The 56,636-nt window shown below is 65.4% G+C and carries 51 protein-coding genes (2 of these 51 cut by a window edge); 25 read left to right on the forward strand and 26 right to left on the reverse strand.

Going from position 1 to position 56,636, the window contains the following annotated elements; genetic code table 11:
- Positions 1-231: the final stretch of a lysophospholipid acyltransferase family protein gene (locus API01S_RS19060; RefSeq protein ID WP_039882711.1), read on the forward strand. The gene continues 510 nt to the left of window position 1, outside the view; 231 of the gene's 741 nt are visible here — the last part of the coding sequence; its start codon lies beyond the left edge, outside the window; its stop codon occupies positions 229-231.
- Positions 232-260: 29 nt separating this feature from the next.
- On the opposite strand, the gene API01S_RS19065 is transcribed toward API01S_RS19060, so the two are convergent.
- Entirely contained in the window at positions 261-1,151 is an 891-nt protein-coding gene (locus API01S_RS19065) for a LysR family transcriptional regulator (protein ID WP_006217249.1), read from the reverse strand.
- A 212-nt stretch (positions 1,152-1,363) separates the two neighbouring features.
- On the opposite strand from API01S_RS19065, the gene API01S_RS19070 reads away from it, so the two are divergent.
- The 6 genes from API01S_RS19070 to API01S_RS19095 are packed head-to-tail and all read left to right on the forward strand — an operon-like array spanning position 1,364 to position 6,301.
- Positions 1,364-2,038: an RraA family protein gene (locus API01S_RS19070; RefSeq protein WP_050731005.1), complete on the forward strand. Its 675-nt coding sequence runs from the start codon at positions 1,364-1,366 to the stop codon at positions 2,036-2,038.
- Positions 2,035-3,252, forward strand: a complete 1,218-nt coding sequence (locus API01S_RS19075) for an aminotransferase class I/II-fold pyridoxal phosphate-dependent enzyme (protein WP_050730931.1) — start codon at positions 2,035-2,037, stop codon at positions 3,250-3,252. Before API01S_RS19070 ends, API01S_RS19075 begins: the two co-directional genes overlap by 4 nt.
- Positions 3,253-3,303: 51 nt before the next feature.
- A complete protein-coding gene (locus API01S_RS19080) occupies positions 3,304-4,131 on the forward strand; it encodes an ABC transporter substrate-binding protein (RefSeq protein ID WP_006217253.1) in 828 nt (275 codons plus the stop codon).
- A gap of 28 nt (positions 4,132-4,159) precedes the next feature.
- On the forward strand, positions 4,160-4,861 hold the full coding sequence (locus tag API01S_RS19085; protein WP_006217254.1) for an amino acid ABC transporter permease: 702 nt from the start codon (positions 4,160-4,162) through the stop codon (positions 4,859-4,861).
- 1 nt (position 4,862) lies between these two features.
- Positions 4,863-5,579, forward strand: coding sequence for an amino acid ABC transporter permease (locus API01S_RS19090; protein ID WP_006217255.1), 717 nt, complete (start codon positions 4,863-4,865; stop codon positions 5,577-5,579).
- Positions 5,576-6,301, forward strand: a complete 726-nt coding sequence (locus API01S_RS19095) for an amino acid ABC transporter ATP-binding protein (protein WP_050730932.1) — start codon at positions 5,576-5,578, stop codon at positions 6,299-6,301. Before API01S_RS19090 ends, API01S_RS19095 begins: the two co-directional genes overlap by 4 nt.
- 37 nt (positions 6,302-6,338) lie before the next feature.
- On the opposite strand, the gene API01S_RS19100 is transcribed toward API01S_RS19095, so the two are convergent.
- From API01S_RS19100 to mpl, 13 genes are all read right to left on the reverse strand, one after another.
- Entirely contained in the window at positions 6,339-7,172 is an 834-nt protein-coding gene (locus API01S_RS19100) for a symmetrical bis(5'-nucleosyl)-tetraphosphatase (protein ID WP_006217257.1), read from the reverse strand.
- Positions 7,169-8,347 carry an LPS export ABC transporter permease LptG gene (lptG, locus tag API01S_RS19105; RefSeq protein WP_050730933.1) on the reverse strand — a complete coding sequence of 393 codons (1,179 nt, stop codon included), beginning with the start codon at positions 8,345-8,347 and terminating at the stop codon, positions 7,169-7,171. The genes API01S_RS19100 and lptG overlap by 4 nt, the downstream gene beginning before the upstream one ends.
- A gap of 100 nt (positions 8,348-8,447) precedes the next feature.
- A complete protein-coding gene (gene mtgA, locus API01S_RS19110; protein ID WP_006217259.1) occupies positions 8,448-9,173 on the reverse strand; it encodes a monofunctional biosynthetic peptidoglycan transglycosylase in 726 nt (241 codons plus the stop codon).
- 5 nt (positions 9,174-9,178) lie between these two features.
- On the reverse strand, positions 9,179-10,042 hold the full coding sequence (gene aroE / locus API01S_RS19115) for a shikimate dehydrogenase (protein WP_050730934.1): 864 nt from the start codon (positions 10,040-10,042) through the stop codon (positions 9,179-9,181).
- Complete coding sequence (locus API01S_RS19120) at positions 10,039-10,896, reverse strand: TonB family protein (RefSeq protein WP_006217261.1); 858 nt, start codon at positions 10,894-10,896, stop codon at positions 10,039-10,041. Before API01S_RS19120 ends, aroE begins: the two co-directional genes overlap by 4 nt.
- Positions 10,897-11,069: 173 nt before the next feature.
- On the reverse strand, positions 11,070-12,158 hold the full coding sequence (locus API01S_RS19125) for an ABC transporter ATP-binding protein (RefSeq protein WP_050730935.1): 1,089 nt from the start codon (positions 12,156-12,158) through the stop codon (positions 11,070-11,072).
- Positions 12,151-13,929 (reverse strand): ABC transporter permease, encoded by a 1,779-nt coding sequence (locus tag API01S_RS19130; protein WP_006217263.1) that lies wholly within the window; start codon positions 13,927-13,929, stop codon positions 12,151-12,153. The genes API01S_RS19125 and API01S_RS19130 overlap by 8 nt, the downstream gene beginning before the upstream one ends.
- Positions 13,930-14,080: 151 nt before the next feature.
- A complete protein-coding gene (locus API01S_RS19135) occupies positions 14,081-15,178 on the reverse strand; it encodes an ABC transporter substrate-binding protein (protein ID WP_050730936.1) in 1,098 nt (365 codons plus the stop codon).
- 126 nt (positions 15,179-15,304) lie between these two features.
- Complete coding sequence (locus API01S_RS19140; RefSeq protein ID WP_050730937.1) at positions 15,305-17,791, reverse strand: sensor histidine kinase; 2,487 nt, start codon at positions 17,789-17,791, stop codon at positions 15,305-15,307.
- Positions 17,778-18,449: a response regulator transcription factor gene (locus API01S_RS19145; protein WP_006217267.1), complete on the reverse strand. Its 672-nt coding sequence runs from the start codon at positions 18,447-18,449 to the stop codon at positions 17,778-17,780. The genes API01S_RS19140 and API01S_RS19145 overlap by 14 nt, the downstream gene beginning before the upstream one ends.
- A gap of 118 nt (positions 18,450-18,567) precedes the next feature.
- Positions 18,568-20,469, reverse strand: a complete 1,902-nt coding sequence (locus API01S_RS19150; RefSeq protein ID WP_050730939.1) for a ribonuclease catalytic domain-containing protein — start codon at positions 20,467-20,469, stop codon at positions 18,568-18,570.
- A 73-nt stretch (positions 20,470-20,542) separates the two neighbouring features.
- Positions 20,543-21,145, reverse strand: coding sequence for a YqiA/YcfP family alpha/beta fold hydrolase (locus API01S_RS19155; RefSeq protein WP_050730940.1), 603 nt, complete (start codon positions 21,143-21,145; stop codon positions 20,543-20,545).
- A gap of 26 nt (positions 21,146-21,171) precedes the next feature.
- Positions 21,172-22,542 carry a UDP-N-acetylmuramate:L-alanyl-gamma-D-glutamyl-meso-diaminopimelate ligase gene (gene mpl / locus API01S_RS19160; RefSeq protein ID WP_050730941.1) on the reverse strand — a complete coding sequence of 457 codons (1,371 nt, stop codon included), beginning with the start codon at positions 22,540-22,542 and terminating at the stop codon, positions 21,172-21,174.
- A 106-nt stretch (positions 22,543-22,648) separates the two neighbouring features.
- Here mpl and API01S_RS19165 point away from each other — a divergent pair, with 106 nt between their 5' ends.
- The 13 genes from API01S_RS19165 to API01S_RS19220 all read left to right on the forward strand — a co-directional run bounded on the left by API01S_RS19165 (position 22,649) and on the right by API01S_RS19220 (position 34,407).
- On the forward strand, positions 22,649-23,182 hold the full coding sequence (locus tag API01S_RS19165) for a TlpA family protein disulfide reductase (protein WP_006217271.1): 534 nt from the start codon (positions 22,649-22,651) through the stop codon (positions 23,180-23,182).
- 97 nt (positions 23,183-23,279) lie between these two features.
- Positions 23,280-23,714, forward strand: coding sequence for a type II 3-dehydroquinate dehydratase (gene aroQ / locus API01S_RS19170; protein WP_006217272.1), 435 nt, complete (start codon positions 23,280-23,282; stop codon positions 23,712-23,714).
- 88 nt (positions 23,715-23,802) lie between these two features.
- Complete coding sequence (accB, locus tag API01S_RS19175) at positions 23,803-24,258, forward strand: acetyl-CoA carboxylase biotin carboxyl carrier protein (protein ID WP_050730943.1); 456 nt, start codon at positions 23,803-23,805, stop codon at positions 24,256-24,258.
- A gap of 9 nt (positions 24,259-24,267) precedes the next feature.
- On the forward strand, positions 24,268-25,614 hold the full coding sequence (gene accC, locus API01S_RS19180) for an acetyl-CoA carboxylase biotin carboxylase subunit (RefSeq protein ID WP_006221871.1): 1,347 nt from the start codon (positions 24,268-24,270) through the stop codon (positions 25,612-25,614).
- Positions 25,615-25,708: 94 nt separating this feature from the next.
- The gene (gene prmA, locus API01S_RS19185) at positions 25,709-26,635 is read left to right on the forward strand and encodes a 50S ribosomal protein L11 methyltransferase (RefSeq protein ID WP_050730944.1); all 927 of its coding nucleotides are present in this window, start codon (positions 25,709-25,711) and stop codon (positions 26,633-26,635) included.
- A 26-nt stretch (positions 26,636-26,661) separates the two neighbouring features.
- Entirely contained in the window at positions 26,662-28,218 is a 1,557-nt protein-coding gene (locus API01S_RS29655; RefSeq protein WP_061305808.1) for a DUF3426 domain-containing protein, read from the forward strand.
- Positions 28,219-28,230: 12 nt separating this feature from the next.
- Positions 28,231-29,172: a carbohydrate kinase family protein gene (locus tag API01S_RS19195; RefSeq protein WP_061305810.1), complete on the forward strand. Its 942-nt coding sequence runs from the start codon at positions 28,231-28,233 to the stop codon at positions 29,170-29,172.
- A 214-nt stretch (positions 29,173-29,386) separates the two neighbouring features.
- Positions 29,387-29,890, forward strand: a complete 504-nt coding sequence (locus API01S_RS19200; RefSeq protein WP_046806525.1) for an outer membrane lipoprotein — start codon at positions 29,387-29,389, stop codon at positions 29,888-29,890.
- Between the two features lie 368 nt (positions 29,891-30,258).
- Positions 30,259-30,498, forward strand: coding sequence for an acyl carrier protein (locus tag API01S_RS19205; RefSeq protein ID WP_039882716.1), 240 nt, complete (start codon positions 30,259-30,261; stop codon positions 30,496-30,498).
- A complete protein-coding gene (locus API01S_RS19210) occupies positions 30,476-31,660 on the forward strand; it encodes a D-alanyl-lipoteichoic acid biosynthesis protein DltD (RefSeq protein ID WP_006217278.1) in 1,185 nt (394 codons plus the stop codon). The genes API01S_RS19205 and API01S_RS19210 overlap by 23 nt, the downstream gene beginning before the upstream one ends.
- The gene (locus tag API01S_RS29215; protein ID WP_006217279.1) at positions 31,657-31,809 is read left to right on the forward strand and encodes a hypothetical protein; all 153 of its coding nucleotides are present in this window, start codon (positions 31,657-31,659) and stop codon (positions 31,807-31,809) included. Before API01S_RS19210 ends, API01S_RS29215 begins: the two co-directional genes overlap by 4 nt.
- An 8-nt stretch (positions 31,810-31,817) precedes the next feature.
- On the forward strand, positions 31,818-32,945 hold the full coding sequence (locus API01S_RS19215) for an MBOAT family O-acyltransferase (protein ID WP_061305812.1): 1,128 nt from the start codon (positions 31,818-31,820) through the stop codon (positions 32,943-32,945).
- 16 nt (positions 32,946-32,961) lie between these two features.
- Positions 32,962-34,407, forward strand: coding sequence for a D-alanine--poly(phosphoribitol) ligase (locus API01S_RS19220; RefSeq protein ID WP_061305814.1), 1,446 nt, complete (start codon positions 32,962-32,964; stop codon positions 34,405-34,407).
- Between the two features lie 35 nt (positions 34,408-34,442).
- Here the strand turns inward: API01S_RS19220 and API01S_RS19225 are convergent, their stop codons facing one another.
- From API01S_RS19225 to API01S_RS19245, 5 genes are all read right to left on the reverse strand, one after another.
- Entirely contained in the window at positions 34,443-35,003 is a 561-nt protein-coding gene (locus API01S_RS19225; RefSeq protein ID WP_039882718.1) for a YggT family protein, read from the reverse strand.
- A 148-nt stretch (positions 35,004-35,151) separates the two neighbouring features.
- Positions 35,152-35,892 carry a histone H1-like DNA-binding protein gene (locus tag API01S_RS19230; RefSeq protein ID WP_061305815.1) on the reverse strand — a complete coding sequence of 247 codons (741 nt, stop codon included), beginning with the start codon at positions 35,890-35,892 and terminating at the stop codon, positions 35,152-35,154.
- Positions 35,893-36,240: 348 nt separating this feature from the next.
- Entirely contained in the window at positions 36,241-37,437 is a 1,197-nt protein-coding gene (locus API01S_RS19235) for a ribonucleotide-diphosphate reductase subunit beta (protein ID WP_006217284.1), read from the reverse strand.
- A gap of 19 nt (positions 37,438-37,456) precedes the next feature.
- Entirely contained in the window at positions 37,457-40,387 is a 2,931-nt protein-coding gene (locus API01S_RS19240) for a ribonucleoside-diphosphate reductase subunit alpha (protein ID WP_050730951.1), read from the reverse strand.
- A 303-nt stretch (positions 40,388-40,690) separates the two neighbouring features.
- Positions 40,691-44,197 carry an indolepyruvate ferredoxin oxidoreductase family protein gene (locus tag API01S_RS19245; protein ID WP_061305817.1) on the reverse strand — a complete coding sequence of 1,169 codons (3,507 nt, stop codon included), beginning with the start codon at positions 44,195-44,197 and terminating at the stop codon, positions 40,691-40,693.
- 130 nt (positions 44,198-44,327) lie between these two features.
- On the opposite strand from API01S_RS19245, the gene API01S_RS19250 reads away from it, so the two are divergent.
- Positions 44,328-44,777, forward strand: coding sequence for an Lrp/AsnC family transcriptional regulator (locus tag API01S_RS19250; RefSeq protein WP_006217287.1), 450 nt, complete (start codon positions 44,328-44,330; stop codon positions 44,775-44,777).
- 50 nt (positions 44,778-44,827) lie between these two features.
- Here the strand turns inward: API01S_RS19250 and API01S_RS19255 are convergent, their stop codons facing one another.
- Entirely contained in the window at positions 44,828-45,793 is a 966-nt protein-coding gene (locus tag API01S_RS19255) for a Bug family tripartite tricarboxylate transporter substrate binding protein (protein ID WP_050730953.1), read from the reverse strand.
- 128 nt (positions 45,794-45,921) lie between these two features.
- The gene (locus tag API01S_RS19260; RefSeq protein WP_050730954.1) at positions 45,922-46,785 is read right to left on the reverse strand and encodes an alpha/beta hydrolase; all 864 of its coding nucleotides are present in this window, start codon (positions 46,783-46,785) and stop codon (positions 45,922-45,924) included.
- Between the two features lie 152 nt (positions 46,786-46,937).
- Between API01S_RS19260 and API01S_RS19265 the strand changes: the two genes are divergently transcribed.
- From API01S_RS19265 to API01S_RS19275, 3 genes are all read left to right on the forward strand, one after another.
- Complete coding sequence (locus API01S_RS19265) at positions 46,938-47,837, forward strand: LysR family transcriptional regulator (protein ID WP_050730955.1); 900 nt, start codon at positions 46,938-46,940, stop codon at positions 47,835-47,837.
- A 189-nt stretch (positions 47,838-48,026) separates the two neighbouring features.
- The gene (locus API01S_RS19270) at positions 48,027-48,533 is read left to right on the forward strand and encodes a hypothetical protein (protein WP_050730956.1); all 507 of its coding nucleotides are present in this window, start codon (positions 48,027-48,029) and stop codon (positions 48,531-48,533) included.
- Positions 48,534-48,631: 98 nt separating this feature from the next.
- The gene (locus API01S_RS19275) at positions 48,632-49,831 is read left to right on the forward strand and encodes an MFS transporter (RefSeq protein WP_006217292.1); all 1,200 of its coding nucleotides are present in this window, start codon (positions 48,632-48,634) and stop codon (positions 49,829-49,831) included.
- A 109-nt stretch (positions 49,832-49,940) separates the two neighbouring features.
- Here API01S_RS19275 and gltX read toward each other — a convergent pair whose 3' ends face one another.
- Complete coding sequence (gene gltX / locus API01S_RS19280; protein WP_050730957.1) at positions 49,941-51,347, reverse strand: glutamate--tRNA ligase; 1,407 nt, start codon at positions 51,345-51,347, stop codon at positions 49,941-49,943.
- Positions 51,348-51,466: 119 nt separating this feature from the next.
- On the opposite strand from gltX, the gene API01S_RS19285 reads away from it, so the two are divergent.
- Positions 51,467-53,908: a bifunctional acetate--CoA ligase family protein/GNAT family N-acetyltransferase gene (locus API01S_RS19285; RefSeq protein WP_050730958.1), complete on the forward strand. Its 2,442-nt coding sequence runs from the start codon at positions 51,467-51,469 to the stop codon at positions 53,906-53,908.
- Positions 53,909-53,921: 13 nt separating this feature from the next.
- Here the strand turns inward: API01S_RS19285 and API01S_RS19290 are convergent, their stop codons facing one another.
- The 4 genes in view from API01S_RS19290 to API01S_RS19305 are tightly spaced (at most 9 nt apart) and all read right to left on the reverse strand, a layout consistent with a single transcriptional unit that may run on beyond the window.
- The gene (locus API01S_RS19290) at positions 53,922-54,614 is read right to left on the reverse strand and encodes a cysteine hydrolase family protein (protein WP_006217295.1); all 693 of its coding nucleotides are present in this window, start codon (positions 54,612-54,614) and stop codon (positions 53,922-53,924) included.
- Between the two features lie 9 nt (positions 54,615-54,623).
- The gene (locus API01S_RS19295) at positions 54,624-55,460 is read right to left on the reverse strand and encodes an ABC transporter permease (RefSeq protein ID WP_006217296.1); all 837 of its coding nucleotides are present in this window, start codon (positions 55,458-55,460) and stop codon (positions 54,624-54,626) included.
- 3 nt (positions 55,461-55,463) lie between these two features.
- The gene (locus API01S_RS19300; RefSeq protein ID WP_006217297.1) at positions 55,464-56,276 is read right to left on the reverse strand and encodes an ABC transporter ATP-binding protein; all 813 of its coding nucleotides are present in this window, start codon (positions 56,274-56,276) and stop codon (positions 55,464-55,466) included.
- On the reverse strand, positions 56,276-56,636 hold the end of the coding sequence (locus API01S_RS19305) for an ABC transporter substrate-binding protein (protein WP_006217298.1). 644 nt of this gene lie beyond the right edge of the window; the window shows 361 of its 1,005 coding nt (coding positions 645-1,005); its start codon lies beyond the right edge, outside the window; it ends in the stop codon at positions 56,276-56,278. The genes API01S_RS19300 and API01S_RS19305 overlap by 1 nt, the downstream gene beginning before the upstream one ends.

A 56,636-nucleotide genomic window follows, 5' to 3' on the forward strand; every position in this document is an offset into this window, starting at 1 on the left:
ATCCAGCCAGTCGCGCTGCGCTTCCTGCGGCACGGCAAGCGCGATGGATTTGCCGCCTTCGTCGGCGACGAAAGCCTGGTGGCCAATCTTTGGCGCGTGCTGGGCGCGACGGGGCTGTCGGTGGAAGTCGTGTTCCTGCCGGTGCTGCCGGCCCGGCATCCGGATGGCAGCCTGCCGACGCGGCTTGAGCTGTCGCATCAAGCCCGCAACGAGATCCTGAGCGTGCTGTAAGGCGCGTTGTCAGACGCGCTTGCCGGCGTTCAAAACCCGCCGGAAAACTCGCAGCAGCTCTCCGCCAGTTCCGCCACGCTTTCGCAAAACGCCACGTCCGCATCGCGCCGGAACATCGCGCTATAGACCGATTGCGGCGGCGCGGTGCTGGTGCGGGCGATCACCAGCTGCTTCTTGCTGACCATGTCCGCGAAGTAATCGCGGGGCAGGCAACTCACGCCAAACCCCGCTGCCGTCAGCCCCGCCATCGCAATCAAGCTGTTGATCGTGAAGATATTGCTGTCCGGCGTGTGCGGGCGCAGCCAGCCGTCATAGATCATGTTCAGTCCCGACTCGCGGCTTTGCCGCAGCAGCGGCAGGCGCGCGATGTCGGCGGGCGTGTAGACGCGGCTGGCGTCGATCATGTCGGGGCTGCCCATCCACGCAAACTCCAATCGCTGCAAGGCTACGACCTGCAAGTTGGGTTCCGCGAATTCGCCATGCAGGAACGCCATGTCCAGTTGCCCCGCCTGCAAGCGCTTGAGCAGGTCCGCGCCCAGGTCGATGTGCGGCTCCAGCGTGATGCGGGGATAGTGCGCGCGCAGCAGGCGTATCAGCGCGGGCAGCCAGGTCATCGCCGTGATCTCGGTAATGCCGAAGCGGAACGTGCCGGTCAGCGTGTGCTGGCCCTTGAGCCGCACCAGCAGGCGGTCGCGATGGCCCAGCATCTCTTCGGCCAGCGCATAGACTTCATGCCCGCGCGCGGTCAGTTCGGCCCGATGGCCCGAGCGGTCGAACAGGGCCACATCGAAGTCCGCCTCCAGTTCCTGGATGCGCTTGGTGATGGCGGATTGCGTGGTGTGCAGCTTCTGCGCCGACGCGGAAAACGTGCCCAGCCGCACGGTCCAGTACAGCGCTTCGATCTGCTTGAACGTCAGCATGCCAAGCGTCCGCGCGTGTGGATGTCCATTCCTAAATTTCCCCTAGGGCTAACCCTTATATTCCAAAAAGAGATCAAGCTCGTGGAAATTTAATCCCTTTTTCTGCAAACGAAAAGCTCGCAACATGCCATCTGATTCCACCCCAGACCGACCAGCGGCTTGATGAATCCAGACGCGCTGGCGGCTTCCGATAGAGGACGTTGCAGATCGTCATGGCCCAAATTCTTACCGGCGCACGCCAATTGCCGGCTTCCCCCGTTGCTCCCGCCGCCATCCTTCAAGCCCTGGCCGGCATCGTCACGCCGCACCTGAGCGACAACCTCGCGCGCCTCGAAGGCATCTCGGGCCTGCGCCGCTACAACGGCAGCGGCAAGCTGGTCGGCACCGCGCTGACCGTCAAGACGCGCCCCGGCGACAACTTGATGATCTACAAGGCCATGATGCAGATCCAGCCCGGCCATGTGCTGGTGGTGGATGCGGGCGGCGACCTGTCCAACGCCGTGCTCGGCGAAATCATGAAGCGCTATTTGCAGGTGCATGGCTGCGCCGGCGTGGTGGTCGATGGCGCGATCCGCGACGTGGCCGCCTTCGAGGCCGACAGCTTTCCCTGCTATGCACGCGGCCACATCCATCGCGGCCCCTACAAAGATGGCCCGGGCGAAGTCAACGTGCCCGTCTCGATCGGCGGGCAGGTCATTCAACCCGGCGACATTCTGGTGGGCGACGAAGATGGTCTTGTCAGCTTCCCGGCGTCCGACGCGCAAATGCTGATCGAAGCCGCTCACGCCCACGCCGCCAAGGAAGAACGCATCATGGCCGAGATCGCCAACGGCGATAAGACGCAAAGCTGGATGCAGGCCGCGTTTGCCGCCAAGGGGCTGGCATGAACGCCGCCGACACCGCCTTCCTGGCCGATCGCGCACGGGCCATCAAGCCCTCGCCCAGCATGGCCGCCAAGACGCGCGTGGACCAGCTGCGCGCGCAAGGCCGCGACATCGTCGACTTCACCGTCGGCGAACCCGACCTGCCCACGCCCGCGCACATCGTGCAGGCCGGCATCGACGCGCTCAACAGCGGCGACATCCGCTACACGGCCTCGGTGGGCGCCAAGCCGCTGCTGCAAGCCGTGCGCGCCAAGTTCCAACGCGAGAACGGTCTGGACTACGCGCTGGACGAGCTCATCGTGGGCGTGGGCGCCAAGCAGCTGATCTTCACCGCGCTGGCCGCCACCGTGCAGGCCGGCGACGAAGTCATCATTCCCGCGCCGTACTGGGTGTCGTACCCGGACATGGTGCTGGTCAACGATGGCACGCCCGTGGTGCTTGCGTGCCCGGAGGCCGACGGCTTCAAGCTCACCGCCAAGGTGCTGGAAGACGCCATCACGCCGCGCACCAAGTGGCTGCTGCTGAACACACCCAGCAATCCCACGGGCGCGATGTACAGCGCCGCCGAGCTGCAAGCGCTGGCCGAGGTCCTGGCGCGTCATCCGCACGTGTGGCTGATGACCGATGAAATCTACGAACATCTTGCCTACGGCGACGCGCGCCACGCATCGCCCGCCGCCGTGGCGCCGGCGCTGGCGGGCCGCACGCTGACTATCAACGGCGTGTCCAAGGCCTATGCCATGACCGGCTGGCGCCTGGGCTACGCGGGCGGTCCCAAGCCGCTCATCCGCGCCATGGCCACGCTGATCTCGCAAAGCACCAGCTGCGTCAGCGCCATCAGCCAGGCCGCCGCTTGCGTGGCCTTGTCCGCCGACCAGCGCTGCGTCAGCGATGCCGCCGCCATCTTCCATGCGCGCCGCGACCGTATCGTCACCTTGCTGAACGACGTGCCGGGCATCCGCTGCCCGCAGCCGCAGGGCGCGTTCTATGTGTACCCGTCGGTCGAAGGCCTGTTGGGCAAGCGCACGCCGGCCGGCCGTGTGTTGGACAGCGACCTGGATGTCGTGATGTACCTGTTGGACGACGCCGGCGTTGCGGTGCTGGACGGCGCGGCCTATGGCCTGTCGCCCTATTTGCGACTGAGCTTCGCCACGTCGATGGAGAACATCGAAGAAGGATGCCGCCGCATTGCCCAGGCCTGCGCCGCCTTGCGCTGACCACCGCTTTTTGTGCTGCTGTACCCATACCTATATTCAAGGGGAATTTCCATGAAGACCACCATCGCCAGCTTCATCGCCGCCGTCGGCGTCGCCGCCACGCTCGCGCCCGCCGCGCATGCGGATACCGTGCAGGACATCAAGGCGCGCGGCAAATTCATCTGCGGCACGATGGGCACCGCCGAGCCCTTCAGCTTCCAGGACCCCAAGACCCGCGCCATCGTGGGCTATGAAGTCGACATGTGCCAGGCCGTGGCCGACAGCCTGGGCGTGCCGCTGGAGCTGAAGCTGATCGCCGTCGAGGCGCGCATTCCCGAGCTGATCGCCGGCCGCGTCGACGTCGTGGCCGCCAACCTGGGCTGGAGCCCGGAACGCGCGCAGCAGATCGATTACTCGCATCAACACTTCGTCAGCCTGCAAAAAATCCTGGCGCGCGAATCCGAGAAAGACCTCAAGGCGCCCGCTGATCTGGCCGGCAAGCGCATCAGCGCCGTGCGCGGATCCTCGTCCGAGCAGGGCGCGCGCAAGAATATTCCGAACGTGGAACCGGTGACGTTCAAGGATCCCAGCGGCGCGTTCCTGGCTTTGCAGCAAGGCAAGGTCAGCGGCTTTGTCGGCTCGGAGCTGATGCTGGTCAAGCTTCAGCATCAGGCCGCCAGCAGCGCGGTGCCCGTCAAGATCCTGCAACCCGCGCTGTTCGTGGAACCGTGGGGCATGGGCGTGCGCAAGGGCGATACCGCGATGCTGAACCAGGTGAACAAGGTGCTGGACGGCATGGAAGCGTCCGGCCAGGCCACCAAGGTGTTCGACAAGTGGTTCGGCACGGGCACGCAGTTCAACATGAAGCGCGACTTCCGCATCGAAGCCATCAAGGGTTGACGCGCGCCACGCGCTGGAGCCTGTCTCGATGCATTACGTCTTCGACTTCAACGCCATCTTCCAGGGCGAGTATCCGAGCTGGCTGTTCAGGGGGTTCGTCACCACCCTGGCGCTGGCCGGGCTGGCCTGGGTGCTGGCGTTCTGCGTGGGCAGCCTGCTGGCGGTCATCCGCCTGACGGGCTCGCCCGTGGCCAACGCGGTGATCGCCACCTACGTGGCGTTTCACCGCAACGTACCCATGCTGGTGCACATTCTTTTCTGGTACTTCGGCGTGCCGGCGCTGCTGCCGCAGGCGGCAAGCGATTGGCTCAACAGCCATGGCAGCGAATTCATCATGTCGTGCATCGCCATCTCGCTGGTGATGTCGGCGTACATCTGCGAAGACCTGCGCAGCGCCGTGCGCGGCATCCCGCCGGGGCAGGTCGAGGCCGCGCGAGCGCTGGGCCTGGGTTTTTTGCGGACCATGCGCTGCGTGGTGCTGCCGCAGGCGTTCCGCATCGCCATCCCGCCGCTGCTGAACCAGACGCTGCTGCTGTTGAAGAACACGAGCCTGGCGATGGCGATCGGCGTGACCGAACTCACCGCAGCCGGGCGCGAGATCGAGAACTACACGTTCCGCACGTTCGAAGCCTATGCGGTGGTGACGGTGATCTATCTCGTGCTGTCGTTCCTCATCATGGGTGGCGGCGCGATCTTGCAACGACGTTATCGTCCGCTGGGGGCGCGCTGACATGTGGGACATTCTGAAAGACAACTGGCTGCTGCTGTTGATCGGGCAGTATCCGCACGGCCCGGTGGGCGGCCTGGTCGCCACGCTGGGTCTCGCGGCGATCAGCCTGGCCTTGGCGCTGCCCTGCGGCGTGCTGCTGGCGCTGGGGCGGATCAGCCCCTACCGGATCTTCTATTGGCCGTCTTCGGCGGTGGTCTATCTGGTGCGCGGGCTGCCGCTGCTGATGTTCATTTTCTGGGCGTACTTTTTCGTGCCGCTCATCATCGGCCGGCCCGTGGCGGGCACGACCACGATGGTGGTGGCGCTGGTCTGCTACGAAAGCGCCTACCTGGCCGAGATCATCCGCGCGGGCATCCAGGCGCTGCCGCCGGGCCAGCAAGAGGCCAGCCGCGCGTTGGGCCTGTCATACATGCAGACGATGCGGCGCGTGATCCTGCCGCAGGCGCTCTACAACATGCTGCCCAGCATGTTGAGCCAGTTCGTGTCGACGGTGAAGGAAACGTCCCTTGCCTACGTCATCAGCGTGCAGGAACTGACTTACGCCGCCAACCAGATCAACAGCGTGCTGCTGACCAAGCCGTTCCAGGTGTTCGGCTTGCTGGCTTTGACCTATTTCATCCTGAATTTTGGCCTGAGTTCATTGGTGCATCTGACCGAGCGACGTATCGGCAGACGGCGCGCCGGGCTCGCGGCCGCTCCTAAAGTGGTGCCGACATGATCCGATTTTCACAAGTGCAGAAGTGGTATGGCGACTACCAGGCGCTGGCCGACGTGACCGAAGAGGTGCGGCAGGGCGAGGTGGTCGTGGTGTGCGGGCCGTCGGGGTCGGGAAAGTCCACCCTGATCCGCACGATCAACCGGCTGGAACCCATACAGAAGGGGCTGATCGAGGTGAACGGCCAGGACATCTACGGCCCGAAGGTGCACCTGGATCAGCTGCGCAGCCACATCGGTTTTGTGTTCCAGCAGTTCAACCTGTTCCCGCACTTGTCGGTGCTGGAAAACCTGATGCTGGCGCCGCTGCAACTGAAGCGGGCGCGCCGCCCCGAAGCGCTCGAACGCGCGCAGCAACTGCTTGAACGCGTGGGGCTGGCGCACAAGGCCGACGCCTATCCGGCGCAGCTGTCGGGCGGTCAGCAGCAACGCGTGGCGATTGCGCGCGCGTTGGCGATGAATCCGCCCGTGATGCTGTTCGATGAGCCGACCAGCGCGCTCGACCCCGAGATGGTGGGCGAGGTGCTTGCCGTCATGAAGGGGCTGGCCAAGGACGGGATGACGATGGTGTGCGTCACGCACGAAATGGGGTTTGCGCGGGAAGTGGCGGATCGCGTGTGGTTCATGGATGCGGGCCGCATCGTGGAAACCGGCACGCCGGACGCGTTTTTCAGCCGGCCGGCGACGGCGCGAGCGCAGAAATTCCTGGCTGAAATCCGCCACTGAGCGGCGGGCGGTATTGCAGGAAGGACCCGCGCGCGCTTTATTCCGACAGCGGGTTCTGGAACTGCGAGCACTTGACCTGCACCAGCTTGCGATCTTGCAGGCGCAATGCGGTCAGCGCGCCGCCCCAGACGCAGCCCGTGTCCAGGCAGATCACGTCGGGGCGCTGCAACAGGCCCAGCGTGGACCAGTGGCCGAACACCGTGGTGATGTTGCGCGTGGCGCGGTTGGGCACGTCGAACCAGGGCACCAGGCCGGGAGGCCAGGCGCCGGGGGCGACCTTGGTGGCAAATTCCATGTGGCCGTTCGGCGTGCACAGACGGATGCGCGTCAGCGCATTGATGATGACCCGCATCCGTTTGCCGCCCTTGTGGTCTTCCTTCCACGTGGCCGGTTCGTTGCCGTACATCTTTTGCAGCGCCTTCTGCCAGTTCGGGCCGCGCAGGGCGTCCTGGACTTCGCCTGCCAGCGAGAGCGTCTTGGCGACGTCCCATTTGGCCAGCGTGCCGGCGTGCACCAGCAGGTGGCCCTGTTCGAAATGCGCCAGCGGCCGAAAGCGCAGCCAGTTGATGAGGTCGGCGGCGTCGGGGGCGCGCAGGATTTCGTCCAGCGTGTCCGACTTGGACGGCTTGCGCACGCCAGCGGCGGCGGCCAGCAGGTGCAGGTCATGGTTGCCCAGCACCGAGGTCGCGCGGTCGCCCAGGTCGATGATGCGACGCAGGGTTTCCAGAGATTGCGGACCACGGTTGACCAGGTCGCCCGCGAACCAGAAGCGCGTGCGGGGATCTCCGACCAGGTCGGGATGGGCCAGCAAGCGATCCAGCGGCGAGCAGCATCCCTGCACGTCGCCGATCATCCAGATACTGCCGTTCATGCGGGACTCTTGCTCCAGGGCCAGCGTTGTTGGACCACGCGCGTGATGGTGTGGCGGTATTCCATGTAGCTCATCGCGCCCAGCGCCAGCGCCATGGCCCCGATGTTCGGGCCCAGCGCCGTCAGCCACGACGGCCATTTGCCCAGCATGCCGACGTTAAGCGCCAGCTGGTTGAGCATGAAGAAACCCACGCCAAGCAGGATGCCGATGAACACCTTGGCGCCCACGCCGCCACGGCGCGTCTGCATCAGGCCGATGGGCGCGGCGATGGTGATCATCACCAGCAGCGTGAAGGGATACGCCAGTTTGCGCCACAGCGCCACCACCTGTCGACCGTATTGCAGCTGGTTGTCGCGCAGATATTCCACGTAGTCCAGCAGGGTGACGATGGACATGCGTTCGGGCGTCAGCACCCGGGCCAGCAGGCGTTCGGCGCTGAGTGTCGTGTCGACAGTGCGCTCGGGCACCTTCACGACGGAGGCGGGCGGGTTCTTGGGCTGGCGCGCGTTGGCCAGCGCGTCGGCCGCGTCGTTGTCCAGGCGCGTTTCGGACACGTCCTTGAGCACCAGGTCGCCGTGCGAAAACAGGCCGGTGGGGGCAGTGGACAGCACGGTCAGCGTCTGGTCTTTCTTGAATTCGTACAGCGTGATGCCGGCCACCTGGCCGTCGCCCTTGAGTTCAGCGATGTTGATGATGCGCATGCCGCCGTTGGCGGTGGGTTCCTTGAACCAGTAACCGCTTTTCAGGCGATCCCCGCCGGCCTTGCCGCGAAACATCAGGTTGGCTTCGCCGCTTTTGATCTCGGCCCAGGGCGTGACGTATTCGGACAGCAGCGCCGCGCCGATCATCAGCGGGATGGTGACGACCCACAGCATGCGCAACAGCCGCATGCCGCTGACGCCCGAGACGCGCAGGATGACCAGCTCGTTGCGCTGCGCCAACCCGGCCAGCGCCAGGATCGCGCCGATCAGCAGGCCGATGGGCAGCAGGTCGTACAAGCGGGTGGGGATGGCCAGCGCCTGCATGTAGAGCAGGGCCATCATGGAGAACTTGTCGCCCACGTTGTCCAGGTCGTCTACCAGTGCGAAGAATGTGAAAAGGCCGAGCAGGGCCATAAGGACCACTGCACAAGAGCGATAGATTTCGCGGGCCAGGTAGCGACGGGCGGTACGCATGAAAATGAGGGGAAGCGCTAAACGTGAAAGCTTAACAAATCCCACCGGTGAGGGTGAAATCTGCGGGAGCGGGGCGGCCGGTTCGGGGTGTCAGACGGTGTCAGGGGATGTCAACCATCTGCATCCGGCGAGTCAGCACGCCGACGCGGGAGTTCAGGTAATTCGAATTGCGCCGGGTGTCATAGAAGCGCGGGTTGGGCAGCATGGCGGCCAGCCGGGCGGACTGGCTGGCGCTCAGGTTGGCGGCCGAGGTATTGAAATAGTGCTGGGCGGCCGCTTGCGCGCCGAACACGCCGACCCCCCATTCCGCCACGTTCAGATACAGCTCAAGAATCCGTTCCTTGCTCATGACGTGTTCGATCATGTAGGCAAGCACAAGCTCCTGGCCCTTGCGGATGTAACTGCGTGAGCTGGACAGGAACAGGTTCTTGGCCAGTTGCTGCGTAATGGTGGAGCCGCCGCGCATCTTGCTGCGGCCGGCCTCTTCCTGGCGCTGGTTGTATTCCCACGCCTTGCGGATGGCGTCCCATTCGACGCCGTCGTGTTCGGTGAACTTGGAATCTTCGGAGGCCACGACGGCGCGCTTGAGGTTGCGGCTGATCTTGTCGTAGGGCGCCCACTCGTATTTCAGCTGAAAGTCGGGGTTGCCTTCGCGCAGGCGCGAGCGTTCTTCGCGCATGATGGCGCTGCTGCCGGGGTCGCGGTAGTTGTACCAGACCACCTGCGAGAACAGCCAGAACTGGTACAGCAGCACGGCGCACACCAGCGCCATCACCACGCCGGTCGTGATCCGGAACCAGGATCGGCCCTGCTTGCGCGTCGCCATGCCGCTCAGTGTCCGGCTGCCAGGGCCTCGCGCAGCGCGGCCAGCACGGGCGCCGGGTCCGGGCGCACCCCATGCCAGATCAGAAAGCTCTCGGCCGCCTGGCCCACCAGCATGCCCAGGCCGTCGGCCGTCAGTGCGGCGCCGTCGGCCTCGGCCTGCTTCATGAAGGCGGTGGGCTTGGCGCCGTACATCATGTCGTAGGCGGCGGCCCCTGGGGCGTACAGACCGCGCGGCAGGTCCGGCGCCGCGTCTTGCAGGCCGCTGGCCGTGGCGTTGATGACCAGGTTCCAGCCCTGGGGCAGCGCGGCGTCGGCCAGGCCGCCCGCCGTGACCACCGTTTCGGGTGACACGCCGGTTTCGCGCCAGGCGTCGGCCAGTTCCAGCGCCTTGGACGCGGTGCGGTTCACGATGTGGATGCGCGCGCAGCCGGCTTGCGCCAGCGGTTGCATCACGCCGCGCGCCGCGCCGCCCGCGCCCACCAGCAGCACGTTGGCGCCGGCCAGCCGCAAGCCCAGGCGGATCAGGTCGGACACCAGGCCCACGCCATCGGTATTGCAGCCGTGCCAGGCCCCGTCACGCCAGCTCAAGGTGTTGACCGCGCCGGCCAGCCGGGCGCGGGCAGAGAGATGGTCCGCCGCCAGTGCGTAGGCGTCCCGCTTGAAAGGCACCGTGACATTCAAGCCCACCCCACCGCCTGCGACAAACGCCGCCACCGCGTCGGCAAAGCCGTCAACCGGCGCCAGCAGGCGCTCGTAGCGCAGCGGCTTGCCGGTCTGTTCGGAAAACATGGCGTGGATCTGGGGCGAGCGGCTGTGCGCGACGGGATTGCCGATGACGGCGTAGCGGGCAAGAGGGGTCGCCTCGGTCATGGGGCTTGGGTTTCCAGGGTGTCGTTGACGAAATGCCAGGTGCGGGTGATGACCAGCACGTCCGTATCGCGGGCGATATCGGGCGGGAAGGGGGGGAAGGGCGCGGCCAGCTGGACGATGCGGCGGGCGGCCTGGTTCAGCACGGCGTGGGGCGAGGGTTGGTCGATCTCCACGTTGGCGATGCTGCCGTCCGCGCGCACCGACACGGTGATGCGCAGCGATCCGTAGATGCGTCCGCGCGCTTCCTCGGGATAGTGCTGCGTGCCGACGGTTTCAATGCGGGCGCGCCATGCGTCCAGGTAGGCGGCGTAGCGCGAGGCTTCGGCCGAAGGGGCCACGAACTGCTTGCGCGGTTCATTGCTGTATTGCTGGACCCTGGCGGCCAGCGCGGCCACCTGGGAGTTCTGGATGACGCTGGCCTGGTCTTCGGCGTCCTGGCCGAGGTCGGCGCCGTCGGGCCAGGGGTTGACGGCCTGGCGTTCGGTGCCGGCCTTCTGCGCCGAGCGCAATTGGGTCATCAGGCGGGTCTGTTCGGCTTCCAGCTGCACCTGGCGGCGGCGCATCGCTTCCAGCACGATGGTCTCGGCGGCCGCGCCGGTCTGGGGCAGCGGCGTGGTGGTCATGCCGCGGTCGGCGTTGCCCCCGCCTGTCATCTGGTTCTGTGCCTGGGCCCGGGGCGCTTCGGGCGGCGTTTCGCTGCGGGCGTTCAGCAGCACCACTTCCAGGCTGGTGACGGGCGGCCGGGTAAGCGCGGGCACGCCGAAGCGCCACGCCAGGGCGCCGGCGTGCACCAACAGCGATATTGCAATGCCGATGCGCAGGTAGTGCTGGGCGGGAGCGCCCAGCCACCGCATATAACGGCCTAGCGGGGAGGAGGAATCAGGGCGTTGCACGGTCGCATTGTAAGGCGAGTCCGCGTCGCCCGGACAGGCCGGCCAACGGCTTGTAACAGCTGTCGGACGGCACGACGTCCAAGCCGGGTGGGCGGCGCCAAGCGGCCGCCGCACCCGAGCCTGGCGCGGACCGGTCAGGCCTGTTTGCGCGGGAACACCCAGACCTTGCTGGCGGGCAGCGCCAGGCGGCTGGGGCCCGGCTCGCGGCCTTCGGGGCCGTAGGCGCGCAGCGCCAGCGTGTTGGCGGGATCCGCGTCCGGGGTGCGGAACAGATATTCCCAACGGTCGCCCAGATACATGCTGGTCAAGAGCGGCATGTCGATGTGGTTGCCATCGGGGTCGTCGGCCAGGCGGACCTGCTCGACGCGGATCACGGCGGTCCCGTCCTGGCCGGCGGCCACGCCTTCGCCCGCCTTGCCCCACAACGCCCAGCCGCGGCCTTCGATGCGGGCGCGGCCGTCGCGCACTTCGGTGACCTTGCCTTCCAGGCGGTTGTTGCTGCCCATGAATTCCGCCGTGAACAGCGTGGAGGGCGAGCCGTACATTTCCTGCGGCGTGCCCTGCTGTTCGATCTTGCCGTTGTTCAGCAGCAGGATGCGGTCGGAAATGGCCATGGCTTCGCTCTGGTCATGCGTCACCATCAGGGCCGACAGCCCCAGGCGGATGATCAGTTCGCGCAGGAAGGCGCGGGCTTCCTCGCGCAGCTTGGCGTCCAGGTTGGACAGCGGTTCGTCCAGCAGGATGACGGGCGGGCTGTAGACCAGCGCCCGGCCGATCGCCACGCGTTGCTGCTGCCCGCCCGACAAGGCGTGCGGATGGCGCTGCCCCAGCTTGCCCAGGCCCAGCTGATCCAGCACGGCCTGCACGCGTTCGCGCACTTCGGCCGACGGCACCTTGCGCAGCTTGAGCGGGTAGGCCACGTTTTCAAACACGGTCTTGTGCGGCCACAGCGCGTAGGACTGGAACACCAGGCCCAGGTTGCGCTCTTCGGCGGGAATCTCTTTACGCGCGCCGCCGTCATAGACGATGCGGTCGCCGATGGTGATGCGGCCGCGCTTGGGGCCTTCCAGCCCGGCCACGGCGCGCAGCAGCGTCGTCTTGCCGCTGCCGGACGGTCCCAGCAGCGATACCACTTCGCCCTGGCGCAATTGCATCGACACGCCCTTGAGCACCGGGTTGTCGCCGTAGTCCAGGTGCAGGTCTTCTACAGAAAGCTCAATCATGAAGTTTGACTCCGAATCGCAGGGCGATGCCCAGGCCGATCACGACCAGAACGATATTGATGAAGGAAAGCGCGGCCACGATGTCGATGGCGCCCGAGGCCCACAACGACACCAGCATGGAACCGATGGTTTCCGTGCCGGGGGACAGCAGATAGACGCCGGTGGAGTATTCGCGCTCGAAGATCAGGAACATCAGCAGCCAGGAACCGATCAGGCCGTACTTGGCCAGCGGCACCGTGACGTGGCGCGTGACCTGGCCACGGCGCGCGCCGGCGCTGCGGGCGGCCTCTTCCAGTTCGGGGCCCACTTGCAGCAGCGTCGAAGAGATCAGGCGCAGGCCGTAGGCCATCCACACCACCGTGTACGCCAGCCACACGCTGAAGATGGTGCTGCGCATGGCGCGCAGCCATTCGATGAAGTTCTCGCGCAGCCATTCGGCGAACGGCAGCGCCGACAGCCAGCCGTGCTCGTCCACGTCCAGGGCGTTGTCCAGCCACATCGGCACGAACAGGAACACCCACAGGAAGGCCAGGCCGGCCAGCAGGCCGGGCACGGCGCGCGGCACCAGCACGCTGTAATCCATGAAGCGCGTCACGTTGTCGGGCTTGCGATGCATCGCCAGGCCCACGAACATGTAGCACATCACCGCCAGCGCGCCGCCGAACACGCCGATGGCCACCGAGTTCACGATCGCGCGGATCAGGTTCGGTTGCGCGAAGACGGTACGGAAGGCATCCAGCGACAGCACGTCGAACAGCGACACGCCCATGCCCCAGTTGGACACGAACGCGCGCAGCAGCACGCCCAGCAGCGGCACCACGATGGTCACCACCAGCCAGAACGCCACGACCGCGCCCGCCACCCAGCGCCACTTGCCCAGCGGCAGCGGCCGCGCGCGCGAGGCCTTGCCCTTGACGGTGACAAAGCGGTTCGCGGTGCGCATCAGGCGGCGTTGCAGCATCACCAGCGGGATCGTCATGCAGATCAGCACGACCGCCACGGCGGCCATCAGGTGATACGAAGGAATGCCCAGCTTGTTGGTCAGTTTGTACAGGTAGGTGGCCAGCACCAGGTTGCCTTCCGGATCGCCCAGCACCAGCACCAGGCCGAAGACTTCCAGGCCCAGGAAGAACAGCAGCACGGTCGCGTACAGCATGGCCGGGCGCACCATCGGCAGGCTGACCGACACCATCACGCGCAGCGGCGAGGCGCCGGCCACGCGGGCGGCTTCTTCGACGTCGGACCCCATGCTGCGCAGCGCGGACGAGATGTACAGGTACGCGTGCGGCACGTGCGTCAGGCCGGCGATGATGACGATGCTGGTCAGCGAATAGACGTTCCAGGGCACGAAGCCCAGAATGTTCTGCGCCCAGATCGAGAAGAAACCCACCGGGCCCGCTGCCACGACGTAGCCGAAGCCCAGCACCATGGGCGACACGAACACCGGCACCAGGATCAGCGGTTCGATCCAGCGGCGGCCGGGCAGGTCGGTGCGGATCATCAGGAAGGCCAGCATGCCGCCCAGCGGAATGGCGATGATGGCCAGCCCGAAGGCCAGGATGAATCCGCTTTTCAGCGCCTTGTAGAAATCGGGATCCGCGAAGATGAAGCGGAAGGCGTCCAGGCTGAAGACCTTGGACGGGGCAAAGAAAGGCGCGGAGAGAAAGCTCTGGACGATGATGAACGACAGCGGCACGTAGATGGCCAGGGCTGTGATCAGCACCACCACGCCGCGCGGCAGGGACTGCCATTTTCTGCGCAATGACTGCATGGGGAAATCCTGTTGTCGAGAATGACGCGATGGTCGCGCCGCCCGGAGTGGGGCAGGCCCGCCCGGGGGCGGTCAGGCGGACGGCAGGCTGCCGTCCGCTACGCGTTCGGGAGACCGGGGCGGGCGCGCCGCGCCCCGGTCCCGCGCGGCCTTACTTGCCGGCCGCGGCGCGCCAGTCCTTGATGAACTGAAGGCGCTTGTTCTGCTCCAGATAGTCCAGCAGCGTTTCGTTGACCGGAATCGGCTTGAGCGAGGCGCCCAGCTTCTTGGTCATGCCGTCCACGTCGTTGTCGCCTTCGATGTCATCGCGCACCGAAGCCAGGTCGGCCTGGTTGGCCATGATTTCCTGGCCCTTCTGCGACAGCAGGTAATCCATCCACAGCTTGGCGGCGTTGCGGTTCTTGGCCTTTTTGCTGATGAACGCCACGCGCGAGAGCACCAGCGCGTAGTCGGTCGGGTAGGCCACGCCCAGCGACGGATCAGCCTTGGCGCGCGTTTCGGCATACGAACCCAGGATGTTGTAGCCGATCAGGTTTTCACCCGAGGACACGCGTTCCATCATGGTGCCCGTGGACGACTGCACGATCAGGCCGCCCTTGGCGATGTCCTTGAGCGTCTCGAAGTACTTCGGGTCGTTGGCCTTGTCCTGCACCGCCAGCATGAAGCCCACGGCCGACTTTTCGATGTCGTAGGTGGTGACCTTGTTCTTGAACTTGTCCGGCTGGCTGGCGATCAGCTTGGCCAGCGCGCCGTGCGTGGTCGGCACTTCGTTGGCGGGAATCAGGCGCTTGTTGTAGATGAACACGGCCGGTTCGTAGGTCGTGCCGTAGGCCGAATCCTTCCAGTTGGCCCAGCCCGGCAGCTTGCCCGCTTCGGGCGACTTGTATTGCAGCGCGTAGTCGGTGGCCAGCTTCAGGGCCGAGTCCATCGACGAGCTCCAGACGATGTCGCCGCTGCTGCCTCCCGCCGCCTGTTCGCTGATGTAGCGGTTGTAGAGCTCGGTGCTGTTCATGTCGTTGTATTCGACCTTGATGCCCGGATACAGCGCTTCGAAACCCTTGATGATGGGGCCGGCGGCTTTGGTGTCGGTGGTCGAATAGATGACGACCTTGCCTTCCTTCTTGGCGCCGTCCAGGACCTTTTGGTAGTCGGCCGGATAGCCGGCTGGTACGGCCTGCGCGAAGGCGCTACCGGTGGCGATGGCGAAAGCTGCGGCGCAGGCGGCCGCCAGTTGGGACTTGGCAAGCATGTGTTCGTCTCCGATTGGAATTGGTCTATAGCGGGATCTGGGTCCAGCCTGCGGCCATCTTAGGAGGCGGCGTCTGTCGTCGTCCTGTCATGGCGACAGGAAGCGGCTAGGGGTTATCCCCTGGCCTTAGCGCGACGTCGGCGTGTCGGTGACCAGGCGCACCCAGTTCTGCACGAAGCGCGAATGCCGCCGCTGGTCCAGGCCCACCAGCAGGGCGGGGCTGAGAACCACCGGCTGCACGATGCCTTGCGAGCGCGCCAGCACGGCCTCGGACGTCCAGCGCCCTGGCGTGTCTTCCATGATGGAACCCAGCGCCGCGTGGCTCGACGCGACCTGCTGACCGGCCGGCGACAGCAGCCAGTCCACCAGCGCGCGCGCCAGGTCGGGGCTGGGCGCGCGCCGCGAAATCAGCACCGAGCGCGCCAGCACCAGCACGTAGTCCTGCGGAAACACCACGCCGATCTTGCTGCCGGCCGCCTGGCGCGACAGCGCATACGAACCCAGGATGTTGTAGGCCAGGTCCAGTTCGTCGTTTTCGATCGCGTCCAGGATCTGGGCGCTGGTCGGCGACAGGCGCACGCCCACCTGGCCCATCGCGTTGGCCAGGCCCCAGAAGTTCGAGGACACCAGCTCGTCCTGTTCGGCCAGCAGATAGCCCAGGCTGCTGGCGGCGATATCGTAGGTGCCCACGCGTCCTTGCAAGCTGGCGCGCTCGCGCTCCAGCAGGCGCAGGATGTCCTGGCGCGAACGCGGCACGGTGGCCTCGGTGAAGCGCTTGGGGTTGTAGACGATCAGCGCGGGCTCGAACGTGAAGCCGTAGACCTCGTTGCGCCAGACCGCCCACGACGGCAGCTTGGCCGCGTAGGGCGACGAGTAGGCCTGCGCGTAGCCGTCGTTGGCCAGCCGGATCTGCAAGTCGGATGCCGAACTCATCAACACGTCGACCTGCGTCAGACGGCCGTCGATGGTGGCTTCGTAAAGGTCGCGGCTGCTGATCTCGCGATACACCACCGACACGTCGGGCCGCAGCGATTGAAAGCCCTGGATCAGCGGCGCGACCACGGGCGTGTCCGTGGGGCCGGCGATGACCAGCGTGCGCGATGTCGGTTGCGGCGCGGGATAGCGGGTGACGATCTCTTCCAGTGGCGCGGCCCGCGCGTCCTGCGGCACGGATGCGAAGAGCAGCATTGCCGTGCACGCCGCGCCCAGCCACGCCGCCAGATTGCGTCCGATCGGCTGCTGTTGCAGCGGCAGGATGACGCGCGCCGTCAGGCCGCCGCCCGGCCGGTCGTGCAGCCACAACGAGCCGCCATGCGCCACCGCGACCGAGCGCACGATGGCCAGCCCCAGCCCGGACCCCGGCTGGGATTCGCCGGCCCGTCCGCGCGTGAAGCGTTGCTGCACGGCTTCTTTTTCGTCATCGGAAATGCCGGGCCCGCGATCGGACACCGTCAGCGCCACTCGGAATCCCGCGACGGGCGTGGCCTGTATATCCACGGTGCCCTCCGGCGCATAGCGCAAGGCGTTGTCCACCAGGTTGCGCAGCATCTCGCGCAAGGCCACGCGGTCGCCGGCCAGCCGCGCGCGGCGTACTTCCGGCGCAATCTCGATGCGTAGCCGCTCGGCCTCCACCGGGCCGATACGCCGACGGGTTTCGTTGATGGTTTCGGCCACGCCGACGGATTCGGGTGGCCCCTTGCCCAGCCGGTGCGTGATGGTGGCGTCCATCAGCAGCTGGTTGATGAGCTGGCTGGCGTGCGTGGCGTTCAGATGGATGCGGCCGATGCGTTCGCGCAGCCGTTGGGGGTCGGTCTCGTCCAGCGCCACTTCGGCTTGCGCGCGCAGCGACGCCAGCGGCGTGCGGACTTGATGCGTGGCGTCGGCCACCAGCGTGTTCAAGGTGTCCATGATGATGGAAAGTCGTTGCATGAAGGCGTTCAGCGCTTCGACCAGGCTGCGCACTTCGCGCGGCACGGGCGTGGTCACGGGCGTCAGGTCCTCGGGGGCGCGGGTGCGCAGCTCGCGTTCCAGCACGGCCAGCGGCGCGAACGCCCGTTGCACGCCGAACCACAGCAGCCCCAGCGCCACCAGCGACACCACCAGCAGCGGCAAGACGCCGCGCCCGAGGATCTCCTGGGCCAGCTCCTCGCGCGAGCCCAAGGTCTCGGCGACCCGCACGGTGACCCAGCCCGCATGCTGGCTGGCCGACACCAGCCGCCCCACGGTGGCCACGCGCACGGGTTCGTCGTGATAGGTGACGTAGGCGAACACGGGCGTGGCCGCCTGCGCCAGCGGCAGGTTGGGCGCCAGATCGCCATAACCGGTGATGAGCCGGCCGTTCGAGGTGCGCGCTTCGTAGAACACCCGTTCGCCGCCCGACAGCATGGCCAGCGACGAGACGGGCGGCTCTACCGTGACGCCTTCGTCATCGATCTGCACCGAGCCGGCGATGGTCAGCGCCGAGGCCGCGAGCAAGCGGTCGAATGCCTGCTCGGCGGCGCGCTGCGCATAGTCGCGCAGGAAAAAAACCAGCCCGATCAGCGCGCAGGCCAGCAGCACCACGCCCAGCGTGAAGACGCGACGCCGGATCGAGGCGCTTTCAGGAATGCTCATGGCTGCGGGCCTGATAGCCTACGCCGCGCACGGTGACGATGTCGATCGAGGCGCCCGCCAGCTTCTTGCGCAGCCGCGAAATCAGCAGCTCCAGCGCGTTGAGCGAACCGTCGTCCAGGTCGAACAACTGGTTCATCAGCCGTTCCTTGGCCACGGTCTGGCCGATGCGGCCAACCAGGATTTCCAGCAGGCGGAATTCGCGCCTACCCAGCTCGACGGGCGCGCCCGCCAGCGTGACGCTGCGCCCGGCCAGATCCAGGCTCAGGTTGCCGTATGACGTGGTGCTGCTGGTCTGCCCGGCCGGCCGGCGCATCAGCGCGCGCAGGCGCGCTTCCAGCTCGCGCAGGTCGAAGGGCTTGACCAGGTAGTCGTCCGCGCCCAGATCCAGCATGTCGATCTTGTCTTCGATTTCGGCGCGCGCGGTCATGACCAGCACCGGCGCTTCCAGCCCGGCGGCGCGCAATTCGCGGATGACCGAGAAGCCATCCTTGCCGGGCAGGTTGATGTCCAGCACCAGCGCGTCCCAGGTTTCGTCCAGGCCCCAACGCAAGGCGGCGACGCCGTCGCGCACCCATTGCACGCTATGGCCGGCCGACCGCAGCTTGCTTTCCACCGCATCGCCCAGATCAAGGTTGTCCTCGACCAGCAAAATGCGCATGTCGCCTCTCCGTCTTGTTATGGTCCTCTGCGCGCGCTACCCATCTTGCGTGATGGTCGATAAGTAGCGCGCGGCAGGGACGTTTTTTTATGCTGATTGTTGCCGCGCTGGAGCCATGCTACGTGCTTGCCGGCTCGGGAGCCAGCTGCCCGACATAGCGGCAATCGAGTTCCAGCCCCAACTCGTCCATGCCCAGGATGTCGATTTCAACCGGCGTGCCGCGTTCCAGTTCCGGCATGCCGCCCACCCGCGTCACCAGCGGCGCATTGGCGAAGCGCACCAGGTCATCGCGCAACACGTGCGCCACCGTGCGGCTCACGCCATTCTGCTTCAACCAGCGCAGGCACCAGTAGCGCTCCATCGCGCTTTGGAATTCCGCCCACGCCGCGTACTGCGCATCGAACGCGCCGATGATGGCGAACAGGTCGGCATCACGCGGCTTGAACGGGGCCACCAGGCGCGCCGACACGCCATGCTCGACAGCGGCGATCAGTTGCCATTGGTTGACCAGGTCGACATAGCGGCGCAGCGGCGACGTGCTCCACGCGTACTGCGGCACGCCGATAGCTTCGTGCGGCAGCGCTTGCGTGCTCATGCGCACGCGGCCCGCCTGCTGCGAGCGATAGATGCCCGGCACGCCATGTTGGTGCAGCAAGCCGCCCCACAGGTTGTTGGCCAGAATCATGTATTCGGCCACCATCCGGTCCAGCGGCGCGTTGCGCTGGCGCGGCACCAGACGCACCGGCGTGTCCGGATCGTCGGGGTTGCCGTCCAGGTAGAAGCTGTATTCCACGCGCGAATTGTTTTCGGGCTTGCCGCGCACGTTCTCGCGTTGCGCCGACAGCGCCTGCGCCAGCTTCCACAGCGGACGCAGCCAATGGCCGTAAGGAATGTCGGCCGACGGGTCGGCCAGGCTGGCTTCGGTGACCTGCGAATCCAGCATGTTGTGGCGCAGGTTTTCGCGCACCACCACCCGTTCCAGGCGCGTGTCCGATTCGAAGATCTCGCCCGTTTCCGGGTCGGCCACCACATACAGCGACAGCACCGGCACTTCACGACCGGCGTCCAGCGAGAACGCCTTGATGACGTTGTCCGGCTGCATCGGGATCTTGTCGCCCGGCATGTAGACCGTGGACAAACGGGCGCGCGCCAGCTTGTCGAATTCGCTGTCGCGAGTGACGGTCAGGCCGGGAGCCGCGACGTGCACGCCCACGCGCAGGCGCCCGTCGGGCAGCGTCGTGACGGACAGCGCGTCGTCGATCTCGGTGGTGGTGACGTCGTCCACCGAATAGATTTCGGCGTCCGACAGCGGCAGCTCGCGGTCGATGGGCGGCAGTTCCAGTTCGGGAAATTCCAGCCCGCGCGGGAAATTGACGGCCAGGAAGCGGCGCTTGTGCAGGGCCAGCGCGTGCGGCCACGCGCCCAGTTCCAGCAGCAGGCGGTCGGGGCTTTTACCCAGCTTGGCGCAAGCGGCGTCCAGCGCCTTCCATTGCTGCGAATTCTTGTCCGGACGGATCAGCAGCGTTTCGGCGACCTGGGCGATGGGTTCGGGCAAGCGGCCAGCGGCCATCTCGTCCACCCATTCCTGTTGCTGCTCGGCTTGGCGCTGCTTCTTTTCCAGGGCGGCCAGTGCTGCGGCCAGGATATCCGGGGGGGCAGGGCGGTAGCGGCCCTTGCCACGGCGATGGAAGTACGCGGGCGCGCTATGCAGTCGCATCAGCAGCGCGGCGTGTTCGACCGGCGTGGGGGCGTGGCCGAAATAATCGGCGGCCAGCGCGGGCGTGTCGAATTCTTCCTGCGGCGCGCATTCCCACAGGAATTGCAGGTCCAGCTCTTCGGCAGCGGCGGCCGCCTGGCTCATCAGCGCAGCCGGCTCGGGCGACGCGAAGTTGAACAGGGTGTTGGCGCGCTTGATTTTGCTGCGCTTGCCCGATTCTGACTCCACCTGCAGGCTGGCGTCGGTTTCGGACAGGATGTTGCCGGCCTTGAAGCTGCCGTCATCTTCGTAAAACACATACATGGTGGGGATCTTCCTGGGCGGCGCGCACGCGTCGCCTTGCGCAGCTATATAGAGTGTTGATGACTGGTACTGATTATTGAGGGCTAACCGGCTTGTCGCCAAGGGCGAATTCAAGCACCTCGGGCATCCAACGGTCGAAATCGGACAAGCCGTGGTCGCTGCCTTGCACGATACGCTGCCGGCAGCCCGCGTAGCGATCGCGCATTTCACGCCAATCCAGGACCTCGTCGCCGGTGGCCGCCAGCAGGAAGTACCGGTCGGGATGGGTGATGCGAGGCACGTGGATGGCGGCCAGTTCGTCCACATATTCGGGCAGAAAGACGAACGGCGCGTCGGAATGATACATGTGGTGCTCGCCGACCTGGGTGGCCAGGTCGCGCGCGGCCTCGACGGCGGGGTTCAGCAGCACCGCCTTGCAATCCAGTTGCTCGGCCAGCCAGGTGGCGTAAAAACCGCCCAGCGACGAGCCGATGATGGTCAGCGCCCGGGGGCTATCCGCCCCTTGCAACTGACGCCGGGCGATGTCCATCGCCAGCGCGACAGCCTGCCGGGGGCTGGCGGGCAACTGCGGGCAGGCCCATTGGTCAGCCAGCCCGCGCCGGGACATTTCATCGGCCATCTGCCGTGCTTTGGTTGAACTGGGCGAGGAGCGAAAGCCGTGCAGGTAGAGAATCATTTCGTGCTCGTCCAGGTCAGGGGGGATCAGCCGCGCGCGTGCAGCGCATCCAGCAGCTTGCCGTGGATGCCGCCAAAGCCGCCATTGCTCATGACCAGCACCTGATCGCCAGGGCGGGCGGCGGCGCTGACGGCGGCGACCAACGCGCCGATGTCATCGTAACTGGAAGCCCGGTCGCCCAGCGGCGCCAGGACCTCGGCCGGATTCCAGCCCAGCGCGTGCTTGCCGCTGTGCGCGCCGAAGCAGAACACCAGATCGGCGTCGGTCAGGGCGGCAGGCAGCCGGGCGGCCATGGTGCCCAGCTTCATGGTATTGGAGCGCGGCTCCAGCACCGCCAGGATGCGCGCCGATCCGACCTGGCGGCGCAGCCCTTCCAGCGTGGTGGCGATGGCGGTGGGGTGGTGCGCGAAATCGTCGTACACCTTGATGCCGTTGACCGTGCCCCGCAATTCCATGCGGCGCTTCACGCCCGCGAAGCGGGTCAACGCGGTGACGCCTTCCGCCGCAGGCACGCCGGCGCGTTCGGCGGCTGCCAGCGCGGCCAGCGCATTCATGCGATTGTGTTCGCCCGACAGGTTCCAGCGCACTGTGCCCACGTCCGCGCCGTTGCGCAGGACCGTGAACGCGCCATCATCGTCGGGGGCAGAGGCCTGCCATGCGCCATCGGGACCGAACGTGACGGTTTCCGACCAGCATCCGCGCGCAATCACCCGGTCCAGCGCGTCCGACCGGGCTGGGCGCACGATGCGGCCCGAGGCGGGGATGGTGCGCACCAGATGATGGAATTGGGTTTCGATGGCAGCCAGATCCGGGAAGATGTCGGCGTGGTCGTATTCCAGGTTGTTCAGGATGGCGGTGCGCGGGCGGTAGTGGACGAATTTGGACCGCTTGTCGAAAAACGCGGTGTCGTATTCGTCGGCTTCGATCACGAAGGGGCGGCGCGCGGGGTCGTAGCGGGCGGACACTTTCAGGTCAGCCGCTACGCCGCCGATCAGGAAATTGGGGGCCAGGCCGGCGGCTTCGAGTATCCAGGCCAGCATCGAACTGGTGGTGGTCTTGCCGTGCGTGCCGGCCACGGCCAGCACGTGTGCGCCCGGCAGGATGTTGTCGCCCAGCCATTGCGGGCCGGACACGTAGCGAGCGCCGGATTCCAGAATGGCTTCCATCAGCGGGTTGCCCCGGCTGACGACGTTGCCGATCACGTACAGGTCGGGGGCCAGCGCCATCTGCTCGACGCCGAAGCCTTCGATCAGATCGATGCCTTGCTCAGACAGCTGCGTGCTCATGGGCGGGTACACGCCCGCGTCGCAACCAGTGACCTTGTGGCCGGCCGCGCGCGCGATCAGCGCCAAGCCGCCCATGAACGTACCGCAGATGCCAAGAATGTGCAGGTGCATTGAAAACTCTCCTGTCCGGCATTGTATATATAGCGGCGCATCGGCCGGGGCGCGGGCAGAGCGGGCAGGCAGCGCGCAAAATAGCGGCAGCGGTTATGATCGCGCCATGAATCGACGCCTACTTCTATCCGCCGGCGTGGCCGTGGCCGCCACGGTCGCTGGCGGCTATACCTTGTTGGGGCAGAAGTCCCGCCCGTCCGCCGCGCCCGCCGATGCGGGTGATCCGGTCGCCGCGCTGATGCAGTTGCAATTGCCCGACCTGAACGGCGCCACGCAGTCCCTGGCCAACTGGAAAGGTCAGCCGATGGTGGTCAATTTCTGGGCAACCTGGTGCGCGCCGTGCGTGCGCGAGATGCCTGAACTGGATGCGTTGCAGAAAAAATATCCAAATATCCGCTTTGTCGGCATCGGCGTTGATTCCGCCGCCAACATGCAAAAATTTGTCGAGAAAGTGCAAGTTTCGTACCCGTTGTGGGTGATCGGGGCGGGCGCGATCGACACCTTGCGCAAGCTGGGCAACCCTAGCGGCGGGCTGCCATTTACCATCGTTTTCAACGCTGATGGCGCAATTAACCGGAAGATACTGGGCGAAATCCAAGTCGACGACCTTGAGCAAACCCTCTCGGGTTTAAAGGCATAAGTCTGTTGGACAAATAGTAGGAATTGGCGTAAAAAGCTGGTTTATCGGCTGTTTTGCCAACAATTCCACCGTTGGCAATCCACTCATTGGCAAGCGCATGGCGCAAAACATACTGGTATTGCATGGCCCGAATCTGAACCTGCTTGGCACCCGGGAACCTCATATCTACGGCAGTTTGACGCTGCCCCAGATCAATGAGCGACTGGAACTGCTTGCAGGGGAACTGGGCGCCAAGCTGACTGCTTGGCAAGGCAATCACGAAGGCGCGCTGGTTGACCGCATTCAAGCGGCCCGGCAAGACGGCACAGACTTCATCATCATCAACGCGGCGGCTTATACGCACACCAGCGTCGCTATCCGCGATGCGCTGGCTGGGGTCGCGATCCCATTTATTGAAGTACATTTGTCCAATCTGTATAAGCGAGAGCCCTTCAGGCATCACTCTTATCTGTCCGACTTGGCGATAGGCCTCATCACTGGCCTGGGCGCGGACGGCTACGAGGCGGCTCTGCGATACGCAGTGCGGCACTGATCTCGCACCAAACTCACGGCTTTTACATCTTATACGGCGCGGATCCCACGCTGGGACGCCGCCGACACTATCTCGGGAAGCAGCTTCTATGGACCTTCGAAAACTCAAAACCCTGATCGACCTGGTGGCTGAATCGGGTATCGCCGAGCTGGAAATCACCGAAGGCGAAGGCAAGGTACGCATCGTCAAGTTCTCGCAAACCTTGCAGCCGGTGGCCTACCACCAGCCCGAAGCCGGCGTGCCCGCCGCGCCCGTCGCCCAGGCCGCCGCGCCTGCCGCGCCGGCCGCCGAAGCCGCCCCGGTCATCCAGGGCCACGTCGTGAAGGCGCCGATGGTCGGCACGTTCTACCGTTCGCCGAACCCGGGCGCCGCCCCGTTCATCGACGTGGGCGCCACCGTCAAGGAAGGCGACCCGCTGTGCATCATTGAAGCCATGAAGCTGCTCAATGAAATCGAAGCCGACAAGTCCGGCGTCATCAAAGAAATCCTGGTCGAAAACGGTGAGCCCGTCGAGTACGGTCAACCCCTGTTCGTCATTGGCTGATAGCTGAAAATGTTCGAAAAAATCCTGATCGCCAATCGGGGCGAAATCGCCCTGCGCATTCAGCGCGCTTGCCGTGAGCTGGGCATCAAAACCGTGGTCGTGCACTCCGAGGCTGACCGCGAGGCCAAGTACGTGCGCCTGGCCGATGAATCCGTGTGCATCGGGCCCGCGCCGTCGCGAGACAGCTACCTGAACATGCCGGCCATCATTTCGGCCGCCGAAGTGACGGATTCCGAGGCAATTCACCCGGGTTACGGGTTCTTGTCCGAAAATGCCGACTTCGCGGATCGCGTCGAAAAGAGCGGCTTCGTCTTCATCGGCCCGCGCCCTGACACCATTCGCCTGATGGGCGACAAGGTCAGCGCCAAGCGCGCCATGATCGAAGCGGGCGTGCCGGTCGTGCCGGGTTCTGAAGGCGCGTTGCCCGAAGATCCGCAGGAAATCATCCGCATTGCGCGCGAAGTGGGCTACCCGGTCATCATCAAGGCAGCAGGCGGCGGCGGTGGCCGCGGCATGCGCGTGGTGTACACCGAGGCCGCGCTGTTGAATGCCGTCACCATGACGCGTTCGGAAGCGGGCGCCGCGTTCAACAACCCGGAAGTCTATATGGAGAAGTTCCTCGAGAACCCGCGCCATGTGGAAATCCAGGTGCTGGCTGATGGCGGCCGCAACGCCGTCTGGCTGGGCGAACGCGACTGCTCCATGCAGCGCCGCCACCAGAAGGTCATCGAAGAAGCACCGGCGCCGGGTATCGCGCGCCGTGCTATCGAGCGCATTGGCGATCGCTGTGCCGACGCCTGCCGCAAGATGGGCTACCGTGGCGCGGGCACGTTCGAATTCCTGTTTGAAAACGGCGAGTTCTATTTCATTGAAATGAACACCCGCATCCAGGTCGAACACCCCGTCACCGAATTGATCACCGGCATCGACCTCGTCCAGCAGCAGATCCTGATCGCCGCTGGCGAGAAGTTCACGCTGCGCCAACGTGACATCGAGTTCAAGGGCCATGCGATCGAATGCCGCATCAACGCCGAAGATCCGTTCCGCTTCGTGCCCAGCCCCGGCCGCATCACCAACTGGCATACGCCGGGCGGCCCTGGCGTGCGTATCGATTCGCACGCGTACAACAGCTATTTCGTGCCGCCCAACTACGATTCGATGATCGCCAAGGTCATCACGTATGGCGATACGCGCGATCAGGCGTTGGCGCGAATGCGCATTGCGCTGTCGGAAATGGTGGTGGAAGGTATTTCGACCAACATCCCGCTGCATCGTGAACTGCTGCAAGACGCCCGTTTCATCGAAGGCGGCACCAGCATTCACTACCTGGAAAACAAGTTGGCTCAGCGTCCCTGACCGACGACCCGGGGCCTCAGGGCCCCTTTTTACGTTTATGGTCTATCGGGCCGCGGCGCGAGCCGTGGCCCGATGGCCAGATGGAAGAATAATCATGCGTGAACTCGTGCTCCATTGCCTGGAGGCGCAGGCCGAAGCCCTGTCGGACGCGTTGCTGGAAGCGGGCGTACTGTCGGTTTCCGTCGAAGACGCCGACTTCGGCACCGATGACGAACGTCCCCTGTTCGGCGAACCCGGCACCGAGCCCGACGTGCAGGCGTGGGACCGCAACCGCGTCGTCGCCTTGCTGCCCGATGGCGCCGACCCCACGCAGATCATGGAAGAAGCCGCAGCGGCGGGCGAGCTGGACCCGTCGCTGTTTGCCGGCTGGACGTTGCGCGATGTGCCGGACGCGGACTGGGTGCGCTTGACGCAGTCGCAGTTTGGCCCGATCCACATCGCCGAGCGCCTGTGGATCGTGCCCAGCTGGCACCGCGACAACCCCGACGTGCCGGGCCTGGACTCGGCCGCTTCTGACGAAGGCGCCATTCATATCGAACTGGACCCGGGCCTGGCGTTCGGCACCGGCAGCCATCCGACCACGCACTTGTGCCTGGCCTGGCTGGAAGCCGAGCTGCCCGCCGGCGCGACCGTGCTGGACTACGGCTGCGGCTCGGGCATTCTGGCCATTGCCGCGCGCAAGCTGGGCGCGGGTCCGACGCTGGCCGTGGACATCGATGCGCAGGCGGTGCAAAGCACAGCCTATAACGCCGAGGTCAACCACGTTCAATTGCAGGCCATGCTGCCCGATGCGCTGGCCGACGGCACCTTCCAAGTCGTTGTCGCCAACATCCTGTCCAATCCGCTGAAGGTGCTGGCGCCGATGCTGGCGGGCCGCGTGGAGCAGGGCGGGCATCTGGTGCTGTCCGGCGTGCTGGAACGCCAGGCCGAGGAAGTCGCCGCAGCCTACGCGCCGTGGATGACGATGTCCGTCTGGCGCGCTCGTGATGGCTGGGTTTGCCTGCACGGCAAGAAGGCCTGAGCACCGTATTGGCAGGATCGCATCACATGGCATTGACCACCCGCTGCCCGCAATGCGGCACCACGTTCAAGGTGGTGCCTGACCAGTTGCGCGTCCGTAACGGACTGGTGCGCTGCGGCGCCTGCTCGACGGTCTTTGACGGGCGCGCCTGCCTGTTGCCCGGCGCGGACGCGAAGGCGCTGCCGCCCGTCGCGCAGCCTGCCCCTCCCGCTCCGGCGGCAGCGGCTGCCGCGCCGGTGCTGTCGCGCCCATCCGCCGAACCTCGGCAAGTTCCGCCCTGGGAAGACGAACCCGAACCGCCCCGGCCCGCGCCGGTCATGCCGCCCGCGCCCGTCGCGCCCCGGCACGCGCCGACCATGGTGCCGGAGCCGCTGGATCCCGTGGCTCCCCGACAGTCACCGGTCATGCCGCCTGCGCCCGCCGCCCGCCGGGATGCGCCGATTGCGCCGCCGGCGTATGCGGCGCCCCGGCCCGCCCCGATCATGCCGCCCGCGCCTGTGCCGCCTTCACCGCAGGCTCGCGCCGAACCGGTCATCGCGCCCGCGGCTCCGGCCGCCGCGGCACCGGCCGCCGTGGCACCAGCCGCCGCGGCGCCAGCCGTGTTGCGTGGCCGCGATGCGATACGCCGTCATGTCGAACCCGAAGACACGCTGCCTGAAGACGAGTCCGACGACGACCGCGACTTCGATGGCGATTCTGACGACGACGTCCACGATCACCGTCATGACCGCGTTCCAGCGTATCGCCCCGATCCCCACGTCGCTACGCCGCGCGGCAATGAGCCGGTCTTCACCTGGAGCGACCGCGACGACGCCGATCAAGACGATCCGCATCACGACGTCTATGCCCGCGACGACGGCGACCACGACGCCTACTCGCGCGGCGATCGCCCTCACAACGTCCGCCAAGACGAAGTTCGCCATCACGATATCCGCGATCACGACGGCTACCGCGCCGACGAAAGCGAACCCGGTTTTATCGATGACCTCGAACCCGTCCTGGGCGAGGCCCGCACGCGGTACTCAAGCGCTACCGACGTGGGCCGCGCGCCACCTGAATTCCTGGACCAGGATCGTAGCGAACGCCGTGGCCTGATGCGCAAGCTTTGGGGTTACGCCTGCCTGCTGGGCTTGATCGCGCTGGGCCTGCAACTGCTGTTCGTCTACCGCACCGACATCGCCAATTCCGTCCCCGCGTTGCGCCCCGTATTGGAAACCGCGTGCAAGCCGCTGGGCTGCACGGTGGGCTACGCGCGCCGCCTGGAACGCATTGCCATTTCCTCGTCGTCCTTGCAGCCGCCCACAGGCGCCGCCGCCATCGACGATGGCCGCAGCCGCCTGGTGCTGAACCTGGTGCTGCGCAACCGCTACGACAAGCCGCAACATTGGCCGGCGCTGGTGCTGGACCTGACCGATCTGTCCGACACGGTCGTCGTGCGCCGCGTGCTGCGGCCCGAAGACTACCTGACGCCCGATCAACTGCGCGGGCCCTTCGCCCCGGCGGGCGAACTGAAAATTTCCGTACCCATTGAAGTGACCGGTGTTCAGGTCAATGGCTACCAACTCGATAAGTTCTTTCCTTAAAGGATGACACGCATGGCAACCCCCGTCCTGGTTTGCGGTTCGATGGCCTTTGACACGATCGCCGTGTTCGAAGGCCGCTTCAAAGAGCACATTCTTGCCGACCGCATCCAGTCGTTGAGCGTGTCCTTCCTGGTGCCCAGCATGCGCAAGGAATACGGCGGTTGCTCGGGCAACATCGCCTACAACATGAATCTGCTGGGCGGCAAGCCGCTGCCGGTGGCCACCGTCGGCGAAGACGCCGGCGAATACATGGAGCGCCTGTCGGGGCTGGGCATCGACACCGCTCGCGTCAAGGTCGTGCCCGGCACGTTCACCGCGCAGTGCTTCATCACGACCGACCTGGACGATAACCAGATCACCGCGTTCCACCCGGGCGCCATGTCGTTCTCGGCCGATAACGACCTGAGCGACGCCGATGCCGCCTGGGCCATCGTCGCGCCGGACTCCAAGGAAGGCATGTTCGCCCACGCCGAACGCCTGCACGCGCGCGGCATTCCCTTCATCTTCGACCTGGGTCAGGCGATGCCCCTGTTCGACGGCGCGGACCTCGAACGCATGCTGAAGATGGCGCGCGCGCTGACCGTCAACGACTACGAGGCGGGCGTCGTTGAACAGCGTACCGGCCGCAGCATGGCGGACATCGCTGCAACGCTCGAAGCCGTCGTCGTCACGCTTGGCGCGGAAGGCGCCACGTTGTTGACGGGCGGCAAGACGATTCAGATCGCGCCGGTGCGCGCCGAGCAGGTCGTCGACCCGACCGGTTGCGGCGATGCGCAGCGCGGCGGCCTGCTTTACGGCTTGACCAGCGGCTGGAACTGGGAAGACAGCTGCCGTCTGGGCAACGTCATGGGCGCCATCAAGATTGCATCGCGCGGGCCGCAGAACCACACGCCGTCGCGCGCCGAGATCGACGCGGTGCTGCACGCCACCTACGGCATCCACCTGCCTGCGTGATCGGTTGATCCGGACTTTCCAGCATGGGAACCGCCGCGCGGATGCGCGGTCGAACCGACATTGAAAACACCGAAGGCATGGCGTGCAAACCGTTGTGTCACAAGGTGTTTTCTGGCTTTGGCGGTGAGTTTCAGTGTGTTGCAGCCGCGCCTGCCCAGGGTGGCGGGCGGGGTATGATCAGTTTTCGTCGGCAGTGCCCGATCGAGGAGTCCAAATGAACCAAAGTAAATCTCTTTCCCTGGTGACCCCGCGTACTGGCCGGTGGCTGGCCATCGCGGCCGTCGTGACGTCTATGGCTGTGCTGGGCGGCTGCGCGAATCGCAGCGCGTCCAGCGGGGTCTACAGCTACGACCAGGCCCAGCGTGAGCAGATCGTCCGTACAGGCACGGTCACGGGCGTGCGCCCCATCGTGATCCAGAATGACAAGTCCAGTGGTGTCGGCATGTTGGCCGGTGGCGCGCTGGGCGGTGTGGCGGGTAACGCGGTCGGTGGCGGCACGGGCCGCACCATCGCCACCGTCGGCGGCGCCATCCTTGGCGCCCTGGCCGGCAACGCAGTCGAAAACCGCGTTGGCACGAATTCCGGCTACGAAGTCACGGTCCGCCTGGACAACGGCGAAACCCGTGTCGTCGCGCAAGAGGCCGATGTGCCGATCAGCGTGGGCCAGCGTGTCCAGGTGATCAGCGGCGCCGGTCCCACCCGCGTCACCCCGATGTAATGCAAAGCCCGCGCAAGCGGGCTTTTTCAACCCAGCGTCCCTGTGCGTCGGCCCCCGATTCGGGGGCTTTTTCTTGCCTGAAAGTGTCGCTCCGCCGCAACGGGATACCCGGGAATTACCCGCAAGCGTTACGTTTCCGAGCCTTTTCTAGCGATTTAGGCCAAAAGTTTCATGGCGATTCAACGGCCAAAGTGCAATGATTGCGCCTGCGATCGATGTCAAGTTTTCGCGCTCATGTAACTAAGTGCGTCCTGGTGTCGTTCTGGATCGCTGAATCCCGTCAGTTGAGCTTCAGCTTTTTTTATGTATTCTCGTCACCAGCATCCCCGGGACGCGAATTTTTTGCCGACAAGGCAGCCGCACTATCTATGCATACCGAGCAAGAACTCCACACCAAGATCGGCGAGATCGTCGAGTCGATCGTCATGAAGAAAGTCACCCCCGACACGCAGTTGATCGCCACCGGACTGGTTGATTCCCTCGCCGCCGTGGACATCACGCTGGCTGTCGAGTCGGAGTACGGTTGCAGCATCCCGGCTCCCGAAATCGCGGAACACCTGCAGTCGGTCCGTACGCTTGCCGGCTATGTCGCTGCCCATTCTGCATAACACGCGGTTCTTGTCCCACGTCGCGGCCGCCGCGACGGCGGTGGCACTGGCGATAGGGGCGTACTGGAGCGCTGACGATGTGCTCAGTCGCGTCGTCACGCCCACGGCATCGTCTGCCGCCGCTGCCGACAAGAGCAACTACCTGCCCAATCTGGGACCGGACTGGGGCACCCAACACGTCAACCTGAATCGCCTGGGCAACGCCCTTAGCGACGGGACGCTGGTCGTCTTGGGCTCTTCCGAATTGTCCAGCCACGACCTGCGCTTCGTTCCCTACCGCTTCTTCCCCGAAGAATTGAAGGTGCCGACGCTGGCCTATGGCCACGCCATGTTCCAGTCCTACGGCATCGTCAGCGTGCTGGAATCGGTGGCCGATTCCCTGACGCCCAACACGCGGCTGGTGATCATGGTGTCTCCGGCGTGGTTCGCGTCGGGGGGCCAGTTGCCGCGCAGCGCGTTCGCCGAACACGTGACCGGTCCGGTGTGGGACCGCCTGTGGGACCAGCCGAACACGCGCGAGCAGATGCAGAACTGGATCAGCGACAACGCCAACTGGGGTCTGCTGTGGCTGATTGCCAATGGCCAGGTGGCCGAGCTGAAAGACAAGCTGTCGCTCTGGTGGCACGCCCGCAAGGAGCCCGCGCCCGATCGTCCGCGCACCAAGCTGTCCGTGCCCGCGCACCGCTTCGTGTCCTGGCCTTCTGCGGCGCGCTTGAACGAAGGGCAGTGGGGCCGCTTGACGCATGAAGCGCGCGAGGTGGAACACCGTCTGGGCGGCAACAACCCCTATGACGTGCGCGACGACTACTACAAGCAGTATCTGGCGCCGCTGTATTCGCCTGCCCGTAACGAGTTCGCCGATGTCGACCCGATCACCCGCACCGAGCTGGGCGATCTGTCGCGCGTCATGGCCTTGCTGCAAAAGCGCCATGTGAAGGCGTACTTCGTCATTCAGCCTTTCAATCCCAAACTGATCCTGGACGTCGAGCGATTCGACCCCGTGGTGGCCGCCATCACCGGCATGTGCCAGCGCTATCAGATGGGCTGCCTGGATCTTTACAGCATCCCGTTTGAACCGGGTATGGTGCGCGACGACATGCATCTGGCCGAGCTGGGCTGGGCGCTGGCGGACCAAGGTATTGCGGAGTACTTTTCCCGATGAAATTCTTTCGCAAGGACGGCGCCGGGCGCCGCTTCTTCTGGCACCTGTGCCTGTACGTCGGGGTGATCCTCGTCTTCGTGTTGCAGGCCCAGCCCACCACGGGCAGCGGCGGACCGATCAAGGTCGAATTCCAATACCAGCAGTTCTGAGCCGCGCCATGGAATTGTTCGCAAGCTTGAGCTTTTTCGGGGGCGCCCTGTGCGGTGGCCTTGGCCTGTTGGCGTACCGCTCGTTCGGCATGCCGCTGCACATCGGCTATCGCCACATCATTGGCGTGATCTGCCTGGGTGTGTGGATGGCGGTGTTCTGGGCGCGGCCTTATCAGCCCATCGCGCTCTTGGCCATTTCGGGCAGCGCGTTGTGGGCCATGCGCCGCAACTACATCCCGACGTGGCTGGCGGTCGTCATCACGATGACGCCGTTGTTGTTGGTCAAGACCGGGGTATCGCACCTGGGCGCCATGCTGGGCCTGTCGTTCGCCACGTTCCGCGCCATCGACGTGCTGCTGTTCGCACAGCGCAATGAGCGTGTGTCACCGCTGGATTACTTCATCTACCTGTTCTTCCCGCTGACCTTGCTGGCCGGCCCGATGTACCGCTGGCGCAACTTTCAGGCCGACCTGAAGCGCGGCTATGAAGGCGTGAACCTGAACACCTGGCTGACCGGGCTGGAACTGATCATGCTGGGCGTCATCCAGAAGTTCGGCGTGGCCGAACTGATCTGGCGCTACGGCCTGGCGACGCTGGACGCGCACGACTATTCCTTCACCGGCGTGGCCTTGAACGCGTCGCTCTATAGCGCCTATCTGTTCTTCGACTTCGCCGGCTATTCCACGATGGCCATCGGCATCGGCATGCTGTTCGGCTTTACCTTGCCGATCAACTTCCGCAACCCGCTGGCCACGCTGAACCCGCAGGATTTCTGGCGCCGTTGGCACATCAGCCTGTCGGAGTGGTTGCGCGACGTGGTCTTCATGCCGATCTACAAGGCGTTGAGCAAGACCAAGTTCTTCGGACGCCACCGCATGGCGGCGCAGAACATCGGCATCTTCGCCACGCTGCTGGCCATGGGCGTGTGGAACGGCCTGTCGCTGCACTACATCGTCAGCGGCCTGATGTTCGGCGCGTATTCGGTAGGACACAACCTGCTGATCAACGCGTCGCGCACCCGGCCCGCGTTGCAAGCCACGTTGGCGCATCCGGTGATGCGCTTCCTGGGCCGCGTGCTTACCTTGATCCTGGCTGCGCTGGCGCTGTACGTGTTCAGCGGCCGCAGCCCTATCTGACGCCGGGAGTTTCGGCATGCGTTTCGATCTGAAGTCGTTCGAGTTCGTTGAGTCGGCAATTTCGCCAGACGCCTTGGCGGTAGCCGCCGCGGATCGCACCTTGAGCTGGTCGCAGTTGCGCGACGAAGCCATGGCATGGGCCGACCAGGCGCGCGAACAGGGCGTGGCTGCCGACGTGCCCGTGGCGATCTACGGCCACAAGGAAGCGTCGTTCTTCGTCGCCATGGTGGGCGCGTTGCTGATCGGCGCGCCGTTCGTGCCCGTGGACACCATCTATCCCACCGAGCGCTTGCGCCGCATCGTCGAGATCGTGCGCGCCGCGGCCGTCTACGACGCCGCCTCCGGCACGTTCACGCGTGGCGACGGCGCGGTGCTGGCCGAGCGCGGCCTGGCCTACGTCATGTTCACGTCCGGCAGCACGGGCGACCCGAAGGGCGTGCAGATCGGCCGCGAAAGCGTCGGCTTGCTGGGCGACTGGATGCTGGGCAGCTTCGGCTTGGGCGACGCGCCGGTCTTTATGAACCAGGCGCCGTTCAGCTTCGACCTGTCGATGTATGAAGTCTTCGCCACGCTGGCCTCGGGCGGCGCGTGCGTGTTGAATGCGCGCGAACAGATCGCAGCGGCCGGCACGTGGATACCGCGTCTGGCGCAGCATGGCGTGACGGTGTGGGTGTCCACGCCGTCGTTCGCGCATCAGCAGCTGGCCAACCGCGATTTTTCGCCGGCCACTTTGCCCGCGCTGCGTACGTTCCTGTTCTGCGGCGAACCGTTGCCGGCGGCGTTGGCCAAGAAGCTGCGCCAGCGCTTTCCGGATGCCGTCATCCTGAACACCTATGGCCCCACGGAAGCCACGGTGGCCACGACCTGGATCGAGGTCACCGACGCCGTGCTGGCCGCGCATGACCCCTTGCCGGTCGGGCATGCCAAGCCCGAAAGCGTGCTGATCGTGGATGAAGGCGAAATCTGCATCGTGGGCGACCACGTGATGCGCGGCTACCTGAACCGCCCGGATCTGAACGAAGCCAAGCTCTACATCTATGAAGATGGCCGCCGCGCTTTCCGCACGGGTGACTTGGGGCTGATGCAAGAGGGCGGCCTGCTCTTTTGCCGTGGCCGCATGGACGACCAGATCAAGCTCAATGGCTATCGCATCGAACTCGCGGAAATCGACGAGGCGCTGCATGGCCTGCCGGGCGTGGAAGGCGGGGCGTGCGCGGTGCTGCGCCGGCCCGATGGCACGGCGGTGCGTTTGATCGGCTTCGTGGCGGGTGTGGCGCAAGAGCCCGATGCGCGCTTTCTGGCGCCGGATGCGTTGGCGGGATGGAAAGAGCGGCTGGCCCAGCGCCTGCCGCCGTATATGGTGCCTTCGGAACTGGTGGCCTGTTCGGCGCTGCCCATGTCCAACAACCACAAGATCGACCGCAAGAAGCTGGTCGAGATCTACGCCGGCATCCCGGCGTAGCCAAACAAGAGCGGGGCGCGATGCCCCGCTTTTTTTTACAGCCCCATCATGCGCTGGCTCAGGTTGGCCAGCACCATCAGCAGGATCTGCGCGACGATCAGCAGCACCAGCGGCGAGAAGTCGATGCTGGTGCGCGGCAGGATGCGGCGGATGGGGTCCAGCATGGGCGCGGTCAGCGCCTGCAACAGCGGCATCATCGGCGCGGTCGGATTGACCCAGGACAGCACGGCCTGGATCAGCGTCAACCACACCACCAGGTTCAATGCCCACTTGATGGCCATGATGAGCGCCGAGCCCATGGCGGCCGGCAGCAGCGCGGCGGGAATCAATGCGCCCAGCGCAACCAGCCAGATCAGCACGATATAGAACAGCGCGGCCAGCCAGGCGGCGACCAGACTGGTCCAGTCGATCTTGTTGCCGGCGGGGATGATCTTGCGCAGCGGCAGCACCAGCCAGTTGGTGGCCTGGTAGACCGTGCGCGCCAGCGGGTTGAAGGCGTGGAGGCGGATCGCGTGCATCCAGGCGCGGGCAATCAATGCCGCGCCAAACAGCGTGAACACGATTTCGAGGAGGAAGCGGAAGATTTCACCGAGCATGGACGCGATCACCCAAAAAAAGAGGAATCAATTGTCGCACGCGGCACGCAAATATTGCCGCGGCGTTTGGCCGATGGCACAAGCGCAAAAAAGCCGCCCGGCCAAGGCCAGGCGGCTCTAGCGAAGCTAATGCTTCGAACCGTCCGAATTAAGGACGGCCACCCGTGGGGAAAGGCCACGAGGCGGCGGGATTCAGCGCGGTCTTTGCACCCGGGGCGGCAGCCGTGGACGGCGGCGTTGCGGGCTTCTTGGGAGCGGCTTTCTTTGCAGCAGGCTTCTTGGCAGCGGCGGGCTTGGCAGCAGCAGCCGGCTTGGCGGCAGCAGGAGCCTTCTTCGCAGCAGGAGCCTTCTTGGCGGCAGGAGCCTTCTTGGCAGCGGGGGCCTTCTTGGCTACCGCTTTCTTGGCAACGGCCTTCTTGGCGGCAGGCGCCTTCTTGGCAACGGCCTTTTTGGCGACGGCCTTCTTGGCTACCGCTTTCTTGGCAACGGCCTTCTTGGCAACGGCCTTCTTGGCGGCGGGCGCCTTCTTGGCTACGGCCTTCTTGGCAACTGCCTTCTTGGCTACCGCTTTCTTGGCAACGGCCTTCTTGGCAACTGCCTTCTTGGCGACAACCTTCTTGGCTACCGCTTTCTTGGCGACTGCCTTCTTAGCGACGGCCTTCTTGGCGACTGCCTTCTTGGCTACCGCTTTCTTGGCGACGACCTTCTTGGCTGCCGGCTTCTTGGCGGCAACCTTCTTCACTGCCGGCTTCTTGGCGGCTGCGACTTTCTTGACTGCTACCTTCTTGACAGCGGCTTTCTTGGCCGGTGCGGCCTTCTTAGCGACTGCCTTCTTGGCGGCGGGCTTCTTCGCCGCTGCTTTCTTTACGGCTTTCTTGGCTGTTGCCATGGTCATGCTCCTTAGGTTCAGGGGTCCCAGAACTTAAACCCGTGCCCCGACTCGCCAACAAGGCGAATCGTGCCCGGGCTATTCATCGGCGCATGCCGCTGTTCTGTGCGAGCAACAGCTACTACGGTTTGCGCTAATGAATTCGGCACAGCCATTTGATATGGCCCCCGCTCCTTTGGCGCGAGCCATTTCAAATGGCGCCGGTAGGCAACCTGATCACAGGCCGCCGACCGCTTGTTCTACGTGTTCGAAAACACCCTGACCAGGAAGCACGTCATCAAGCCTGTCGCGAACGCGACGCTCTGTATTGCCAGAGCGTGCCCGCGCCGGGCCTGATGACGAACTGCTTTACTCCCAGCTCAGCGTGCCACCGGTTTGGTATTCGATCACGCGAGTTTCAAAAAAGTTGCGTTCCTTTTTAAGATCGATCATTTCCGCCATCCAAGGGAAGGGATTCTCTTCCTGCGGGTACAGCGGTTCGATACCGATTTGCTGGCAACGACGGTTGGCGATGAAGCGCAGGTAGGATTTGAACATAGGTGCATTCAAGCCCAACACGCCGCGCGGCATCGTGTCTTCGGCGTAAGCGTATTCGAGTTCGACCGCTTTGCGGAAGAGTTCTCGAATTTCTTCGCGGAAAGCCGGCGTCCACAGATGCGGATTTTCCAGTTTGACGGTGTTGATCAGGTCGATGCCGAAGTTGCAGTGCATGGATTCATCGCGAAGGATGTACATGTACTGTTCGGCGGCGCCCGTCATCTTGTTCTGGCGGCCCAGCGCCAGGATCTGCGTGAAGCCAACGTAGAAGAACAGGCCTTCCATCAAGCAAGCGAAAACGATCAGCGACTTCAGCAGCGTCTGGTCGGCTTCGGGCGTGCCCGTCTTGAAGTTGGGGTCCGCGATCGCGTCGATGAACGGGATCAGGAACTGGTCTTTGGCGCGGATGGACGGAACTTCGTTATAAGCGTTGAAGATCTCGGCTTCGTCCAGGTCCAGGCTTTCGACGATGTATTGATAGGCGTGCGTGTGGATCGCTTCCTCGAATGCCTGGCGCAGCAGGAACTGGCGGCATTCGGGAGCCGTGATGTGGCGGTAGGTGCCCAGCACGATGTTGTTCGCGGCCAGCGAATCGGCCGTGACGAAGAAACCCAGGTTGCGCTTGACGATGCGACGTTCGTCTTCGGTGAGCCCGTTCGGGTTCTTCCAAAGCGCGATGTCGCGCGACATGTTGATCTCTTGCGGCATCCAGTGGTTGGCGCACGTGGCCAAATACTTTTCCCACGCCCACTTGTACTTGAACGGCACAAGTTGATTGACGTCGGTTTCGCCGTTGATGATGCGCTTGTCGGCAACCTTCACGCGCTGTGAAGTGGCGGCGCCGCTGGCAGCCAGACCCGCCGCGTGTTCAGGCGCGGCAGGCGTGGGCATGGCGGTGTCGCCGAATACACCCGTCGCCGCCCGGACTTCGGGCGCAGCCTGACCGCCAGCCGCAGGGGCGGGCGATGCAGGTTGCGTGGCGGTGGTGTCGTCTTCCCAATTAATCATTTCAATTCTCCGGAGGCGGTTATTGGCAGGCTTCGCACTCTTCGAAGCCGGGGTCACCCGGCCGCATGGTGCAAACCGCCCCGAGAACTTCGGGTTCCGGCAAAACAGGTGCGGCGCCCACGGCCGCTGCCGTGGATTGACCACCAGCGGTGACGGCGTTCAGTTCGCCGCCGCGGCCCGTGGATTTCTCGGCGCTGGTGGCGCCAAGGGTACGCAGGTAGTACGTGGTCTTCAGGCCACGCGTCCATGCCAGCTTGTAGGTGTCATCCAGCTTCTTGCCCGATGCGCCCGCCATGTAGATGTTCAGCGACTGGGCTTGATCGATCCACTTCTGACGGCGCGACGCGCATTCCACCAGCCAGCTCGGTTCGACTTCGAACGCGGTGGCGTAGAGTTCGCGGAGTTCGGAAGGTACGCGATCGATGCGGGACAGGCTGCCGTCGAAGTACTTGAGGTCGGCGACCATGACTTCGTCCCAGAGACCGAGTTTCTTCAGGTCACGCACGAGGTAATCGTTAACGACCGTGAACTCGCCGGAGAGATTCGATTTGACGTACAAGTTCTGGAAAGTAGGTTCGATGCACGCAGATACGCCAATGATATTGGAAATAGTCGCGGTTGGGGCAATTGCCACGCAATTGGAGTTGCGCATGCCATGTTGTTTGATGCGCGCGCGCAACGTATCCCAATCGAGCGTGCTCGATTCATCAACCTCGACATGACCACCGCGTTCATCACGCAGCATCTTCAACGTGTCTTGCGGCAAGATGCCACGCGACCACAACGAGCCTTCATACGATTGATAGCGACCACGTTCTTCGGCGAGCAGGCTCGACGCGAAGTACGCGTGATAGCAAACGGCTTCCATCGAACGATCGGCGAATTCAACAGCGGCTTGCGATGCATACGGCACGCGCATCATTTGCAGGCAGTCCTGGAAGCCCATGATGCCCATGCCCACCGGACGATGGCGCGCGTTGGAATTGCGAGCCTTCTCGACGGCGTAATAGTTGATGTCGATGACGTTATCGAGCATGCGCATCGCAATGCTGACGGTACGCTTGATCTTGTCCAGGTCCAGCTCGAAACCGCCGCCGGCAGCAGGCTTCATGTGCGCGACCAGGTTCACGGAACCCAGGTTGCACACCGCGATTTCGGACTCGTTGGTGTTCAGCGTGATCTCGGTGCACAGGTTCGAGCTGTGCACGACACCCACGTGTTGCTGCGGCGAACGGATGTTGCACGGATCCTTGAACGTGATCCACGGGTGGCCGGTTTCGAACAGCATCGACAGCATCTTGCGCCACAGCGTCAGCGCCGGCATCTTCTTGTAGAGCTTGAGCTCGCCGCAGGCGACGCGCTTTTCGTAGCCGATATACGCTTCTTCAAACGCGCGGCCGTACTTGTCGTGCAGGTCGGGGCAGTCGGACGGCGAGAACAGCGTCCATTCGCCACCTTCCATGACGCGCTTCATGAACAGGTCGGGAATCCAGTTCGCCGTGTTCATGTCGTGCGTGCGACGGCGTTCGTCGCCCGTGTTCTTGCGCAGTTCCAGGAATTCTTCGATGTCCAGGTGCCACGATTCCAGATACGTGCACACCGCGCCCTTGCGCTTGCCGCCCTGGTTCACCGCGACGGCGGTGTCGTTGACGACCTTCAGGAACGGTACGACGCCCTGGCTTTCGCCGTTGGTGCCCTTGATGTGGCTGCGCAGCGCGCGCACCGGGGTCCAGTCGTTGCCCAGGCCGCCGGCGTACTTGGCCAGCAGCGCGTTTTCCTTGATGGCGTCGTAGATGCCTTCCAGGTCATCGGAGACGGTGGTGAGATAGCACGACGACAGCTGCGAGTGCAGCGTGCCCGAGTTGAACAGCGTCGGCGTCGAGCTCATGAAGTCGAACGAGGACAGGATCTCGTAGAACTCGATGGCGCGCGTTTCGCGGTCGGCTTCGCGCAGCGCCAGGCCCATGGCCACGCGCATGAAGAACACCTGCGGCAGTTCGATGCGGGTGCCGCGGATGTGCAGGAAGTAGCGGTCGTACAGCGTCTGCAGGCCCAGATAGCCGAATTGCAGATCGCGCTTGGCGTTCAACGCCTTGCCCAGTCGGGTCAGGTCATAGTTGGCCAGTTCGGGCGACAGCAGGCCGCCTTCGATGCCGCGCGCGATGAACGTGGGGAAGTATTCGGCGTAACGCGCAACCATGCCGTCTTGCGAGACTTCTTCGCCCAGCACTTCCTTGCGGATCGTGTGCAGCAGCAGGCGTGCGGTCACCTGGCTGTAGGCCGGGTCCTTTTCGACCAGCGCGCGCGCGGACAGGATGGCGGACTTGAACACTTCGTCGACGGGGATGCCGTCGTACAGGTTCTTGACCGTTTCCTTCAGGATCGCTTCGCTATCGATGAATTCAGCCAGGCCTTCGCCAGCGGCGACGATGGTCGCGCGCAGTTCGGCCAGATCCAGCGGACGGCGCACGCCGGCGTCGGTCACGTTCAGCACGTGTTCCGCGGGCGCGGCGGCGGACTTTTCCTGGCCTTCGGCGGCAGCGGCGGCGGCGCGCTCTTGCGTGCGCTTTTCGCGGTACAGGACATAGGCGCGGGCAACGTCATGTTCGCCCGAGCGCATCAGCGCCAGTTCGACCTGGTCCTGGATGTCTTCAATATGGAAGGTGCCGCCGTTGGGGCGGTTGCGCACCAGGGCGTTCACGGCCTGGCTGGTCAGGTTCTCGACCAGTTCGCGCACACGGGCGGACGCGGCGCCCTGGCCACCGTTCACGGCCAGGAAGGCCTTGGTCATGGCGATGGCGATCTTGCTGGGTTCAAACCCGACCACCGAGCCATTGCGGCGAATGATGTTGTAGCTGGCCCATTGCCCGCCATTGGCGTCGGCAGGGGAATCGGTTTGCGAGGGCGGCACGGCCGAAGGCCGGGTCACAGAGGCGATCGTAGTCTGCATGGAAGCTCCTGTGCGAAAACGCGTAGATAGCGACATGACGGCGGTCATGTCCGGTACGAATGTGGATCTTTTGAGGGGGTCGGAACGGCTTGGACGGCTTAGTCCTAAAGGCGTGGCCGACGAGAATCAGCGCTTAGGCGACCACAACATGTAGTGTAGCACCCCTCGTTGGACACTAATTCTAGTGATCGACAACTACTGGAACAAGAAGAAGATATGACGAAGCTCACAAAAGATTGTTACTAAATGCACTGGGCGCGCCCAGTAAGGCGCGCCCAGGACTGCACCGCTCAGAGCGACTGTTTATGCGGTTTTCCGCAGGGGCATGTCGCGCGGGGCCGGTGCCATATAGCTCTGCATCAATCGACCCAATTGCGTCCGGTACTTCTCGACGCTTGCAGCCTTCACATGGCCGTAGCCGCGGATGGTTTCTGCAAGGCCGGCGATTGTAGCCGCTTGCGCGATGTTGTCTCGGGTCAACCCTACAAGAAGTTGGTCTATGGTCTGGCGATACTCGGCGACCAGCGCGCGTTCCATCTTGCGTTCGGCGGTATGGCCGAAGGGATCGAACCACGTACCGCGCAGTCCTTTCAAGCGCGTCAGCAATTTCAGTGCCGACATCGTGCGCGGGCCCAGCGTCATCTTGCGCGGCACGCCGGTGCGAGGGTCCTTGCGGGCGAAGATCGGCGGGGCCATATGAAAGCGCAGGCTGTAGTCGCCTTCGAACTGGCCCTTGAGCTGCGCCTGGAACGCTTCGCCGGTGTAGAGGCGCGCGACTTCATATTCGTCCTTGTAGGCCATCAGCTTGAACAGGCCGCGCGCGACCGCCATCGCCAGGCGCGGCGTCTTGGCTTCCGGCGCCAGCTCGCGTTCGCGCGCCGCCACCGCTTCGACCACGTCCTGGTAGGTGCGCGCATAGCGCGCGTCCTGATAGGCCGTCAGGTCCGCGATGCGGCGCGACACGGCGCGGTCGAAGGATTCCGGCACATGCAACTGCACCACCTGAGCGCGCGGGCGCAGGGCGCTGTCGAGCGCGTCGGGCTGATGCGCGGCGAGGCGGCCGCTGTCAAAGGCCGCGCGGTTGGCGGCGACCGCCACGCCATTGAGTTCGATGGCGCGGTTGATGGCGGCCTGGGACAGCGGCACGCCACCGCGCTGCCAGGCATAGCCCAGCATGAACATGTTGGACAGGATGCTGTCGCCGAACAATGCCAGCGCGGCTTCGTGCGCATCGATGGCGGCGGTGTTGGCATCGCCCGCGGCATGACGGATCTTGGCCAGCAGCGCTTCGGGGCGCATCGCGGCGTCGGGGTTGCGGGTGAATTCGGACACGGGCGCGACATAGGTGTTGACCGTGACCTGCGTGTGCCCGCGACGCAGCGCGCCCAATGAATCCGGCGCCACCGAGGCCACCGGATCGCACAGGATGGCGGCGTCGGCCTGCTGCCAATCCAGACGGACCGGACCGGCAGGCGCGCCCGCCGGCGCCAGCCGGATGTGGCTGACGACCGTGCCGCCTTTCTGCGCCAGACCGGTCAGGTCCAGCACGGCGGCCGACAGGCCTTCAAGGTGAGCGGCCATCGACACGATGGCGCCGATGGTGATGACGCCCGTGCCGCCCATGCCCGCGACCAGCAGGCGATACGGGCGGTCCAGCGACGGCGTGCCCGGCTGCGGCAGTTGCTCGATCAGGCGTTGCAGGTGTTCCTGATCGGTCTTGGGCGCGGCGCTCTTGCGCGGCTTGCCGCCCATGACCGACACGAAGCTGGGGCAAAAGCCTTCGACGCAGGAGTAGTCCTTGTTGCAGCTGGACTGGTCGATGGCGCGCTTGCGGCCATACGGCGTTTCCAGCGGCACCACCGACAGGCAGTTCGACTGCACGCCGCAATCGCCGCAGCCCTCGCAGACCGCGCTGTTGATCAGCATGCGGCGTGCCGGATCGGGAAATTGATTCTTCTTGCGACGGCGGCGCTTCTCGGCGGCGCAGGTCTGATCGTGGATCAGCACCGTCACGCCGGCGATCTCGCGCAGCTCGCGCTGCACCGCGTCCAGCTCGCGGCGATGATGCACCTTGATGTTCGGGCCCAGGTCCACGCCCTGGTATTTTTCGGGCTCGTCGCTGGTGACGACGATGCGCGCCACGTTCTCGCCACGCAGTTGCTGGCAGATCTGCGGCACCGAGATCGGGCCGTCCACGGGCTGCCCGCCCGTCATCGCCACCGCGTCGTTGAAGAGGATCTTGTAGGTGATGTTGGCGCGCGCGGCCACCGCCTGGCGGATCGCCAGATAGCCCGAGTGGTAGTAGGTGCCTTCTCCCATGTTCTGGAAGATGTGCGGCATCTTGGTGTAGCGCGACAGACCGATCCAGTCCACGCCCTCGCCACCCATCTGCGTCAGTCCGCCCGTGTCGCGGTCCATCCACGCGGCCATGTAGTGGCAGCCCACGCCGGACAGCGCCTGGCTGCCCTCGGGCACCTTGGTCGACGTGCTGTGCGGACAGCCCGAACAGAAGTAGGGCCGGCGACGCATGCCGTCCGCGTCGTTCGACAAGGCCGACTGGCATTCGAACGCCGCCAGGTCCGCGCCCAGCGGCAGCCCCGCGCTGCGGGACAGCCACGCCGCCAGCGGCGCGGCCAGCAGCGACGGGCGCAGTTGGCCGGCCGAGGGCACCAGCGTTTCACCATCGAAACCCTTCTTGCCGATGACGGACGGGCGCTCCGGCAGGTTGAACAGCAGGTCCTTGATCTGACTCTCGACCACCGCGCCTTTTTCCTCGATGACGAGGATGTGCGACAGCCCGCGCGCAAATTCCATCAGCCGTTCGGCGTCCAGCGGCCACGTCAGGCCCGGCTTGTAGATACGCACGGGCGCATTGGCGGTGACCGTATCCACGCCCAGGCGCGACAGCGCTTCCATGGTGTCCAGATGCGCCTTGCCCACGGTGACGATGCCAACCGTGGCCTTGGGCGCCGGACAGGTCAGGCGGTCGATGCTGTGGCGGCGCGCGAACGCGGCCACCGCTTTCATGCGCAGATTCATGCGCGTCTCGACGGCCAGCGACAGGAAGTCGCGCGCGGAATACTCCAGGGATTCGGGCGGCATGTCCGGGTCGGCCGGCATGTCGTAGTGCTGCACCGGCGCGGGCGTGAACGAATGTCCGCTTTCGATGGTCTCGGACACCGCTTTGAACGCGACCCACGTGCCCGCATAGCGCGACAGCGACCAGCCCCACAAGGCGAAGGTCTCGTATTCGTCGATCGAGGTCGGATGCACGATCGGCATTTGCCAGCCGATCAGCGATGCTTCGCTGGCATGCGGAATCGAGGACGACACTGCGGTGTGGTCGTCGCCCACCACGACCAGCACGCCACCGCTGCGCGATGCGCCGGCAGCATTGCCGTGATGCAGCGCGTCGCCCGCGCGGTCCACGCCGGGGCCCTTGCCGTACCACATGGCGAAGACGCCATCGACATTGCGGTCGTCGCGCACGCCGGCCTGCTGCGTGCCCATGACGGCAGTGGCCGCCATGTCTTCGTTGATGCCGGGCAGGAACGAGATCTTGTTGGCGTCCAGGGCCTTCTTGGACTTCCACATGGCCATGTCCACGCCGCCCAGGGGCGAACCGCGATAGCCCGACACGAACCCCGCCGTGTTCAGCCCGCGCTCGCGGTCCACTCGCGCCTGCGTGAGCATGATCCGCACGAGCGCTTGCGTCCCCGTCAGGAAGATGCGGCCGGACTCGCGCGTGAGGTTGTCGGCAAGCTGGTAGTCGAGGTCCAGCTGGGGTTCGGGGGCGGGAGTGCCGTCCATAGTGAATGCTCCTGGTATTTCGCACCATGATAGGTTCGCGGAGCATCCGATTTATTGCGTTTTTGGATCGTGCTATCCCTATAATTCGCAATGAACATTTCGTGTTCGACAAAAACCAGGAGACAAAGCGATGGACAAGACCGATATCGGCATCCTCAAGGCCTTGCAGGAGGACGGCCGGGCTTCGGCGCAGCAGCTGTCCGATAAGGTGGGGCTATCGGCCGCGCCCGTGTGGCGGCGGGTAAAGGCCATGGAAGCCAGCGGCGTGATCCAGGGCTACAGCGCCCAGGTGGACCGCAGCAAGGTGGGGCTGGGCTGCATGTTTGCGCAGATCAGCCTGGAGCGGCATTCCTCGAACACGGTTGAAAACTTCGAGCGATCGGTGCGCGATGCGCCCGAGATCCTGGAGTGCTACGCGGTGACGGGCGATTCGGACTTCCTGTTGAAGATCCTGGTCGAAAGTCCCGAGGCGTATGACCGCTTCCTGCATCGGTTCCTGTTCAACATGCCGGGCATCCGCCAGACGCGCACTATCGTGGCGCTGCGCGAGATCAAGCACGAGCAGCGCTTGCCGCTGTAGCCGCGGCGCCGCGCCCCTCTCTATATATAGAGGGGCGCGCGTCCAGCGTCTTATTGGGGTTGGATCCCTGATATGCGGATCCACTCTTTCCAGCGCGCGGTGTCTTCATGCACGAAGGCATCGAAGCGCGCCACGTCCATCGATTCCGGGGTCAGACCCAATGCGCGCAACTTCTTGGCGGTGGTCTCGTCCTTGACCGCCGCCTGCATGTGCGCGTTCATCTTCGCCACGACGTCCGGCGGTGTGCCGGCCGGTGCGGATAGGCCCAGCCAGCCGGCCACGACAAAGTCGGGGTAGTAGCTGGCCATGGTCGGCACATTGGGCCAGGCCGCATGCGGCTGCGCGCCAGTGACGGCGATGGGAACCAGTCCCTTGCCATCGATCTGTCCCATCGCGGTCAGGTAGTCCACGAAAGCAAAGCCGATCTGCTTGCCGCGCAAGTCGGTGATGATCTGCGTGATGTTCTTGTAGGCCGCGCCGGTGATGTTGATGTCCGCCCGCTGCTTGAACAGTTCCGACGGCACCTGCGAGGACGAACTGTAATAGCCGAAGAAGACTTCGCCTGGATGCTGTTTCGCGTAGGCCACCAGCTCGGGCACGCTGCGATACGGGCTGTCGGGCGACACCACGCCCACCGTGCCGAAGGTGCCCAGCATGCCGACCTGGCGAAAATCCTTCTGCGCGTCGTAGGGCAGGCTTTTGTACAGGAACTGATTGGCCGCGTGCGTGGAGTTGGTCGATAGCAGGAACGTGTAGCCGTCGCCCTGCGCATTCTTGGCGGCGTTGGTGCCCACGATGCCGCCCGCGCCGGGGCGGTCTTCGACGACCACGGTCTGCCCGGTTTTCTCGCCCAGGTACTGCGCGAAGGTGCGCGCGGTGAGGTCCGCCGCGCCGCCAGCCGCTGAGGGCACGATGATCGTGACGGGTTTCTCCGGCCATCCAGCCGCCTGCGCCGAGGCGGCCAGCAGCAGGCTCGCGCCCAGCAGCGCGGGGTGAAGCAAGCGGGTAAGGGTCATGCGTGTCTCCTGATGGCGGTCGTGCGCCAGTGCGTCGTGGTTGTCGCTGTTGTTATCGGTTCTGATGACCGGGCGTTTCTGTCGGGTAGTGGGGGAGTTGCGCTGTCGTGGTTCGGGTTCGCTCGCGATCACGCGACGTGTGTGCGATACCAGTCGAGAATGGCCTGGGCGCTGACCTGCCATTGGTCCGCGTACATCATGCAGTGCGGCTGCCCGGCAAGCTCGGCGTGCGCGAAGCGGAATCGGCGCGCGATGGCGGCGTCCTGGCCGGGCGGGTGGCGGTCGTGCGTATCCAGGCCGGCTTGCAGGCACAGTCCGGGCGCGGCAATGGCGTCAGCGCCCAGCGCCACGCGCAGCAGATAGCGGTCGTTCAATACTTGCGGGCTTTCGGCGCATAGCCGGCGCGAGACGGCGCTGACGTCGCGCTCGGGCGAAGTGGCGAGAAAGCGCGCGCGGATTTCGGTGTCGGCGGGCGTTGCGCGAACGACGTCCGCGGGGACGGGCGCAAGACCTTGCGCCCCGGGCAGGTCGCCCGGAGGCGAGGGCGCCAGCAGCACAACGCCGGCCACGCGCCGCGCGCGCGCCGCCAGCAAGGCGGGCAGCGCGCCCATGCTGTGGCCGACAACGACAGTCGGGCCTTCCAGCGCATCCAGCGCGCTGACCACATCCTTGGCCAGATCAGCGATGGTGGCGCGGACGAATTCGGCGTCCTGCGCCAGCGCACCATGGCCGCGCACATCCACGGCCGCGCAGCCCAGCCCCGCCGCCGCGAAAAATTCCAGGTAGTGCGCAAAGCACCACGCGCCGTGATACGCGCCGGCAACGAACAACAGGCCGGGCTGTCCGGGCTGCGCGGGCGCGCCGGTCACGAGCCGGCCGGCTCCCACGCGCTGGCTGGGCAGCGAGTCGACCAGGCCGAAGTCCAGCGGGTCGCGCGGGGGCAGGGGGGTAGGCGCAGCAAGCGCGTGATGAACTTGGTTTTGTTTTTGCATCTTGGTGTGTGGCCAGGCGGGGCGTCTTGGGCGGCCATCGTCTCTTGCAGCCATCGTCTCTTGCAGCCATCTTACGGGCGGCCCTATCATCAGAAAACTTTATTTTTCCTATGGTTTGATAAGTCTCACAAATCGAAAGGCACACCGCTTTCATGCCCGCCGCACCCGATATTTCCATCACGCACTACCGGCACTTTCTGTTGGTGGCCGAGCTGCGCAGCTTCCGCGCGGCGGCCGCGCGCGCATTCCGATCGCAGCCGGCGCTGTCGCTGTCCATCCGCGAAATGGAGCAGCGCCTGGGGCAGCCGCTGTTCGAACGCGGCAACCGCAACACCCTTACCCGCTTCGGGCAGGACTGCCTGCCGCTCGCGCGCGAGCTGGTCGAACATCACGACCGCGTGGCGGGCGCCTTGTCCGGGCTGGCCAACAATGGCGCGGGCACCTTGACGATGGCCTCGGTGGCTACCGTGGCCACGCATTGGCTGCCCGAACTGGTCGCCACCTATCGCGAGCGCTATCCGGCCGTGGCCTTGCGGCTGTTCGATGACAACTCCGAAGGCGTGGAACGCATGGTGCTGGCGGGCGAGGTCGAGCTGGGCGTGTGCAGCCCGGTGCTGCGCGATCGCCGCCTCAGCTTTGAACCCTTGCTGCGCGACGCGTTCGGCCTGGTCTGCCATCGCGGCCATCCACTGGCTGCGCGCAAGTCGGTCACCTGGCGCGAGATCGCCGACCTGCCGCTGGTGGGTACCGTCGCGCATCGTCAACTGGCGGACTACCCCCAGGCCGCCTTCATGCTGGATCGCCAGGTGTTCGTGTCGAACATGATGTCGCTGCTGGCGATGCTGGAACGCGGCGTGGGCGTGACGGTGCTGGCGCGGCTGGGCGTGCCTCCGGATTCTCCGGGCCTGGCGTTCGTGCCGCTGTCGCGGCCGCGCATTGAACGTGAACTGGGCATCACCAAGCTGGCCGGCCGCAGCTTGTCGCCGGCGGCGGCGCGCATGGAAGAAATGCTGCGCGCCAAAGCCTCCGCAAGCGCACGCGGTGTCGTTTGAAACCAACGCATTCGTGCGCGTTCCATGGCTAAAAACCGGCCTTTGCGACGCCGACTGTTGCGCAATTGCACTCGGCGCGGATCGTCGTTGATTCTTCCTTGGCGGCTCTTTAGAGTGCGTGATGTTTGCTGCGCGAGGGATGTGCCGGTGTGACCGGCGCGGCGCGTCGACAGACGTGTTGAGGAAGTCATGAGCAGTGTGTATTTGCGTTCGGCCAGCATCGCCTGTGCCGTTCTTGCCCTGGCCGGTTGCGTCGCCAGGAAGCCCGCCGTCATCACCGAGGCCCAGCCCGCGGATCCGCCCAAGCCGGTGGCCTGTGTGCCGGCCAAGAACGGCGATCCCATGATCGGTACGTGGTTATCGAACACGCGTCCGCGCGACGTCAGCGGCGAATTGCAATCGCTGATCGTCCTGTCCGCCGATGGCACGATGGCCTACGAATCGCTGCTCAAGATCGGCCGCAAGACGCGTCCCGCCTTGCGCGAGACCGGTTGCTGGACCGTCGCCGACAACGTCTACACGATGCAGACGACCAAGTCTGCCGGCGAACCCGTGGACGCCAACGACCCCATCTACGTGAACCGCTATCGCGTTGAAAAAGTCGAGCGCGCCAAGCTGACGCTGCGCGAACTGAAAAGCGGCGGCCAGGTGGTTACCGCCCGTCGCATGCCGCAAGGCTATCGCCTGCCTTACTGACCGTTGCGCGGGGCGGACACTGCGTTCGCCGGCCGCGCCAAGATGGCCGGGCTGCGGTAAGGTGCGGGCTTCGACTTTTGCCTAGCAGCCGGTTCCCCATGCCCGCCATGTCCTCCGAAGCGCGCGCCATCGCGCTGCTTGCCCTGGCCGCGTTCGTCAGCGCCAGCGCCTTCCGTATCTGCGATCCCATGCTGCCGCAACTGGCGGCGGAATTCGGCACGACCACCGGCCAGGCCGCGCGGGCCGTGACGGCGTTCGCCGTGGCCTATGGCGTGTTGCAGATGTTCTTCGGTCCGGTGGGCGACCGCTATGGCAAATACCGGGTCGTCAGCGTGGCGACCGTGGCGTGCGCGGTGGGCAGCGCCGGCGCGGTCATGGCCGAATCGCTGGACGTGCTGGTGCTGTGCCGCGCGCTGTCCGGCGCGGCGGGCGCGGGCATCGTGCCGCTGTCGATGGCCTGGATCGGCGACAACGTTCCCTACGAGCGCCGGCAGGCGACATTGGCGCGCTTCCTGACCGGCACCATCCTGGGCATGTCGGCCGGTCAGTTGGCCGGAGGCCTGTTCGCCGATACCGTGGGCTGGCGCTGGGCCTTTGCGGCGCTGGTCGCCGGCTACCTGATCGTGGGCGTGCTGCTGCACCTGGAAGTGCGCCGCCAGCGCGTCGCGGGCTTTGCGCAGGTGGATCCCAACGCCGCGCGCCAGGGCTTTGTCGGACAGGCTCGGCTGGTGCTGGGCACGCCGTGGGCGCGCATCGTGCTGGCGACGGTATTCGTCGAAGGCCTGCTGGTGTTTGGCGCCCTGGCGTTCGCGCCTTCCTATCTGCATGAACGCTTCGATATTTCGCTGACGGCAGCGGGGGCGCTGGTTGCGGTGTACGCGGTGGGCGGCCTGATCTACACGGTCGTGGCCGGCCGCATTCTCAAACGCCTGGGCGAACGCGGCCTGGCCGTCGCGGGCGGGCTGGTGTTGGGCGTGGCCTTCCTGTCGTATCTGCTGGGACCGGTCTGGATGTGGAGCCTGCTTGCCAGCGTGCTGGCCGGTTTCGGCTATTACCTGCTGCATGCCACGCTGCAAACCAACGCCACGCAGATGGTGCCGTCGGCACGCGGCACGGCGGTGGCGTGGTTCGCTTCCTGCCTCTTCATGGGCCAGGCGGCGGGCGTGGCGCTGGCGGGCGCGGTGGTGGACGAGATCGGTGCGGCGGCGCTCTTTGGCGGCTCGGCCGTGCTGTTGCCGCTGCTGGGTGCGTTCTTCGCGCGGGCGCTGAAGGTGCGCGCGGCGGTGGTGAACGCGTAGGGTCGATCATCGCGGGACCTGAAAGTGCGCATGCCAAAAACAAAAGGCGGCGTCCGAAACTTCGGACGCCGCCTTGCGCTCAACCCATGGCGGGTTGAGTCTTACTTCTTCAGATAGCGGCCAGGCGGGCCAGCACCGTCTGCTTGCCCAGCAAGGCCAGCACGGCGTCGACGGCCGGGGTCTGCGTTTGACCCGTCACCGCGACTCGCAGCGGAATCGCCAGCTGCGGCATCTTCAGGCCGCGATCGGCCAGCACGGACTTGATCAGCGCGGACAGGGCTTCACGGGTCCATTCGGTGTCTTGCGCGCGCTGGGCGAAATCGGCCAGTGCTTCGCGCGCCGCCGGGGTCAGGTGTTGTTCCACCAGTTCCGGCGCGGCCGGGCTGAACGGTGCGCAGAACAGCATTGCGCCATCGGCCAGTTGCTCCAGCGTTTCGGCGCGGTCTTTCAACAGGCCCATGACGCCCGGCAGGTCGATCTTTTCGGGATGGCCGCCGCGATGAGCGACGCGCGGGGCCACGCGCTCGGCCAGTTCGGCGTTGTCCATCTGCTTGATGTAGTGCGCGTTCACCCAGTTCAGCTTCTTCGGATCCCATTGCGAGGCCGACTTGGACAAGTGCTTGGTGTCGAACCACGACACCAGTTGCTCGCGCGAGAACAGCTCGTCGTCGCCGTGGCTCCAGCCCAGGCGCGCCAGGTAGTTGACCATGGCCTCGGGCAGGTAGCCGTCGTTGTCATATTCCATGACGTTGACCGCGCCGTGGCGCTTGGACAGCTTTTCGCCGTCCGGGCCCAGGATCATCGGCACGTGACCGTACTCGGGCAGCGTGGCGCCCAGCGCGCGCAGGATGTTGATCTGGCGCGGCGTGTTGTTGACGTGGTCATCGCCGCGCAAGACGTGCGTGATGCCCATGTCCCAGTCATCGACCACCACGCAGAAGTTATAGGTGGGCGTGCCGTCCGGGCGCGCGATGATCAGGTCGTCCAGCTCGGTGTTGTCGAAGCTGATCGTGCCCTTGACCATGTCGTTCCACGACGTGGCGCCTTCCTGCGGATTCTTGAAGCGCACCACCGGCTTGCGGCCTTCGGGAATGGCGGGCAGGGTCTTGCCGGCTTCAGGGCGCCAGGTGCCGTCATAGCGCGGCTTGTCGCCGCGCGCGCGGGCGGCTTCACGCATGGCTTCGACTTCCTCGGGCGTGCTGTAGCAGTGGTAGGCGGTGCCGGCGGCCAGCATCTGCGCGACCACTTCGCGATAGCGGTCCATGCGCTGCATCTGATAGAAAGGACCTTCATCGGGCTGCATGCCCAGCCACTGCATGCTGTCCAGAATGGCCTCGACCGCTTCCGGCGTGGAGCGCTCGACGTCCGTGTCTTCGATGCGCAGCACGAACGTGCCTTTGTGGTGGCGCGCGAACGCCCAGGAGAACAGCGCGGTGCGCGCGCCGCCCAAGTGCAGAAAGCCCGTGGGCGAAGGCGCGAAGCGGGTACGGATGGGGGAGGTGGCGTTGGAAGTCATAGGTGGCAATGATAGCGGCTGCGGCGCCACAAAAGCGGCGTCGGGCAGGGTCCACATCAAGCGGACGGCGGGCTTGTCTTGTTACGATGAACGGTATTTTAGATTAGGGCGAACCCCCTATGCTGCGACACGCGCTTGCCCCCCTGTTCGAACCCAGTTCTCTGGTGATCGTTGCCGACCGGCCATTGCCGGCGGCGGGCTCTCTGTCGCCCTCGCTCAAGGCGAAGACCACGGTGGTCGATTGCGTAGAGGGCGCCGCGCCGGAACTGCCCGCCACCCTTGAGGGCCTGGCGGCGGGGGCGCGGCCTGATCTGGCCCTGGTTTGTGTTTCGCCCGCCGTGCTGCCGGAAACGCTGCGCCGCCTGTCGGCGCTGGCGCCTCGCGCGGTGATCCTGCTTCCACACCAATTGCCCGATCCGTATCCGCGCGGCACCTGGGCCTTGTGCCGCGCCTGGGCGGAAGAGAACCGATGCGAATTGCTGGGGCCGCGCTCGTTTGGCGCGCAGCGCCCGCACGCCGGCCTGAACCTCAGCCAGCACCCGGTGCTGGCGCGCGCCGGACGCGTGGCGCTGGTGGCGCAGTCCCGCTCCATCATGGCCGCCGTCATGGACTGGGCGGAAGACGTGCACATCGGGTTCTCCACCGCTGTGTCGCTCGGCGACGAAGCGGTGGTGGGGCTGGCCAAGGTGCTGGACTACCTGGCCAGCGATCCGCGCACCGACAGCATCGTGCTGTACCTGGAAGACGTCGGGCCCGCCCGCGAGTTCATGAGCGCGTTGCGCGCCGCCGCCAGCGTGAAGCCCGTCATCGTGCTCAAGGCGGGCCGATCCGACGCCGACAGCGCCGACGCCATCTTCGATGCCGCCCTGCGCCGCGCGGGCGCCGTGCGTGTGCGCTACTTCGTGCAGTTGTTCTCCGCCGTAAAGGTGCTGGGCTACACGCGTCGCCCCAAGGGCCGGCGCGTGGCGCTGATCTCGAACGGCAGCGGCCCTCCGCAGTTGGCGATGGACCTGATCGGCCCAGAGGCCGCCGTGCTGCGCGCCGACCTGGCGCCCACCACGCGCCGCGCGCTGCAAGCCATGCTGGAGCCGGACGCCGCCTGCGACAACCCCGTCATCACCTACACCCCGCTGACGCCAGAACGCATCCGCGCCATCCTGGAAACGGTATTGGACGATGCGGGCGTGGATGGTGTGCTGGTGCTGCTGGCGCCTGACGCGCTGGCCGATATGCCCGCGGTGGCGCGTGAACTGGCGCAGATCGCGCCCAACGCCAAGAAGCCCGTCGTCACCTGTTTCATGGGCGACGCCGGCATGCGGCCATTGCGGCGCATGCTGGACGACGCGGGCACCTCCGCGTTTCGCACGCCGGAGTCGGCCGCCGATGCGTTTGGCGTGCTGGCCTCGCATCACTACAACCAGCAACTGCTGCTGCAAACCCAACCGCAGGAGCCGCCCGGCCACGTCCCCGACCTGGTCGCCGCGCGCGAGCTCATCGCGCGGGTGCGCGCCGATTGCCGGCGTGAGCTGAATACCTCGGAAATCCGCACGCTGCTTGGCCTGTTCTACGTGCCGCTGCGCGACATGCCGGTGGACGTGGCGTCGGCCGAACCGGAATCGCGGCCGATGGCGATCCGCGTGCGGCGCGATCCGCAGTTCGGCCCCGTCATCCGCTTTGGCGCAGGCGGCCCGGACGCGGTGCTGTCCGTGGCGGATCGCGGCATGGACCTGCCGCCGCTCAACGGCTTCCTGGCGCGCCAGCTGATCGAACGCAGCCGGCTCTGGCGCCGCGTGCTGGCGCCGCGCGTGGGCCACATGGCCGCCGAATCGCTGCAACAGGCGGTGGTGCTGGTGTCTGAAATGGTGTCGGAATTGCCCGACATCGAAACCCTGGACATCGACCCGCTCTACGCCGGCGAAACGCATCTGCGTGCGGGCGGCCTGCGCATGACGCTGACCGAAACCCCGGGTTGCGCAACGCCGCAGACCTCGGGCTATCCGCACATGGCGATTCACCCGTATCCCACGCGGCTGGTGCATGTGCGCCGTTTCAACGACGGCATTCCGTGGGTGCTGCGCCCCATTCGTCCGGAAGACGGCGAGGCGTTGCAGGAATTCATCCGTGGCTTGTCGGAGCGGTCGCGCTATATGCGTTTCGTGTCGATGATGCGCGAACTGACGCCGCGCATGGTGTCGCGCTACACGCAGGTGGATTACCACCGCGAGCTGGCGCTGGTGGCGGCCACACAAGTGCCCAATCCGGCCAACCGCGGCCATCCGCGCGAAGTGATCGTGGGCTTTGCCCACTACCTGCGCAACCCGGATGGGCGGGGCGCCGAGTACGCGCTGGTGATCGGCGACGACTGGCAGCGGCGTGGGCTGGGCCGTCAATTGATGACGGCGCTGATCGACGCCGCGCGCGAGCAGGGGCTGGAATACATCGACGGCCTGGTGCTGTCGACCAACCGGCCCATGCTGGCGCTGATGACCAGCCTGGGCTTTACCAACGATGCCGATCCCGAAGACCCGACGATGCGCCGGGTCTGGTTGGGATTGGCCTGAGGCGCGCCGGCCGTCAGGCGGTCTTGCGGACCGCCTCGGCCGGCGTCAGCCGCGCGCTGACTTCATCCACCGTCAGCACGTCGCCAAAGAACAGCATCCAGCCTTGCAGCGCGTGTTCGTGCTCGGCGGGCGTCACCGCCGCCAAGGCGTCGTCCACCATGATGGTGCGAAAGTCGCGCATCATGGCGTCGCGCGCCGTGGACTCGCAGCACACGTTCGTGACCGTGCCGGCGATGAGCAGGGTGTCCACGCCCAGTCCGCGCAACAGCGGTTCCAGCTCTGACGAGCCGGGCGCCATGGCGCTATAGAAGCGCTTGACCACACGCAGGTCGGTGTCGGCCGCCTGCAACTCGGGGTGCAGCGCAAACCCGGGCGAATCGCGGCGCAGGGTTTCCAGGCGGCGCTTGCTGCGTTCGGGCGTCAGCATCACGCCGTGGTGATGCGACCAGAACGCGTCGGCGTTGTCGGACGCCGTCTGCACCCACACCACCGTGCCGCCCGCCGCGCGCACCTTGTCGCAAAGACGGTTGATCGGCGCGATGAGCTCGCGCGCCGGCGCGCATTCGCCCTGGTAGCCGGGCAGCGTGAAGTATTGCTGCATGTCGATCACCACCACCGCGCAGCGCGCGGCCGGCAGCGTGTCGTAGGGGTGCAGGCAACCCTGCCGGGCTACGACACGGTCTTGTACCCATTGCGGAAATTCCATGACGCCTCCTTAGCCGTAGCGCCGCGCCACGGCGGCTTCGACGCGGTAGATGATGAGGTACATCACGCTGGAGATCAGCGCGAGCATGGCGATGGCGGTCATGACGATGTTCAGCTTGAACACCTGGCTGCCGTTCATGATGAGAAAGCCCAGGCCCGAATCGGCCGACTGGAACTCACCCACGATGACGCCGACCAGCGCCAGGCCGATGTTCATCTTCACGGCGGCGATCAAGGTGGGCACGCTGCCGGGCAGCACCACCTTGGTCAGCACCTGCCAGCGGCTGGCGCCGAACGTATGCGCAAGCTTGACCTTGTTCTGATCGATGCCGCGAAAGCCCGCGTACACGACCATGATCGTGACGAACACCGCGATCGCGACCGCCATGCCGTACACGGCGTAGTCGGACCCCAGCCACAAGTAGAAGATCGGCACGAAGGCGATCTTGGGCATGGCGTTGGCCACCACCAGGAACGGATCGAGCACCTTGTACAGGAAGTCCGACCACCACAGCGCGGCGGCCACGACGATGCCGATCGCCATGCTCAGGGTGAAGCCGACCAGCGTGGCCGACAGCGTGGTCATGATGTGCGTGGCCAGGTGGCCGTTGTTCCAGAGCTCGATGAACGTGGGCCACAGCGCGCTGGGATAGCTGGTCAACAGCGGGTTCAGGATGTGCATGCGCGGCAGGATTTCCCACGCACAGAGAAAGACGATCAGGAGCAGGGCCTGCGTCACGCGGATGTTGCGCTTCTTGGCGCGGTCCCGACGCAGGTAGTCGAGATATTTGGCGCTGGGCGCGGGCACGGCGCGCAAGGGAACGGTGTTGGCAACGGGCGCATTCATGGGTCAACCCTCCACATGGACGTCGAGCTCGTCCCAGAGTTGTTTGAAATAGGCGTTGAATTCCGGCCGCGAGCGCGCCTGGAAGGGCGTGGGACGCGCGCCGTCGCCGTAGTGGATGCGGTACTGGCTTTTCAGCCGGCCCGGCCGGCGCGACAGCACGATGACGCGGTCGGTCATGGCGATGGCTTCGCCGATATCGTGCGTGACCAGCACCACGGTCTTGCCTTCGCGCCGCAGGATGTCGACGACTTCGTCCGAGATCGCCAGGCGGGTTTGCGAATCGAGCGCCGAAAAGGGTTCGTCCAGCAGGATCACATCCGGCTCGGTGACCAATGTGCGCGCCAGCGCGGCGCGCTGGCGCATGCCACCCGACAACTGGCGGGGCGTGTGGGTCAGAAATGCACCCAGTCCGCATTTTTCAAGCAGATGCACGGCGCGCGCTTCGCTGCGCGCATCGCGCCGGCCTTGGATCTCGGCGCCCAGCATCACGTTGTCCAGGATCGTGCGCCATTCAAACAGGTAGTCTTGTTGAAGCATGTAGCCAATGCGCGGATTCGGCTTGGTCACGCTCTGGCCGTCAATCATCACCGCGCCGGATGTCGGCGGGATCAAGCCGGCAATCAGTGACAGCAGGGTGCTCTTGCCGCAGCCGCTCTGGCCGATCAGGCTGACGAACTCGCCCGGCGCCAGCGAGAACGACACGTTGGACAGCGCTTCGGTTTCGCCTTCGGTCGTGAAGTACGACAGGCAGACGTCGCGCAGCTCGATCTTCGCCGTGGCGGTGGCGGGCTTCAGGTTGTGGACGGCGGCTCCCATTACTGCACCTTCCGGGCGAAGTCCGGCACCACGACGTCCTCGTATTTCACGCGGGCCGTGTCCTTCATGACCGCGCTGGCGATCAGCATGTCCTGCAACTGGTTCATGGCCTCGGCCGTGACCAGCGGCGACGTCTTCCAGATCTGATATTTCTTATAGCGTTCGATGGCTTCAGTCACCGCGCCCTGGTCCATGCCCGGGAAGTACGTCATGATCTGCGGCGCCAACGTCGCGGCGGGCGTATCTTTCACGTACTTCTCGGCCCGCGCGACCACATTGGTCCATGCCTGAATGACCTTGGGGTTGTCGCGGATGTATTTGTCGGTCGCCGTGAAGACCGTGTAGTCGACCTGGCCCACC

Origin of the sequence: Achromobacter piechaudii NBRC 102461 (genome assembly GCF_001571245.1) — a bacterium.
GTDB classification, from domain to species: domain Bacteria; phylum Pseudomonadota; class Gammaproteobacteria; order Burkholderiales; family Burkholderiaceae_B; genus Achromobacter; species Achromobacter piechaudii.

What these genes read in the sequence shown, in the direction of transcription:
- API01S_RS19075 (WP_050730931.1), top strand. Translation starts at nt 2,035, where the DNA reads ATGAACGCCGCCGACACCGCCTTCCTGGCCGATCGCGCACGGGCCATC.
- API01S_RS19215 (WP_061305812.1), top strand. Translation starts at nt 31,818, where the DNA reads ATGGAATTGTTCGCAAGCTTGAGCTTTTTCGGGGGCGCCCTGTGCGGT.
- API01S_RS19065 (WP_006217249.1), bottom strand. Translation starts at nt 1,151, where the DNA reads ATGCTGACGTTCAAGCAGATCGAAGCGCTGTACTGGACCGTGCGGCTG.
- API01S_RS19195 (WP_061305810.1), top strand. Translation starts at nt 28,231, where the DNA reads ATGGCAACCCCCGTCCTGGTTTGCGGTTCGATGGCCTTTGACACGATC.
- API01S_RS19295 (WP_006217296.1), bottom strand. Translation starts at nt 55,460, where the DNA reads ATGAATGCGCCCGTTGCCAACACCGTTCCCTTGCGCGCCGTGCCCGCG.
- aroE (WP_050730934.1), bottom strand. Translation starts at nt 10,042, where the DNA reads ATGACCGAGGCGACCCCTCTTGCCCGCTACGCCGTCATCGGCAATCCC.
- mtgA (WP_006217259.1), bottom strand. Translation starts at nt 9,173, where the DNA reads ATGGCGACGCGCAAGCAGGGCCGATCCTGGTTCCGGATCACGACCGGC.
- API01S_RS19095 (WP_050730932.1), top strand. Translation starts at nt 5,576, where the DNA reads ATGATCCGATTTTCACAAGTGCAGAAGTGGTATGGCGACTACCAGGCG.
- API01S_RS19285 (WP_050730958.1), top strand. Translation starts at nt 51,467, where the DNA reads ATGCTGCGACACGCGCTTGCCCCCCTGTTCGAACCCAGTTCTCTGGTG.
- aroQ (WP_006217272.1), top strand. Translation starts at nt 23,280, where the DNA reads ATGGCGCAAAACATACTGGTATTGCATGGCCCGAATCTGAACCTGCTT.
- API01S_RS19200 (WP_046806525.1), top strand. Translation starts at nt 29,387, where the DNA reads ATGAACCAAAGTAAATCTCTTTCCCTGGTGACCCCGCGTACTGGCCGG.
- API01S_RS19275 (WP_006217292.1), top strand. Translation starts at nt 48,632, where the DNA reads ATGCCCGCCATGTCCTCCGAAGCGCGCGCCATCGCGCTGCTTGCCCTG.
- API01S_RS19300 (WP_006217297.1), bottom strand. Translation starts at nt 56,276, where the DNA reads ATGGGAGCCGCCGTCCACAACCTGAAGCCCGCCACCGCCACGGCGAAG.
- API01S_RS19165 (WP_006217271.1), top strand. Translation starts at nt 22,649, where the DNA reads ATGAATCGACGCCTACTTCTATCCGCCGGCGTGGCCGTGGCCGCCACG.
- lptG (WP_050730933.1), bottom strand. Translation starts at nt 8,347, where the DNA reads ATGCGTACCGCCCGTCGCTACCTGGCCCGCGAAATCTATCGCTCTTGT.
- API01S_RS19250 (WP_006217287.1), top strand. Translation starts at nt 44,328, where the DNA reads ATGGACAAGACCGATATCGGCATCCTCAAGGCCTTGCAGGAGGACGGC.
- API01S_RS19240 (WP_050730951.1), bottom strand. Translation starts at nt 40,387, where the DNA reads ATGCAGACTACGATCGCCTCTGTGACCCGGCCTTCGGCCGTGCCGCCC.
- API01S_RS19210 (WP_006217278.1), top strand. Translation starts at nt 30,476, where the DNA reads ATGTCGCTGCCCATTCTGCATAACACGCGGTTCTTGTCCCACGTCGCG.
- API01S_RS19070 (WP_050731005.1), top strand. Translation starts at nt 1,364, where the DNA reads ATGGCCCAAATTCTTACCGGCGCACGCCAATTGCCGGCTTCCCCCGTT.
- accC (WP_006221871.1), top strand. Translation starts at nt 24,268, where the DNA reads ATGTTCGAAAAAATCCTGATCGCCAATCGGGGCGAAATCGCCCTGCGC.
- API01S_RS19245 (WP_061305817.1), bottom strand. Translation starts at nt 44,197, where the DNA reads ATGGACGGCACTCCCGCCCCCGAACCCCAGCTGGACCTCGACTACCAG.
- API01S_RS19120 (WP_006217261.1), bottom strand. Translation starts at nt 10,896, where the DNA reads ATGCGGTGGCTGGGCGCTCCCGCCCAGCACTACCTGCGCATCGGCATT.
- API01S_RS29655 (WP_061305808.1), top strand. Translation starts at nt 26,662, where the DNA reads ATGGCATTGACCACCCGCTGCCCGCAATGCGGCACCACGTTCAAGGTG.
- API01S_RS19125 (WP_050730935.1), bottom strand. Translation starts at nt 12,158, where the DNA reads ATGATTGAGCTTTCTGTAGAAGACCTGCACCTGGACTACGGCGACAAC.
- API01S_RS19255 (WP_050730953.1), bottom strand. Translation starts at nt 45,793, where the DNA reads ATGACCCTTACCCGCTTGCTTCACCCCGCGCTGCTGGGCGCGAGCCTG.
- API01S_RS29215 (WP_006217279.1), top strand. Translation starts at nt 31,657, where the DNA reads ATGAAATTCTTTCGCAAGGACGGCGCCGGGCGCCGCTTCTTCTGGCAC.
- API01S_RS19155 (WP_050730940.1), bottom strand. Translation starts at nt 21,145, where the DNA reads ATGATTCTCTACCTGCACGGCTTTCGCTCCTCGCCCAGTTCAACCAAA.
- API01S_RS19135 (WP_050730936.1), bottom strand. Translation starts at nt 15,178, where the DNA reads ATGCTTGCCAAGTCCCAACTGGCGGCCGCCTGCGCCGCAGCTTTCGCC.
- API01S_RS19235 (WP_006217284.1), bottom strand. Translation starts at nt 37,437, where the DNA reads ATGATTAATTGGGAAGACGACACCACCGCCACGCAACCTGCATCGCCC.
- API01S_RS19265 (WP_050730955.1), top strand. Translation starts at nt 46,938, where the DNA reads ATGCCCGCCGCACCCGATATTTCCATCACGCACTACCGGCACTTTCTG.
- mpl (WP_050730941.1), bottom strand. Translation starts at nt 22,542, where the DNA reads ATGCACCTGCACATTCTTGGCATCTGCGGTACGTTCATGGGCGGCTTG.
- API01S_RS19140 (WP_050730937.1), bottom strand. Translation starts at nt 17,791, where the DNA reads ATGAGCATTCCTGAAAGCGCCTCGATCCGGCGTCGCGTCTTCACGCTG.
- API01S_RS19150 (WP_050730939.1), bottom strand. Translation starts at nt 20,469, where the DNA reads ATGTATGTGTTTTACGAAGATGACGGCAGCTTCAAGGCCGGCAACATC.
- API01S_RS19220 (WP_061305814.1), top strand. Translation starts at nt 32,962, where the DNA reads ATGCGTTTCGATCTGAAGTCGTTCGAGTTCGTTGAGTCGGCAATTTCG.
- prmA (WP_050730944.1), top strand. Translation starts at nt 25,709, where the DNA reads ATGCGTGAACTCGTGCTCCATTGCCTGGAGGCGCAGGCCGAAGCCCTG.
- API01S_RS19230 (WP_061305815.1), bottom strand. Translation starts at nt 35,892, where the DNA reads ATGGCAACAGCCAAGAAAGCCGTAAAGAAAGCAGCGGCGAAGAAGCCC.
- API01S_RS19225 (WP_039882718.1), bottom strand. Translation starts at nt 35,003, where the DNA reads ATGCTCGGTGAAATCTTCCGCTTCCTCCTCGAAATCGTGTTCACGCTG.
- API01S_RS19205 (WP_039882716.1), top strand. Translation starts at nt 30,259, where the DNA reads ATGCATACCGAGCAAGAACTCCACACCAAGATCGGCGAGATCGTCGAG.
- API01S_RS19130 (WP_006217263.1), bottom strand. Translation starts at nt 13,929, where the DNA reads ATGCAGTCATTGCGCAGAAAATGGCAGTCCCTGCCGCGCGGCGTGGTG.
- API01S_RS19090 (WP_006217255.1), top strand. Translation starts at nt 4,863, where the DNA reads ATGTGGGACATTCTGAAAGACAACTGGCTGCTGCTGTTGATCGGGCAG.
- API01S_RS19080 (WP_006217253.1), top strand. Translation starts at nt 3,304, where the DNA reads ATGAAGACCACCATCGCCAGCTTCATCGCCGCCGTCGGCGTCGCCGCC.
- API01S_RS19260 (WP_050730954.1), bottom strand. Translation starts at nt 46,785, where the DNA reads ATGCAAAAACAAAACCAAGTTCATCACGCGCTTGCTGCGCCTACCCCC.
- API01S_RS19270 (WP_050730956.1), top strand. Translation starts at nt 48,027, where the DNA reads ATGAGCAGTGTGTATTTGCGTTCGGCCAGCATCGCCTGTGCCGTTCTT.
- API01S_RS19100 (WP_006217257.1), bottom strand. Translation starts at nt 7,172, where the DNA reads ATGAACGGCAGTATCTGGATGATCGGCGACGTGCAGGGATGCTGCTCG.
- gltX (WP_050730957.1), bottom strand. Translation starts at nt 51,347, where the DNA reads ATGACTTCCAACGCCACCTCCCCCATCCGTACCCGCTTCGCGCCTTCG.
- API01S_RS19085 (WP_006217254.1), top strand. Translation starts at nt 4,160, where the DNA reads ATGCATTACGTCTTCGACTTCAACGCCATCTTCCAGGGCGAGTATCCG.
- API01S_RS19145 (WP_006217267.1), bottom strand. Translation starts at nt 18,449, where the DNA reads ATGCGCATTTTGCTGGTCGAGGACAACCTTGATCTGGGCGATGCGGTG.
- API01S_RS19290 (WP_006217295.1), bottom strand. Translation starts at nt 54,614, where the DNA reads ATGGAATTTCCGCAATGGGTACAAGACCGTGTCGTAGCCCGGCAGGGT.
- accB (WP_050730943.1), top strand. Translation starts at nt 23,803, where the DNA reads ATGGACCTTCGAAAACTCAAAACCCTGATCGACCTGGTGGCTGAATCG.